Here is a 57,671-nt window from a genome sequence, read left to right on the forward strand (position 1 = left end):
CCCTGCCAGGCCGGCCTGGCGGCGACCACGGCCCAGGCCTTCCTGAAGGACCCGGCCGGACTGGGCGCCGAGGTCTTCGGCGCCAGCGCCCTGATCGTGCGCTGCGCCTCGACTGACGAGTTCGCCACCGTCGCCCAGGCGCTGGAGGGCCAGTTGACCGCCACCCTGCATCTGCAGGCCGGCGCCGACGACGCGCTGGCGGCCAGGCTGCTGCCGGTCCTGGAGCTGAAGGCCGGCCGCATCCTGGCCAACGGCTTTCCGACCGGCGTCGAAGTGTGCGACGCCATGGTCCACGGCGGGCCGTTCCCCGCCACCTCCGACCCGCGCACGACCTCGGTGGGCACGCTGGCGATCACGCGCTTCCTGCGCCCCGTGTGCTATCAGGACATCGCCGACGGCCTGCTGCCGCCCGCACTGCAGGCGGACAACCCCTGGGGCATCCCCCGCGCGGAACGCTAGGACGCGCGCCGCGCGGGCGCGGTCAGACGTCGAGCGGCAGCCAGCGGCCGCGCTCGTAGCGCCGCAGACCGTCGCCCTCGTAGCGCCACAACAGCAGCCAGCCGTTGTCGCACAACTGGCCCAGCACGGCATGACGCGCGATGATGCCTTCGATCGAGGCAGCGGGCGCATCGATCACGACGGTCAGCCGCACAGGCTGGTGATACCAGTCCTCGCCATCATGCAAGGACTGCTGCGGCAGGCCGATGCGCAAGTCGCCGCCGTTGCCCTCGAACACTCCGACGTGCCCATCCACGACATTGTGCAGCACCTTGCTGCCCGCGCCGAAATGCACGGGATCGCAGGTGGAGGCGTGATACTGCCAGGAGAGCCAGTGGGTCACCACCATGGGGCCCATCATCAGCGCCTCGAGCACTTTGCCGTCCGCATCGAAACACGCATCGTAGTCGTGCAGATAGGCGCGGTCGAGCACCCGCCCCCTGCTGCGATCGCGTGGGCCGATGATGAATGCCGCATTGCGGGTAAGGCCCCACTCCGGCCGGGTCTGCGAGCCATCGTTGGCCCTGCGCCGGAAAGCCCTGAGCAAGTCCGCCGGCTCGAGATCGGCGTTCATCGACAGCTTCGGCGCGCGCTCGCGGCGAACGCGGTCGCCCGCCTGTGCGAAGGTCCGCTCCGTCTTTTCCCAACGCTCGCGCGCGGACTCCGGCAGGAGATCCAGGTCGAAACCGGTCACCTCGTCCGTGGTCGTATTGTGCAGGGCGCCCATGAAAACCGTACCGTCCGGAATATTCAGCCCATGCGCACGCAGCCCCTCCCGGACCTGCGGATCATTCAGCAAATGAGCCAGGGCGCGGGCATTGGCATCGCCGGGCCTGCCATGGCAGGCCCCGCAATCGAGTGTCGAAGCGTGCGCATTGTTGGTGCTGTGTCCCGCATGACCGCACAGGATCACCAGAGGCGCCAGACGATCGTCGAGACCCATCGCATGCAGGATGCCGGCGGCCAGTTCCACCCGCGCACCGGCATCCAGCCCGGTAATCATGGGCCGGCAGTGATCCGGGACAGCGGCGGGCATGCCGAGCCGATCCGCGGCCACGCGCGGCGTGGCTGGAGGACGGATCCACTGCACGATCTTGCCCAGATAGCCGATCCCGAAGGTCTCGACAAAGGAAAAGGTCGTGTTCGGCCACCGCACGACACCCAGCCATTGATCGATTCGGGCGAGCCGACGACGGCGGACCGCCACAGCCTGAGCCGATTGCACCTCATCGGCACGAGCCTGGCCCGGCGCCGTGACGACATCTTTCATTGCAACGCTCGGGTAGGCGACCCCGGGCAACTGCGGTCGGCGCACTTCGGTACCCAGCGGGTTGTAATGCACCGGGAGGCCAAAGAAACCCGCGAAGGCATGGGCTTCGATACCCGACCAGCATGCTTCCAGCGCGCGCCGCATGAGCTCACTGCGCGTATCGATGCAAAACACCGCCTGCACCTCCGGCGGCCGGGGTGTTTTGGCGGGTGCCGGTGAGCGCAAGGTGTGCGCGAACTCCCGCTGGAAACTGATTTCGAGCGCCCGTTGCCACACTTCATCGACCACCAGGGCCGCATCCGCTTCCGCGACGCGATGATCGAAATCCTGCCAGGCGGCGCCCAGTGCGGCGCGCGCGGATCGCCGCGCGGCGGGCGGCACGGTGCGGGCCAGCACGGCTTCCCAGGCGATCCGGCACGCCAGCAGATCGGACAGCCGGGGGTCCTCCTGTCCAGCCGGCACCTTCTGCCAGCCCACGTAGGCGCACCAGGCGGCCCATCCGTTGATCGAAAGCAGCAACGCCTCGAAATACGCCTGCCAGACTGGAGCCTCAAGCCGAAGTTCGCCCAGCGCCCAGCGCAGGGCATCTTCCGCTCTCGAGGGCATTTGCCGCATCTGCGCGATCAATCCCGGCAGCCCCATCCTCGAGCTCTGGCCATGATCTCCGATCATGCTTTCACGCCAGAAGCTGTAGAGCGAGGGGCTGCCCGAAGCACGCCAATCCGCCTGGTGACGATCAAAGTACGCGGCGCAAGCCTGGCTCAGCTGGAACACGATGGCCTCGCGCCAGGGCCAGCGCTGATTTTCCTGCGCGGCATCATCGAGCAGGTCGACCAGCAAGGGCTCGCGGCGTACCCTGGGCAACATGGACAATTCCGCGATACAGGGCTCCGCCGTGACATTGCACGCTTCGTGCGCAGCCTGAGCCCGCAGCGCCGCATCCAGATCCGCACGCGTGATGTGCCCGGCGGACCACTTCCGCCGGATGTAATCCCGCTGAGGGAACACGTGAAAGTCCCCCAGCACCGCCAGCCGCGCCGCCACCTGGCGGATCGGCCGATCGATCCGCCGCCAGTGGGGGTTGACCGCCACCGCCTGATCCAGCGGCCAGGCCGGCATGATGCGGGCGCAAGCACCCTGGACGGCATTTTTGAGGGCCCCGTCATACTGGATTTCAGTTGCCACAAAAGCCTCTTCCGATGACTCCGGGGTTGCGGGAATGGCGCTCATGATCCGGACTTCCCCCAGGCCGATTCACCCGGATTCCAGGCCTGATTCCGGGCCTCGGGCCCGGCGCCCGCCCAGCGGACGGGCCACAGCTTCAGCACCCAATAGGTATAGCCTTCGTCCATGTAGAAGCCCGAATACACCCAGCGGCGCAGCGTCACGACTGATTGCGGCCGGATCTGAAAGGCCACCATCGCGAGGTACATGGCGCTCATGCCCACCAGGGCGACAACGCCGGCGGGAGCCAGCGGATCGTTGGCAGCCCCGATCGGCGCATGATCGACGAGCACGGCGGCGAGGGTCAGAAACGAAGCCATGCCGAGCGCGGCGAGCACTCTCGCGGCGACGGCCCCGGAAGGATCGGCGCCGGCTTTCGGCACCCACAGGATCGGCGCCCAGGCAAGCGCCAGCACGGCGCTCCACCACCATGGCCAGGTCTCGTGTCCGACAGCCGCGCGCAGCAGGAACACGATCCCCAGGGCAACGGGCACGGCGACGATCATGCTGAGGCCCGAATTGCGAGCCTCTCCCGTCAGGAGCTTGCGTTCGCATTCCCCGACCGTGCTGGACGCATTGAGGAAGTTGTGCGCCTTGTACAAGGAGTGGCCGAGCAGATGCAGCGCCGCGAACAGGTACAGACCCAGGCCGCACTCCAGCAGCATGAAACCCATCTGCGCAATCGTGGACCAGGCCAGATGCACTTTCTGGCTGACGCGGGTCAGCAGAACCATGCCGGCCACCATCGCCGACACCAGTCCGAACACGACCAGCAACCAGCGGGCGGCGAGCGAAACACCCAGCAAGGGGGCGAACAGGACCAGCACATATCCCCCCAGATTCACGACCCCGGCATGCAGCAGCGCCGATACCGGCGTGGGGGCTTCCATCACCTGAGCCAGCCAGCCGTGAACCGGCATCAGCGCCGTGCGCGCGATGACCGCCAAAGCCAGGCAGACGCCGCTCCATGCCAGGGCTTCGGAGGCGTGACCCTCGGCAATGTGGGCCCACAGGACGGAGAAGGATCCGCTCCCCGTCTCGGACCACGCCAGCGCGGCGGCCACGATCAGCAGCAGGTCGGCCACGCGATCCGTCACGCGTTTCTTGTGTGCGGCGAGCAATGCGAAGGGCCGGTCGCCGTAGAAACACAGCAGAGGATGCATGGCGCCGCCGATGGCGGCCCAGGCGGCGATCAGGACAACCCAGTGGTTGGCCAGGAGCAGCAGATGCACGGCCGCCAGCACGGCCGTCAGCGCACCGATGTAGACCGGCTGCCGCGCTTCGCCCTTGAGGTGATTGGAAGAATAGACACCGATCGCGGTGCCCAGCAGTTGCACCAGCAGACTGACCCAGGCGCCGAACGTATTCACGGCCAGCCAGTCGCCCAGACCTGACTGGATGACGCCGGGCGCTTCGGAAACGGACAGCTGCGTCGCCAGCCCAAGCAACGCGCACACCAGCGCGGCGAATGTGAGCGCGTTGAATCGTTTCCATAGACGATCGACCGGTGCCTGGCTGCGCCATGACGATGCCGCGACCATCGCCATCAACACCACGGGCGCCAGCGCCAGCATGAAATTCAATTCATTCAAATGATGCAACACGGGAAACTCCCAGAAGTATCTTTCTGCGCCACACCAGCCACCCCGCGTCTTCTTTCACAGAGGCCATGGTCTGGCGCAAAAACGGTAACCGTATTCTTGAAGTTTTCGTATGTTCTGTAAATTACATTTATAATATTGAAAGGTTCTATAAAAAAGAACAATGGACATCAACCAGCTCAACTTCAAGCATCTGTTCTATTTCTGGCGCGTGGCCAAAGAGGGCTCTCTCACGCGCGCGGCCGAACAGATCCATACCTCCCAGTCCGCCCTTTCGACGCAGATCCGGCAACTGGAGAGCCGTCTTGGCATGCCTTTGTTCGATCGCCAAGGGCGTCATCTGGAACTCACGGCGACGGGCCAGCAGGTCTTCGCCTACGCCGAAAACATCTTCGCGCTGGGCGAACAGATGCTCGGGTGGCTCGATGGCCGGGATGAAGGCACGACCCGCGTCCGCGTAGGCAGCGTGGCGACCATGTCACGAAATTTTCAGGTCAACTGGCTGCGCCCGCTGCTGCGCGACCCGACCATCGTGCTTTCGGTGGATTCCGGGTCGCTGGAAACCCTCGTGGAACGGCTCCTGCGCCACCAGTTGGACGTCGTGCTCGCCAACGAGCCCGTGCCTTCCGATCCGACCCGCCCGACGTCCTCCCGATTCCTTGGCAGCCAGGTCATTTCCCTGGTTGGCCGGGCCGACCGCTGGGCGGGTACCGCACTGCGGGTGCCGGAAGACCTGGACGCCGTCGAAATGGCCATGCCCAGCGTGCGCCACAGCGTGCGCCTGCAATTCGATGCCCTGTGCTTTTCGGCCGGCGTCCAGCCCAGGCTGCGCGCCGAGGTCGACGACATGACCATGCTGCGTCTGATCGCACGCGACAGCGGCTGGATCACGGTACTGCCGGAAGTGGTCGTGCAGGATGAACTGCACTCGGGCGCACTGGTGCACGTCGGCGAATCCTCTCAGCTGACGGAACACTTCTATGCCATCATGGTCCGGCACGGCCATCTGGCGGGCCCGCTCGACCGGCTGCTGTCGCGCGAGACGGCCGGCGGCATCTTCACCGACGCATCCACCCCCATTCAACCCTCAAGGACCCCATCGTGTTCCCCCAACGACTGACTGACGGCTACCGCTCCTTCCTGCACGGCCGGCTCGCCACCGAACGTGCGCGCTACCTCGACCTGGCCGAACACGGCCAGCACCCCAACATCATGCTGATCAGTTGCGGAGACTCCCGCGTGGCGCCCGAAACCATTTTCGATGCGGGTCCAGGTGAAATGTTCGTGGTGCGCAACATCGCCGGCATCGTTCCGCCCTGCGACGAGGACCCCGAAACCGCCTTCCACGGCACCAGCGCCTGCGTGGAGTTCGGCGTCAACGCCTTGGAAGTCGGCCACATCGTCATCATGGGGCACGCCAGTTGCGGCGGCGTGGCCGCCTACGCCAACCAGGCCGCCCCCTTGTCCAAGCGCGATTTCATCGGCAAATGGATGTCCCAGATCAAACCCGTGGCCGACGCGGTCGGCCCCTGCACGGGCGAACGCGCCGACTGGCTGCGCCGGATGGAATGGGGCGTAGTGGAATACAGCATGCGCAACCTGCTGACCTTCCCCGCCGTGCGCGAGCGCGTCGAGGCCGGGCGGCTCGCCATCCACGGCGCGTATTTCGGCGTCGCCACGGGCGTGCTGTTCGTGCGCGACCCGCAGACCGGTCGCTTCGAGCCCTACGCCGAATCCTGATCCGGATTCCGCTGCCAATCAAGCGTCCATCGACCGCCGCGCACGTTCTGTAGCCACAGCAGGCAGGTCTGGGTCTTGGCGTCGGTGAGCGCGCCGTCGCGGCAGGCTTCGAACACGGCATCATCGGACAGCGTGCGGACATCCAGAAATTCGTCTGCGTCCAGATGCCGTTCGCCAAGGGTCAGGCCCCGGGCGAAGAAAACATGAATGATCTCGGTGGAATAGGCGATGGCCAGGTGCATGCCCCCGGCATGCGCCCATTCCGCCGCCGTGTACCCGGTTTCCTCGCGCAGTTCGCGCCGGGCGCAAAGCCAGGGGTCTTCGCCCGGTTCCAGCTTGCCGGCCGGAAACTCCGTCATGACGCGGCCCACAGGGTAGCGGAACTGCCGCTCGACCAGCACGTGGTGGTCGTCCAGCAGCGGGATCACCACCACCGCGCCCGGATGCACGATGTATTCGCGTGTCGAAACGCCGCCATCGGGCATGCGCACCGTGTCGCGGCGCGCCTTCAGGAAGCCGCCCTCGCACAGGGTCTCGCTATGCAGCAGGGTCTCGATCAGATGCGCGTCGGAAGTGTCGGTCATGGGGGGGCTGGGTCAGGAGGACGGGTTCGGGAGCGGCAACGCGGACGTCCCGCCGATGACGGGGCCGCACGGCCTTCATCATACGGCGCGGCGCGACGGATCAGAACACAGGCCCGCCCGCACCCATCCGATCGGCCCGCCAGGCGCGTGCCGCCGACTCCAGTGCGCCCCAGGTGCGCAGGCCCCGTTGTTGCGCGCGCCGCAGCACCACCAGGGCGATCTCTGCGGTCAGCAGGGCATCGGCGACCGCCGCATGCCGCGCGGACGCCGCCAGGCCGAAGACCGCGCCCCAGGCATCCAGGCCTGCATGCGGGCCAAGCTGCCTGGCCCGGTCCGGGAACAGCATCGGCGCCAGCACCGCCAGATCCAGCACCACGCCGTCCCAGCGGCGACTCAGGTGCGTCTTCAGCGCCTGGGTCAGCAGCGCGCGGTCGAAGCCGGCATGAAAGGCCAGCCAAACCGCATCGCCCGCGAAATCCAGCAGGCCCGCCAGGGCGTCCCGCGGCGCCGTCCCGCGTTCCAGGTCGGCCCGCGTCAGGCCGTGGAACAAGCGGCTGGCGAGCCCCAGCGGTCCCGGTGCGCGCACGATCCGGTCATACTGGCGGCCCAGCGGGATCGCCAGATCCTCGATGCGGACCGCGCCGATGGACAGGATGCGGTCCCGCCGGATATCCAGGCCGCTGGCCTCCAGGTCGAAAACCACGGCTGGATGACTGCGGAAATCCCGGGCGCGCCATGCTTCGCGTCTCAGCCACATCGCCGGCCTCGCGGGGACGGTACGGCCGCGCCGTCCCCCGTGGACGTGGGCGCGCGGCTCATAGGCGATAGCTGTAGCGCAGCAGCTTCTGCAGGTCGGCGGCCTGGCGCAGGGCCTCGCGCATGATGCGCCGGTCCAGGGCATTGAGCGAGCCCGGCAGGATGTGGTTGGACGCGGGCTCGCCCGCATGGGCCTGCGCCTGGTGCTGTCGCAGGCGCAGCAACTGCAGGTAACGGTAGGATTCGACATAGGCGCCGACGTCGCGCTCGCTCAGCACGCCGCGCTCGGCCAGCGCCCGCAGGCGTCCCTCCGTGGAGGTCTCGACGATGCCGCTGGCCAGGGCGAAAACCCGGGCGGCATCCACGAAAGGCGTCAACGCCTGCGCCTTCAGGTCGAAACCCGAGGAACCCGCTCTCCAGGCGCCGCCCGCGATCTCGAACAGACCGCCGGACGGCGGCTGGTTGCGCAAGGCCGTCTCGGCCAGCATCCGCTGGAACTGGGGCGAATCGGCCACCTGCTCCATCAGGAACCGGCGCAGCGCCTCGAATCCATTGTCCTCGCCCCACAGCAACCGCAGGTCGAAACAGATGACCGCCTGAAGCAAATGCTCCGGCGTGGGCCGCCGGACGATGTCGGCGAACCAGCGTTCCCATTCCAGCGCCGAGAGCCGCAGGGCCGGATTGCCGGCCATGACATTGCCCCGGCACAGCGGCAGGCCGCAACGGTCCAGCCCCTGGTTGACCGTCTCGGCCAGCGGCCGCAGCGCCTCGCGCCGTTCGCGCGCCTCGGCGTCGGTCGCCGCCTGAAACAGCATGCCGTTGTCCTGATCCGTCAGCAAGGTCTGTTCGCGCCGGCCCTCGCTGCCGAAGGCCAGCCAGGCGAACGGCACGCCGGGATCGCCCACGTCCCGCAAGGCCAGCTCGATCACGCGATGCGTGACGTGGTCGTTCATCTGGGCGATCAGGCGCAGCACCTGCAGGGCATCGACGCCGTGCGCCAGCATGCCTGAGACCGTCCTGGCCAGGTCCGTGCGCAAGCCGGCCAGGGTCCCGACGTCTTCGGCCTGGCGCATGGCCCGCGCCAGATGCACGACGCCGATCCGCTGCAACGCGAACAGATCACGCTCGGACACCACGCCGACCAGGGCGCCGTCCTTCATGATGCACAGGTGTCCGATGCGGCGATGCGCCATCAGCAAGGTTGCCTCGAAGGCCGTGGCCTCGGGCGGCAGGCACACCGGCTCACGCGTCATGAAGGTCCCGATCGGCGCGTCCAGCCGGACCGACGCGCCCGCCACCTCGCGGCGCAGGTCGCGCAGGGTGAAGACCCCCACGGGACGGCGTTGTGCGTCCGTGATGACGATGCTGCCCACCCGGCGCTCGTGCATCCGCTGCACGGCCTGGGACAGCGGCATATCCGGCGCGCAGGCCACCGGGTCGCGTGCCATGATCGCCGCCAGCGCCTGATCGAAGACATAGCCCTCTGCCTGGACCACTGCGGCTTCCTGCCGCGTGCGCTGATGCAGCCGCCCCAGCAGGCTGCCCGCCCCCTGCAAGGCGAAGGCGCGAAAGGGTTCGGACCATTCCAGGGTCTCGATGAAATCGGCCCGGCTCACCTGCAGGCAGAACGTATCCTGCAGGGCGCGATAGCGTGTACGGGTGGGCCGGTGTTCCAGCAGGGCAGCCACCGGAAAGGCGTCGGCCGGCCCCAGGACGAACCCGCCGGCCGGTTCTTCACCGGAGGGCGGCGTCGCCGACGCGCCGGCCTCGACGTCGGCACGACACCCCTGGACCGCGCCCTGGCGGATCAGGTACCACGCCTCGGCAGGCCCGCCGTCGGGGGCGGTGATCTCCTGCCCGGCCTCGAAAAACCGCAGCCGCATTCGCTCGACCAGCCGGCGCACGTGCGCCGGCTCCATCTGGTCGAAGGGCGGATATTCCTGCAGGAACCGCATCAGCCCCTGCACGTTCTGGTTCACGGCATCCCGATCCGCCGCATCCGGTCTGTCCAGCATGGAAACGCCCTCCCGCCTATCATGAATATCTGATTCATAGCACGTTTCCCGGCGGCGCCTGTGGGCCGGGATCAATGAGCCTCAAGCCGACGGCGCACGGCGATCAGCGATCGCGCAGCCAGGCTGCGGCGCTGGTCTCGGTCGCGGGACGGCCGATGAAATACCCCTGGCCGACGTCGCAGCCCATGTCCCACAGCAGGTCCAGCGTTTCCCGCGTCTCGATGCCCTCGGCGATCACCTGCAAGCCCAGGGTATGGCTCATCTCGATGATGGAGCGCACGATGGCGCGCATGTCGGCGTCGGCGGCCATGCCCGCCACGAAGGACTGATCGATCTTCAAGGCGTCGACGGGCAGCCGGTGCAGATAGGCAAACGAGGAATAGCCGGTGCCGAAATCGTCGATCGACAGCCGCACCCCCAGGGCATGCAGCGCATGCAGACTGTCCAGCGCCCGGACCGGGTCGGCCATGATGGCGCTCTCCGTGACTTCGAGTTCCAGCAGCCCGGGCGCCAGCCCATGCCGCCGCAGCGCATCCAGGACCTGACGGGGGAACGCCCCGTCCAGCAGATTCCGGGCAGATACGTTCACCGCTATGCCCACCCCGGGATGGATGGCCTGCAGCCGGACGCAGCAGGCCACGGCCTGATCGACGACCCAGAGCGTAAAGGGATGGATCAGATCGCTGACCTCGATCACCGGGATGAAGCGGCCCGGTGGAATCAGGCCCTGCTCGGGATGCTGCCAGCGAACCAGCGCCTCGAAGCCCATCGGCGCGCCCCGGGCCTGGGCGCCACCGTTCAAGAAAATCTTGGGTTGCAGATGCAGCAGGAACTGGCCCTGCGCCAACGCCGCGCGCAGTTCGCCCCGCAACAGCAGGTGATCGTGGACGCTGACGCTGTCCTGAGGATTGAACACGGCGATCCCCAGGCCGTCGCGCTTGGCACGGCGCATCGCGGTGTCGGCGCAGCGGACCAGTTCATCGGGGGCACGAGCGTGTCCGGGATGGAGGGCCAGGCCGAAGCTGCAACTGATGCGGACCTGCAGTTCGTTCAGCGCGAACGGTTCGCGCAGCGCCGACAGCAGGACGAGCACCTTCGCCCGGGCCTGATCTTCGTTCCCCGTGTTCAACAGGAAAGCGAATTCGTCGCTGCCTAGCCGGGCCAGGGCGCACGACGTATCCAGCAAGCCACTGAGCCGCTGCGCAACCGCCTGGAGCAGGCGGTCTCCCGCTTCGTGCCCCAGCGCCACGTTGACTTCCTTGAAGCCATCCAGATTGGACATGACCAAAGTCCAGGGCATCTCGGGGGCCTGCTCGGCGCACGCTTGCAGGCGCCGCAGAATCTCGCCCCGGTTCAGCAGCCCCGTCAGGGGATCGTGTGCGGCCTGGTAGGCCAGCGCCCGCTGCTGCGCCCGACGCTCGCTGATGTCCAGGAAGGTCACCAGACAGAATTCCAGCCGGCCGTCCTGCAAGATCGGATAGGACCAGTACTCGACCGGGAAACAGGTGCCGTCGCGACGCCACAGGACCTCGTCGTCCACATGGACTCCCTGCCCCTGCTCAAGCGCCTGGCGCATGCGGCATTCTTCGAGGGGATAGTGACGGCCGTCCTCGTGCTGGTAGTGAATCAGCGTGTGGAAGTGCTGTCCCACCAACTGGTCGGGATGGTCGTAGCCCAGCAGGTGCGCACACGCCTGATTGGCAAAGATGCAGCAGCCCGTCGCATCCAGCCCATAGATGGCTTCGGCCGTGACGTCCATCAACTGGCTGATCAGACGCTCGCGCTCCCGCAACCCGCGGCTCAGCATCTCGCGCTCGGTCAGATCCCGCACGGTCGCCCACTGCATCAGATTCCAGGCCACCAGCACCGCCACGCACAGCAGCAGTGCAATGAAGAACACCCCGACCCACAGGGCATGGCGCGCCTCGGCGTAGAGCGCCGACTCGGGCACCTCGTAGCGCACGGACAGACCATGCGGATCTTCCCTGTGCCCCGCCGTCATGGACAGAACGGCCCAGCGCTGGCCGGCTGCGTCAAGGTACGAGTGGCGCGTCAGCCCGGCCTCGGCCGAGGGGTGCGGTTCCAGTTGCTCCCCCTGGCGGCCGGCATCGTCGGGGATGCGTTGCAGCACGCGCCCATCGCGATCCAGAACCCACAGGCGCCCTTCGGGCAGCAAATCGGGGATGACTGCACCAGCCAGCAGATGGCCCAGGTTCATGGCCCCGAAAACCACGCCACCGTTGATCCCGGAATCCCCCGGCACACGCACCGCCAGGACCACCGTCGGCAGACGGCTCATCCGCCCGACGACGAAGCCGCCCAGCGTGACCTCGGCCTGCTCGATGGCTTTTTTGAAAAACTCCCGATCACCCAGGTAGACGCCCTTGGGGTCCGGGTCGGGCAGGCCCGAACAGACCTGATAGCCGTTGGCGTCGGCCACGCCCAGGTTCAGATAGCGCGGCAAGCGTCCCAACAGGGACGCCAGATACCCACGGCATTCCCCCCAGCGTTCCTGACGCAGGATGGGTGAATTCGACAGGGTGTGGAGTACGTCGCTGGCATCATTGATCAACGTCTGATCGTAGGCCGCTGTCATGCTGACCAGATTTTCGGCCGCGCGCTCGTTTTCGCTCACCAGACTTTGATACTGATACCAGACGTAGTAGCTCAGGCCGCCAAGAATCGGCACGATGGCCGCCAGGATCGCCAGGAACAGGCGGGCCCGAAGGCTGTCGAGCAATCTCGCGTGAAAAAGACCCGTGTCGCGAGTATCAGACAAGCAGCGCCTCCCTTGCGTGTCATGTCTGGCACCAGGGGCAGTGCCGCCAGGGGAAAATATACACGGAACTGGCGGGAATCAATCCGCCGAGGATCGACCGACTTAGCCTGCCGCGCCGACGATCACGCCCGTTCGTCACGCCCGGGCGCCCATCTCCGGATCGACGAGCGGCCCGCTCTGCGCCCGCCCTACAATAGGGCCTTCCCCGCATTCCCCTGGAATCCTGATGTTCACCTTTGCCCCCCAGACCTACGCCAGCAAGGCGGAACACTACGCGGACCTGGTCACCCAGGCGCGCGGCCTGATCTCGGGGGAACCCGACCTGATCGCCAACGCGGCCAATTTCAGTGCCCTGGTGTTCGACAGTCTGCCGCAGTTGAACTGGGCGGGGTTCTACCTGTACGACGGCACGGAACTGGTGGTCGGCCCCTTCCAGGGCAAACCTGCCTGCATCCGCATCGCGCTCGGCTCCGGTGTCTGCGGCACGGCCGCCCAGACCCGCCAGACTCAGGTCGTGCGCGACGTCAACGCGTTCGCGGGACACATTCCCTGCGACTCGGCCTCACAATCGGAAATCGTCGTGCCGCTGGTGCGCGCGGACGGCTCGCTGCTGGGCGTCTGGGACGTCGACAGCCCCACCCTGGGCCGCTTCGACGAAGACGATCGGCGCGGGATGGAAGCCCTGTGCCGGGTCTTCATGAACCATCTCAACGGCCAGGGCTGAAGCGATCTTCTGCGGAATCCACACGCTCGACCGGCCTAGTCCAGCGGCAGGGAAAAGCGTGCCCCCAAGCCGTAGTCTCCGGAAGTCAGGTTGCGGTTCGTCTCCAGCCGCACCCGCAGATAGGGGCCGTAACGGAAGCCGTGGACCAGGCCGACCCGTTCGTCCAGCCCACCCCCGGCCTCCACCCGCCGCTCGAACGAACCGCTGAACGAGCCCCAGCGGCCCGCCGCCAGATCCATCTGCCACTGGTTGCTGACGCAGTCGCAACCCGCGTCGCCACCGTACGTGGCCAGGTCGGCATAGCCCGGCCCCTGACGCGCATTCACCCAGGACAGATCCAGGCCCGGCACCAGGCCCAGGGTATAGCCCAGATGGCGGCGCCAGCCCTCGGCCAGCGTCTGGCGTGACCGGGACGCCCCGAACTGCCAGGCGCCCGCCTCGCCCATGGCGTACTCGCCGCCCAAGCCCAGCGCCGTCATATCCTGGGCGCTTTGCAGCCGCGAACCCAGGGTCAGATCACGGTCCAGCGCGTACCGCGTGGCGGCATCGAACGCCATCGGGCCATACGCCAGATCGCCCGCGGCGGCCGCGCGGCCGGCCGAACCGTCCAGGGCGCCGGCCGCCACGGCATAGTCCCAGGAACCGGCCTGCAAGCGTCCCGAAGGCACGGACCGGGACAGGCCCACCCCCGCCAGACGCACGGACCGACCCCAGGCCGGCGCGCCCGACGCCGTATTGCCCAGTGTCACGCGATATCCGGCAGAACTGCGGTAGCGCCAGTTGCGCGCCCCCAGAGACCAGGTATCCAGACCCCCGGAGGCCAGCGGGCCGAGTCCGCGCGGCCCGGCAACCGCATCGGCCGGCCCGCCGAACCAGCGCAAGCGGGTCCCGTCCGGGCGGTATCCATAGCCCACCATGGCACCGTCCTGGAACAGCGGGTCGTAGCGAATGCCAGGGGACGGGTCCGGACCGGACACGGCGGCACCCGCGTCCGGCGGCACGTCAGAGGCGACGTCGCGGGGCACGTCAGGGACGGCGTAGCGTTGAGGGGCCAGGTCGATGAGCGCCGGATCGGCCACCTGCCAGGTCTGGGCCGGTACGGGACCGGCGACGCCCAGCAGGGCCGACGCGGCCAGAAACCGGACGATTCGATTCATGAGATGTCACACGGGGTGCCCGGGCAGGCCGTACGGGCGGGCTCAGGCGATGAAATCCGGGGATCGCGCGGCGCCAAAAACCCGCCGCGAAGCCTCTAGGGTGGTCCAGGGTATCACGACCCGGAGGCCTCTGAAACCCTCAAAATGTTTCAACGGGGAAAATTGAAACCGGGCTTGATCACACCATATATTGTGTTTATGATTTTGAACTGCACTACATGTAGAAAACAAAATAATTTCAAAGCATTCTCCCCAAGGACAGCCTGCTGTGATCAAAAACATCGTCAAGCGCGACGGGCGCATCGAACCCTATATCCCCAGCAAGCTCAACGGCTGGGGACGCTGGGCCGCCGCCAATCTGGGCCAGAAGGTCGACTGGAGCAGCATCGTCCTGCAAGCCGTCAGCACCATGCCCGAAACGGTGTCGACCGCCGATCTGCAGGAAAAACTGATCCAGAACTGCCTGGACAAGGACACCTGGTCCTACTACCTGATGGCCGGCCGGCTGTACGCGTCCCACCTGCACAAGATCATCCACGGCCCGGGCATCCCCACCGTCAAGGCGCTGCACGAGCGCATGATCGCCGACGGGGTGATGGTGCGCATGCACTACTCCGACGCCGAGTACGCCGAGATCGAGTCCTTCATCAACCACGAGCAGGACTACGACACGCCGCACTTCTCGCTGCACTACATCCGCAAGAAATACAGCCTGCAGAACCGCGTCACCCGCCAGGAATACGAAACCCAGCAGTTCGTCTACATGCGCATGGCCATGGCCTTGTCGGAAAACGAGCCTGCCGAGCGCCGGATCGACCTGGTGCGGCGCTTCTACACCGAATTCTCCGCCAAGCGGATCTCGGCGCCCACGCCCAACTACGTCAACCTGGGCACCAAACTGCGCGGCTTTGCTTCGTGCTGCCTGTACGTGGTGGACGACAACGAAGCGTCCCTGGCCATCGGCGACCACATCGCCTACCGCATGACGGCGGCATCGGCCGGCATCGGCAGCCACCTGATCACCCGCAGCAAGGGCGATCCGGTGCGTGGCGGCCTGATCCAGCACCAGGGCAAGCTGCCCTACCTGGCCTCCCTGGGCAAGGCGGTCCACGCCAACATGCAGGCCGGACGCGGCGGCGCCTGCACCACCTACTATTCCGGCTTCGACCCCGAAGCCGAGGTCATCGCCTACCTGCGCAACCCGCGCAGCACCGAGGACCGCAAGAACCGCGACCTGCACTACGCGCTGGTCACCAATAAACTGTTCGCCGAAAAGGCCGCCCGCAACGAGGAAGCCTTCTCGTTCAACGTACGCACCGCGCCTGAGCTCACCCGGCTGTTCTTCGGCCCCGACTCGGCCGCCTTCAAGCGCGAATACGAACGCCTGGAGCGCGACCCGTCCTTCAAGAAGGAAACCTTCAAGCCGCGCGACCTGATCCTGACCTCGCTGAACGAGGCGCTGGAAACCGGCGTGGCCTACCTGGCCAACATCGACGAGATGAACCGCCACACGCCCTTCAAGGAACCCATCCACTCCAGCAATCTGTGCCTGGAAATCAGCGAGCCCAACCGTCCCTACCAGGACATGCAGGACCTGTATTCCAACCAGGAAGTGGGCCTGATCACGGTCGAACTGGCCGACGGCACGACGCAGTCCTTCAATTTCAACGCCGCGCTGACCGTCGCGGTCGCCGACTCCACCCTGCCGCGCGTCATCTTCGCGGGCGAGCTGAAGGCGGGCGACGACATCCTGTCCGACGAACCGGGCAAGGGCGGCCGGGTCACCCGCGTGGTCGAGATCCACGAAGAGCCCGAAATTGCCCTGTGCTCTCTGGGGGCCATCGCCTATGACGCCATCGGCGAGGCCGATGACGAGACCTACCAGGAAGCGATGTACCTGACGTTGAAGATGATCGATTACTGCATCCTCAACTCGCACTACGTGCTGCCCCACGTGGCCGTGACCGCCAAGGCGCGCATGAACGCCGGCGTGGGCCTGATGGGCGTGGCCACCCACATGGCCCGCAAGGGTCTGCGCTACGACACCGCCGAGGGCCGCGAAGAACTGCACCGCATCGCCGAACGTCACATGTACCACGCCATCCGGGCCTCGCTGCGCATCAGCAAGGAACGCGGCGTCGCGCCCTGGATGCACAAGACCCGCTGGCCCGACGGCTGGCTGCCGATCGACACCTACAACCGCAACGTCGACGAACTGGGCGACTTCCAGAACCGCTACGACTGGGAAGCCCTGCGCACCGAAATCATGCAGAACGGCGGCATCGGCCATTCCTGCCTGGTCGCGTACATGCCGGGCGAATCGTCCTCCAAGGCGCTGGGCAAGCCCAATTCGCTCTATCCCGTGCGTGACATCACGCTGAACAAGACCGACGGGTCGGTCACGATCCGCTGGGCCGCGCCCGACAGCGACAACCCGTCCTACTTCTACCAGTCGGCCTGGGATATTTCCGAAGTCGACATGATCAAGGCCTACGCGGTGTTCCAGAAGTTCACCGACCAGGGGATCTCGGCCGACCTGTGGCGCCGCATCAAGGACGACGACAAGGTCTCCAGCCGGGAACTGCTGACCCACTACTTCGCCATGGTGAAGTACGGCATGAAGACCCGTTACTACTACAACTCGAACGTGGCGTCGGACAAGACGCTGGACAACGCCGGCAGTATCCACGACCACATCGAGGACAAGATCGTCTGCGAAAGCTGCACCATGTAAGGCTGCAGGCCCCACCAGGCCCGCTACCGGTCCGTTTCAAGCCCGCTGACCCGGGCTGTTGACCGCTACACCTCGTTGACATGCATCCCCGGCCCCGGACCCCTGTTCCGGGGTCTTCGACCGCCTACGGCACGAACCGAAAATGACCCAAACTCTGCCCACCAAGATCTTCAACACCGAAAAGTCCGACTACGCCTTCCCGGAAATCATTCTGGGCCAGGACCTGGGCCTGTTCGACACGATCAACAAGTTCTATCCCGAAATCTGGAAGCTCTACAAGACGCTGAAGAACCAGGACTGGGACGAGAACGAGTTCGACTACTCGACCTGCAACGTGCAGTTCAAGACCTGCGACCGTCACACCTACGACATGATGGTCAAGACCCTGGCCTGGCAATGGGAGGCCGACAGCGTCGCCTCGCGCTCCATCGCCGCCGTGCTGGCCCCGGTCTGCACCAGCAGCGAAGCCTGGTCCGGCTGGGTGGAAATCACCAAGAACGAGATCGTCCACGCCGCCACCTATTCCGAAATCGTCCGCAACAGCTTCGACAACCCGGACGACATCCTCAACGAGATCCTGTCGGTCAAGGAGGCCATGAGCCGCCTGCACGTGGTCAGCGCAGTCTTCAACCAGGCCTTCGAAGTCAGCTATGACTACGCCCGCGGCCAGCGCGAGAACGATCAGGAAACCTATAACGCCATCTACCTGTTCATCGTCGCGCTCCTGTGCATGGAACGCATCCAGTTCCTGGCCTCGTTCGCCGTCACCTTCGGCATCTGCGATGGCACGGGCCTGTTCCAGCCCATCGGCAAGGCGGTCCAGAAGATCGCCCAGGACGAATTCGAAGTCCACGTCCAGTACGGCAAGGAAGTCCTGCGCGCAATGTTCAAGACCGAGCGCGGCCGGACTGCCTTTGAACAGTGCCGTGGCAAGATCGTCCAGATCCTCGACGAAGTCACCGCCAGCGAGGTCGAATGGACCGACTACGCCTTCTCCGAAGGCCGCGAGCTGACCGGCGTCACCTGCCAGATGATGAAGGACTGGGTCCATTACAGCGCCACCGACGTGGCCCGGTTCTTCAGCGTCCAGGACGACGTCAACTTCCCGATCGTCACCGAGAATCCCCTGAAATACATGGAAAGCTGGCTGAACATGGGCAAGGTCCAGGCCTCCAACCAGGAAGAAGACACGGCCCAGTACAAGGTCGGCGTGATGAAGCGCGACGACGAGAACGAAGTGTTCGACGTAGATTTCTGAACCCGCATCCCCTGATAAAACCTCTATCGACAAAAAAGGATCCGCTATGTCCATCACCGTCTATTCGAAGCCCAACTGCCCGCAATGCGACCTCACCAAGCGCGACATGGACATTCTGGGCATCGAGTACGAAATCGTGGACCTGACCCAGCGCCAGGACCAACTCGAACGCCTGATCGGCCTGGGCCACCGCAGCGCGCCCGTGGTCGAGACCGCACGCGAAACCTGGTCGGGCTACGACCAGGAAAAGATCAAGGGTCTGGTGTCTTACGCCTGAACGGACGGCGGGCCGCGACTACCGGCCCACCGTGCACCACCCGGCCCCGTCCTCAAGGACGGGGTTTGTGTTTTTCAAGGCCGCTCGCCGCATCCCCGCCGCACTTCGATGCGCTCGAGGGCGGCCGGCAGGTCGGCCACGGTGCGGATCACCTCGTGTGCGCCGGCCGCGCGCAGTTTGTCCTCGGCCGGGCCGCAGCGGGCGTCCCGCTCGTCCGGCGTCAGCATGGACCATTCCTCCCAGCTCAGGCCGACCTCGTTGCCGGAGGCTGACAGGCCCACCGTCCACATGCCGGCGGACAGGCCCTCGGCAATGCCCGGCACCGTGTCGTCCACCTTGACGCAGGCCGCCACGTCGCGGCTGCCCAGTTCGATCATATTGGCCAAGGCCATCCAGGGGCCGGGCCGGCCGCCGGCCTTCAGGTCGTCCGAGGCGATCACGCAATCCGGCGCATAGCCGGCCGCCGCCGCCATCGGCACCAGCGCATCCATCACCACGCGAGGATAGCCGGAGCACGAGCCAATGCGGATCCCGCGTCCGCGCAGGGTTTCCACCGCTCGCAGGGCGCCCGGGATCAGGGCTGAATAGCGGCCGACGCGCGCCACCTGCAACGGCATGAAGGTCTGGTACACCGTATCCACGTCCTCGCGGCTCATGTCGCGCCCATGACGCTCGCGCCAGCGGGCGGCGATCGCCGGTATCCGGCCCAGCGCCTGGATGTGATCCCATTTGGCCAGTCCCATGGGGCCACGCGCCTCGTCCAGGGTGATCGCCACGCCCGCCTCGGCAAAGGCATCGACCAGGACCTGGGTCGGCGCGAAGGAGCCGAAATCGACGATGGTGCCGGCCCAGTCGAAAATCACGGTATCGAGGGCGCCGGCGGGCCGGCGGGTCGAGGAGAAGTCGTTCATGGAAAGCCTTGCGGTCATGATTGATAGAAGGGTTCTTCCAGCCAGGCCAGTTCGGCCAGCACGGCCCGGACGGCTTCATCAAAACGATATCGGGCGCAACGCCGTCGAACAGGACCGGCGCATGAAGGCCCGGGGGCCGCCCGCCCCCGGAGCATCAGACCGTGGCCCCGATCTGCCAGGGCGCGAACTCGTTCTGGCCGTACCCGTAGAGTTCGCTCTTGGTGCGCGTGCCGGAGGCGGCTTCCAGGATCAGGCGGTAGATCTTCTCGCCCAGCCCGTCGATCGTGTCCTGTCCGGTGACGATCGTCCCGCAATTCAGGTCGATGTCCTCGCTCTGCCGCTCCCAACAGGCATTGTTGGTGCTGAGCTTGAGCGAAGGCGCCGGCATGCAGCCGTAGGCCGACCCCCGGCCGGTCGTGAAACAGATCAGGTTGGCACCCGAAGCCACCTGCCCGGTAGCCGATACCGGATCGAAGCCCGGCGAATCCATGAAGACGAGCCCCTGGGTGCGGACCGGCTCGGCGTAGCACAGCACGTCGTTCAGGTTCGTCGTCCCCGCCTTGGCCACCGCACCCAGGGATTTTTCCAGGATGGTCGTCAGCCCGCCCGCCTTGTTGCCCGCCGACGGATTGTTGTTCATCTCGGCATGGTTGCGCGCGCAATAGTCTTGCCACCACTCGATGCGCGCGACCAGCTTTGCGCCGACCTCGGGACTGACGGCCCGCTGGGTCAACAGGTGCTCGGCGCCGTAAATTTCCGGGGTTTCGGACAGGATGGCCGTGCCTCCGGCCCCCACCAGCCGGTCCACCGCAGCCCCCAGGGCCGGATTGGCCGTGATGCCCGAATAGCCGTCCGAACCGCCGCACTGCAGGCCGATCACCAGATGCGCGGCGGACACGGGCTCCCGCTGGACCGCGTTGGCGGCCGGCAGCATCTCGCGCACCTTGGCGATGCCCTGCGCCACGGCCTTGCCGGTGCCGCCGGCATCCTGGATGGAATAGGTATGCAATTGCGGGCCTTCATGCAATGCACCCGCCGTCATCACGCCGGAAATCTGGTTGGTCTCACAGCCCAGCCCGATCAGCAGGATGGAATGGAAATTGGCATGCCGCGCATAGCCGGCCAGGGTCCGGCGCAGGGTGTCGATGGCCTCGCCCTGCGAAGCCATGCCGCATCCCGTGGTATGCGTCAGCGCGACGACGCCGTCCACCTGGGGGTAGTCCTCCAGGGCCGCCGGATTGATGTCCCGGCGGAAATGATCGGCCACGGCCCGCGCCACGGTGGCGGAACAGTTCACCGTGGTCAGGATGCCGATGTAATTGCGCGTGGCCACCCGGCCGTCGGGGCGGCGCAAGCCCATGAACACATCCCGCTGCGGATCGACCGGCCAGTCCTTTTTCCGCCGGCAGAATTCATATTCGCGATGCAGATCGGCCATGTGCAGGTTATGGACGTGCACGTGCTGCCCGGCTTCGATATCACAACTGGCCATGCCGATGACCTGACCGTACCGGTAGACGGGGCTGCCGGCGGGGATGGCCCGCGCGGCCAGTTTGTGCCCGGCGGGCACCAGCCCCCGGACCTCGACATCCTGGGCCCGGTCGCCGGGCATGAGCTGCTCGGTGGCGATCAGGACGTTGTCCGCCTCGTTCAGACGGATGACATTTTTCTGCATAAGGGCCTCGCGGAAACAAGAGGCCGGGCATCACAGGCCCGGCCAGGACGACAGGGTCAGCCGATCATGGCCATCAGGCGGGCATGTGCCCGCACCAGATGCCGGTACATGGCGGCCTGGGCCTGGAGCGGGTCGCCGGCCGCCACGGCCTCGTAGATTTCCTGGTGTTCGCCGACGGCATCCAGCCAGACCGATTCGTTGTCGAACAGCCGATGCATGGAGCCGCCGATCGGGGTGTAGCGCTGGTCGAAGAGCTCTTCGAGCGTCTGGATCAGCAGGCGATTGCGGGTGGTCGAAGACAAGGTGACATGGAACAGGCGGTCGGCATTTGCCAGCGGCTCGTCCCCGGTGCGATCGCGCGTGCCGACCGCGCGGCGCATGGCCTCGACACTGGCGCCGAGCGTCTTGAGCTGCTCGCGGGTGATGAAACGCGCCGCGTGGGCGGCCACCCCGCCCTCCAGGAAATACCGGAGCTGGTTCACGTCCTGCGGACTATGGCCCATCGGCGAGACATCGTGATCGACATCCGCCGCCGGCGCGTCGGCGTCATCCTCTGCGGCGCCGGCCTGTTTCAGGTAAATGCCCGATCCGACCCGGATCTCGATCTCGCCCCGCAGTTCCAGCACGATCAGAGCCTCGCGCAGGCTGGGCCGGGAAATCTTGAGCTGCTGCGCGAGTTCGCGCTCCGAAGGCAGCCGCGCGCCCCCCGTGATGCCCATCCGGCGGATCTCGCGACGCAAGGCATCCGCCACCTGCATGTAGCCGCGCGTGCGATCCACGACATGAATCAAACCATCCGCCGCCTTTTCCATGGAGCCTCCCGTTGCCCGGCAAAGTCCGCCGATGGCTTATTTTATCTGGTCTGACCGGTCATACAAAAATCAGGGAAATCCATAACTGGTTTTACCGGTCAGTCCTTTTAGACTATTCACAGCCATGAAACCCTTCCACGACCGCCTGCCGGTCAGCGAGGCCCGAGCATGACCTATCAATTCGATTTCGGCGCGGTGCTGCAATACTGGCCCCTGTTTCTCCAGGGCGCCGAGACCACGCTCGTAATGTCATTCTGGTCCACCCTGGCGGGGTTCGTCATGGGCGTGGGCTGCGCCATCGCCCGCAGCTCCGGCGGACCGCTGCTGCGGCGGATCGTGGGCGGCTACGTCGAAGTCATCCGCAACACGCCGCTCATCATCCAGAGCTATTTCCTGATTTTCGGCCTGTCCAGCGTCGGCCTGACCCTGTCGATCCTGACCGGCGCCATCCTGGCCCTGATCATCAACATCACGGCCTATACCTGTGAAATCGTGCGCGCCGGCATCGAATCCGTCCCGCGCAGCCAGCGCGAAGCCGGCGAATGCCTGGGCCTGTCCCCCCTCCAGGTCTACTGGCACATCATCCTCGTGCCGGCACTGGAGCGCGTCTACCCCGCCCTGACCAGCCAGTTCGTGCTGCTGATGCTCGTGACCAGCCTGCTGTCGGCCGTGGGTACGGAAGACCTGTTCGGCATTTCGGGGAACATCCAGGCGCTCACCTTCCGCAACTTCGAGGTCTTCCTCGTGCTGTGGGTGGTGTACCTGGCCATGTCGGCGCTGGTGCGTGGCGCCTTCGCGCTGGTCGGCAAATTCATGTTCGTGCGCAAGCGCAAACTCGGCACCCTGCTCTGAGGCCCCGCCATGAATCATGAACAAGCACTGTATCTGCTGGCCGGCGCATGGGGCACCGTCCTGCTGTCGGTCCTGACCTTCGTCTGCTCGGCCCTGCTGGGCCTGACCATCGCCCTGATGCGCATCTCCGACAGCCGGGCCGTCAAGGGCGCCGCCTTCGGCTACATCAACATCATCCAGGGCACGCCGCTGCTGGTGATCATGGGCATCTGTTTCTACGGTCCCTCCATCTTCGGCGCCAGCGACACCTCGCCGCTGTTCGCCGCCGTCCTGGCCCTGACGGTCCACGCCGCCGCCTTTCTCGGGGAAATCTGGCGCGGCTGCATCGAATCCGTGCCGCGCAACCAGTGGGAAGCCGCAGAATGCCTGGGTCTGAACCGCATCCAGCGCATGTTCAAGGTCATCCTCCCGCAAGCGCTGCGCATCGCCACACCGCCCACCGTGGGCTTCATGGTCCAGATCGTCAAGAACACCTCGTTCGCCTCGCTGGTCATCGGTTTCGCCGAGCTGTCCTACAACGCCAAGATCCTCAACAACTCGACCTTCCAGCCCTTCCTCTATTTCGGCGCGGCGGCGGTCCTGTACTTCTTCATCTGCTACCCCCTGTCCTGGTTCAGCCTGCGCCTCGAGCGCAAGCTGACCATCGCGCGCAATTAAGGATCCCGAAGGAGCCCCCATGACGGAAGTCGTACGCCTCAGCAACGTCCACAAGCGGTTCGGCGACAACCATGTCCTCAAAGGCATCGACCTCAGCATTCAAAAGGGCGAGATCGTGGCCATCATCGGCCAGAGCGGCTCCGGAAAAAGCACGGCCCTGCGCTGCATGGACCACCTGGAGATCATCGACCAGGGGGAAATCACGGTCTGCGGCCATACCTTCGGCACGGGGATTTCCAGCACCGACCTGAAAAAACTGCGCCAGGACGTGGGGATCGTGTTCCAGAGCTACAACCTGTTCCCCCACCTGACCGTCGAGCAGAACATCACGCTGGCGCCCCGCTCCGTGCGCAAACTGCCGTCCGAACAGGCCAGACGGATCGCCGCCGACGTGCTCGCCCAGGTCGGACTGAGCGAGAAGATCGGCTGCTATCCCGAACAGCTATCGGGGGGGCAGCAGCAGCGCGTCGCCATCGCCCGGTCCCTCGCCATGGACCCCCAGCTCATGCTGTTCGACGAGGTGACCTCGGCGCTGGACCCGCAGTTGACCGGCGAAGTGCTCCGGGTCATCGAGAAACTGGCTGCGGGCGGCATGACCATGGTGCTGGTCACCCACGAAATGGCGTTCGCCATGAAACTCGCCCATCGGGTGATCTTCATGCACGAGGGCAGGATTCACGAACAGGGCGGCGCGGAAATTCTGCGCCAACCTCGAACCGCCGAATTGCGGCAGTTCGTCAGCAACGGGCTCTGACCGGTCACAGAGACCGGAAAGCGCCGACCATTCCTACAGGAGACACAACCATGAGCACTGCATTTCACCTGAATCGCGGCATGGCCGTCCTGGCCATGGGCGCCGCCGCCCTGCTGGCCGCCGCAGTTCCCGCGCACGCCAACACGCTGGAACAGATCCAGCAGCAAAAAACCCTGCGTGTGGCCATCGACCTCAACGCGCCGCCCTACGGCATGAAGGACGCCAGCCTGAAGGAAGTCGGCTCGGACGTCGAAACCGCGCGCCTGCTGGCCAAGGACCTGGGCGTCAAGCTCGAAATCGTGCCCACCACCCAGGCCAACCGCATCCCGTTCCTGCTGACGAACAAGGCCGACGTGGTGATTTCCAGCCTGACGATCACGCCGCAACGCCAGGAAGTCGTCGATTTCACCATCCCCTATGCCGCCATCCAGTCGGTCATCGCCGCGCCCGAAAGCGCCGCCATCTCGTCGATGAAAGACCTGGCCGGCAAGACCGTGATGACCGCGCGCGGCACGACCAACGACGCCAACGTCACCAAGCTGGCGCCCGCCGACACGAACATCGTGCGCTTCGAGAACGATGCCACCGCCATGACCGCCGTCACCAGCGGCCGGGGCGACATCTATTCCGGCGCCCCGGCCATCATCGCGTCGCTGAACAAGCAACTGGCTGAAAGCGGCAAACCGCCCCTGGTCACCAAGGTCGTCATGGCCACCTCCATGCTGGGCATCGGCGTGGCGAAGAACAATCCGCAGCTCCTCGACAAAATGAACGAGCTGATCCGCAAGACCCTGAAGAGCGGCGAGCTGAACACCATCTACAAGCAATACCACGGCGCCGACCTGCCGGCCGAAGTCGTGGCCGAAGGCAAATAGACGTTCAGCCCAACGCAATCTCCTTGAATCGTGTGAACAGGCCCAGACCATGACCCTCATCCAATCCATCGAAGTCCTGGACGTCCGGTTCCCGACGTCCGCGCATCTGGACGGCTCGGACGCCATGAACCCGGACCCGGACTACTCCGCCGCCTACGCCATCCTGCACACGGACGTCGACGGACTGGAGGGCCATGGCCTGACCTTCACGATCGGACGCGGCACGGAAATCTGCTGCGCCGCGATCGAGGCCCTGAAACCCAGGCTGATCGGCCTGGATCTGGACTGGATCACCGAAGACATGGGGCGCTTCTGGCGCCACATGACCTCGGACAGCCAACTGCGCTGGATCGGTCCCGACAAGGGCGCCATCCACCTGGCCACCGCAGCGCTGGTCAACGCCGTCTGGGATCTCTGGGCCAAGGCCGAGGGCAAGCCGGTCTGGCGGCTGGTGGCCGACATGACGCCGGAGCAGATCGTCCGGCTGATCGACTTCCGCTACATCACCGACTGCATCACACCCGACGAAGCGCTCGCGCTCCTGACGCGACAGGCCGCCGGCAAGGCCGGGCGCCTGCAGGAACTGGAGCGCAACGGCTACCCTTGCTACACGACCTCCGCCGGATGGCTGGGCTACGCCGACGACAAGCTGCGCCGCCTGGCCACGCAGGCCGTGCAGGCGGGCTTCTCGCACATCAAGCTCAAAGTGGGCCGCGATCTCGAGGACGACATCCGCCGGGTGCGGATCGCCCGCGAGGTCCTGGGCGAGGACCGCCATCTGATGATCGACGCCAACCAGGTCTGGGAAGTCGATCAGGCGATCCCCTGGCTGGAGCAACTGGCTTTCGCCAAGCCCTGGTTCATCGAGGAACCCACCAGCCCGGACGACGTCGCGGGGCACCGGCGCATCCGCCAGGCCATGCTGGGCCGCATGCAGGTCGCCACCGGGGAAATGTGCCAGAACCGCGTGCTGTTCAAACAGCTCATCATGGAATCGGCGGTGGACGTGGTGCAGATCGACGCCTGCCGTCTCGGCGGCGTCAACGAAGTGCTGGCCGTCATGCTGATGGCGGCCAAGTACGGCCTGAAGGTCTGCCCCCATGCCGGCGGCGTGGGCCTGTGTGAATATGTCCAGCACCTGTCGATGATCGACTACCTGTGCTTTGCCGCCACCAAGGAAGGCCGCGTCATCGAGTACGTCGATCACCTGCACGAGCACTTCGTCGACCCGTGCACGATCCGGCAGGCCGCCTACATGCCGCCGACCCGGCCCGGCTACTCGATCGAGATGAAGCGGGAATCGCTGGAGCGCTACCGCTTCCGTCCGGCTCAGTGACTCAGGATCTGCCCCAGGAACGCCTGGGCCTTGGGGTGCCGGGGCGCACCGAAGAACTGATCGGGCGGCGCCTGTTCGAGGATCTGGCCGTCCGCCATGAAAATGACGCGATCGGCGACGCTGCGGGCGAAACCCATTTCGTGGGTGACGCACAGCATGGTGATGCCGTCCGAGGCCAGCGCGATCATGGTGTCCAGCACTTCCTTGACCATCTCGGGGTCCAGCGCCGAGGTCGGCTCGTCGAACAGCATGATCTCCGGCTTCATGCAAAGCGCACGGGCGATGGCCACGCGCTGCTGCTGGCCGCCGGATAACTGGCTGGGATATTTACCGGCCTGATCGGGAATACGCACGCGTGTCAGATACTGCATGGCGATCTCGCTCGCCTCGGCCTTGTTCAGGCCCTGGGATTTCATGGGGGACAGAATGCAGTTCTCCAGCACGGTCAGGTGCGGGAACAGGTTGAACTGCTGGAACACCATGCCGACATGGCGCCGGATCTTCTCGGCATTGTGGCGGTTTTCAGTGATATCGATGCCCGCCACGGAGATGTGGCCCTTCTGGATCGTCTCCAGGCCATTGATGCAGCGGATCAAGGTCGACTTGCCGGAGCCTGACGGCCCGCAGATGACGATGCGCTCGCCGGCGGCGACGTCCAGATCGATGTTCTGGAGCACCTTGAACTGGCCGTACCATTTCTCGACGCCGGCGAACTGGATGATGGGCTGATTGTCTTTCATGAGAAGCGATCCTGGGGCGGCGCGCGACCGGGCGCGCGCCGCAGCAAGCGATTATTGAGCGGGATGGGTGACCGATTCAGGCAGGGGAACGTGCAGCCACTGCTCGAACAGCGCGTTCAGCTTGCCGCTGGCCAGGTCGGCCGCAATGAAATCATTCATCGCCTGCAGCAGTTCGGGCCGATCTTTGCGCATGGCGATCGCCATGCGCTGCTCGTTGATCACGTACAGGACCTTGTATTTGCCGGGAAAGCGTTTCTGCACGTCGGCGGCGATCACCGACGAAGTGCCGACCGCGTCGACCTGACCGACCAGCATCGCCTGCAGGGCCGAGGCGTCGTCATCGAAGCGATGCAGCTTGGTGCCCTCGGGCGCGACCTTGGTCACGCCGATGTCCGTGGTGCTGGCGCGGGGCACGCCGATCTTGTATTTGGGGAAATCCGCCGGGGAGGAAATCCCCACGCCCTCGGGTCCCAGCAGGACCATGCTGGCCGCCGAATAAGGCCGGGAGAACTGGATCTGCTTTTCGCGCTCGGGCGTGATCGCCAGCGAAGCCACCAGCACGTCCGCCTTGTCGGTCAGCAGGAACGGGATGCGGTTGGGCCCCGTCATGATCACGTATTCCAGCTTGAGGCCGTAGTGGTCCGCCAGCAGTTTCGCCACGCCGCCATCGTAGCCGCTGGGCTGGTTGTTGGCATCCGCAGCCGCATAGGGCGGCCAGTCGACCAGCACCCCGACCTTGAGGGTGCCGCGATCCTTGACCTGCTGCCAATAGTTGTCGGCGGCGACGGCCGAACCCGCCGACGCCGCCAGCAAGGTGCCCAGCACCGGGACCAGCAGCTTCTTCAGGATTTTCGATAGAACCAGACCTTGCATGGATATCTCCGTGAATGACTTATTGTGTAAAAACAGGCGATCAGCGCAATGAAACCGACAGCCGATACTCCAGACGCCGTGACAGCCGGGACAACGGCCAGCACAAGCAGAAGTACAGAAAGGCCACGAACGCGAACACGGCGACCGGGGCGAACGTAGCGTTGTTGATGATCTGACCGGTGCGGGTCAGTTCAGTGAAGCCGATGATGGCCGTCAGAGACGTGCCCTTGATGATCTGCACCATGAAGCCCACCGTGGGCGGCACGGCGATCTTGAAGGCCTGCGGCAGCACCACGTACCGCAGCCGGTTGAAATCGCTCAGGTTCAGGGCGCAGGCGGCCTCGGTCTGCCCCCGGGGCACGGCTTCGATGCAGCCGCGCCAGATATCGCCCAGGAAGGCGCTGGTGTTCAGAATCAACGCCACGCCGGCGGCCAGCCAGGGATCGACGTCCAGGCCCAGGATCGGAAAGCCGAAGAAGATCAGGAACAACTGCATCAGCAGGGGCGTGCCCTGGAACAGAATGATGAACCCGCTCGCCAGATGGACGAGCCAGCGGCTGCGTGCCGTCCGGGCCAGCGCAACCGCCAGGCCGCCCAGGCTGCCGCCGACCAGCGCAATCGCCGCCAGGGCCAGCGTCCAGCGCGCCGACATCAGGATCGACTGGAAATCCAGTGCGGAAAGTTCGCGCATGTCAGCGGCCCTCCGGGTAATAGAGGAAATTGCGCCAGATCACCTTGAACAGGCCCATGAACATCAGGGACAGGGCGAAGTAGATGATGGTGACCGTGATGTAGATCTCGAAACTGCGGAAGGTCTCGGACTGGATGTTCGCCGCCACCGAAGCCAGGTCGTCGGCGGAAACCGCCGACACGATGCTGGAAGTCAGCATCAGCAGGATGAACTGGCTGGACAGCGCCGGGAAGATCGTCTTCAGCGCGGGCCGCAGCACGACGTGCAGGAACACCTGGTAGCGTTTCAGGTTCAACGCCATGCCGGCCTCGACCTGGCCCTTCGGAACGGCCTCGATGCCCGCGCGCAGGATCTCGGTGGCGAACGCGCCGAGATTCACGAACATGGTCACCAGGGCGGCCGTCGTCGCCGTCATCTGCACCCCCAGGGACGGCAGGGCGAAGAAGAAGAAAAACAACTGGACCAGGAACGGCGTATTGCGGACGACCTCGATATAGGTGTCGATGGCCAGACACAGCAGGCGGCCGCCATGATTCTTGCCCCAGGAGCAGAAAATGGCGATCAGCAGGCCGATGACCATGGCGCCCAGGGAAAGCTGAATGGTGTTCAGCGTTCCCTGCAGCAGCATAGGCCATGATTCGAAAATGGCGTCGAACTGAAACTGGTAGTGCATGATGATCAGTCGAGCAGGCTGGCATCCCAGGCCAGCACCTGCTGGTGCTGTTCACCCAGGCCCTCGATACCGAGCCTGACCGTGTCGCCCTGCTTCAGATAGACCGGCGGCTTCTGCCCCAGCCCGACCCCCGGAGGCGTGCCCGTGGAGATGATGTCGCCCGGGTACAGAGTCGTGAAACGGCTGATGTAATGCACCAGGGTGGCCACATCGAAGACCATGGTCTTGCTGTTGCCGTCCTGGTAGCGCTTGCCGTTGACCTCCAGCCACATGGCCAGATTCTGCGGATCGGTGATTTCGTCCGTGGTCACCAGCCAGGGGCCGACGGGGCCGAAGGTGTCGCAGCCCTTGCCCTTGTCCCAGGTGCCGCTGCGTTCGAGCTGATATTCGCGCTCGGACACGTCGTTGATGACGCAATAGCCGGCCACGTGGGCCAGCGCGTCTTCCTTGGACACATACCGGGCCTTGCTGCCGATGACGACACCCAGTTCGACTTCCCAGTCGGTCTTGACCGAGTCCTGAGGCATGACGATGGGGTCGTTCGCCCCCGAGGGACGCGACCATTTATTGAACAGCACCGGTTCCGCGGGAATCTCGGCTCCGGTTTCGGCCGCGTGATCGCTGTAGTTCAGGCCCACGCACAGGAACTTGCCCGGATTGCGGAACGGCACCCCGATCCGCCCCGGCGCCGCGACCAGCGGCAGCGTGTGCGGATCGATCGCCCGCAGGGCGGCCAGCGCGGCGGGCCGCAGGGATTCGGCCGTGATGTCGTCGATGACGGAAGAAAGATCGCGGATCTGGCCCTGATCATCGACCAGAGCCGGCTTTTCCTGGCCCACCGGGCCGTAACGCAGCAATTTCATGTGAACTCTCCTGAAATGGGCGGGATCAGTTGACCCAGCCGCCGTCGATGATGTTGATGGTGCCTGTCGTATAGCCGGATTCGTCGCCCGCCAGATAGACGGCCAGCGCCGCGACTTCTTCGGGCGTGCCCAGACGGCCGATGGGCTGGCGCGCCACGAAGGCGTCGCGCACCGTGTCGACGGATGTGGTCTGGGCCTGGGCCTGGGCCTGCAGGCGGTCACGCAGCGACGGCGATTCGACCGTCCCCGGGCAAATGGCGTTGCAGCGGATGCCCCGGCTGACGAAGTCGGCCGCGATGGCCTTGCTCAGGCCGATGACCGCAGCCTTGGTCGTGCCGTACACGAAGCGGTTGGGCACCCCCTTGATGCTGGAGGCGACCGACGACACGTTGACGATGGCGCCCGCACCCTTGTCGAGCATGCCCGGCAGCACGGCACGGCACATTTCATACATGGACGTGACGTTCAGTCCGAACGAAAAATCCCAGGCCTCGCGGCTGCACTCGAGAATGGACCCGCTGTCCACGTAGCCGACACAGTTGAAGAGCACGTCCACCGGGCCGATCCCGGCCACCAGCGCCGCGATGGCGGCGGGGTCCGTGACATCGAGCACGCGGGTCTCGCAGCCCGTCAGCGAACGGAGCGCCTCTGCGTTGATGTCGGTGGCGATGACTCTGGCGCCCTCGTCCTGAAAGCGCTGCGCCGTGGCCTTGCCGATGCCATTGCCCGCCGCAGTGACGAGCGCGGTTTTTCCGGAAAGTCGACCTGCCATTGTTCATGCTCCTTGTCGTGCGAGCCGGAAAATCGGTCCGGGAACAACCACGGATCGGCCAGCCGGTTCAGTAAGAGATGAAATCCATTCCTTAGATGAAAATGAATTTCTTATTTGAATGAATGGATATCTTATCCATCAAATCTTTGGAAAACAAAGGCATAATCAGAGATACGGATAGGTATTTACCCTATAAACCGTAAATTTATCCATATTTCGTTCATTTTTATTTCTTATATGAATTTATAATTTCTTTGATGAAATAAAAATGGCGCGATCGATGATCCAGCAGCCTCAACACCCACCGGAAACGATGCCTCGCACGAACATGCCCGATCCTTCAGCCGCCCCAGCCTCGCCCTCCTCTGACGAAACCGTGCGCTACAGCGCCCCCGCCCTGGACAAGGGGCTCGATATTCTGGAAGTCCTGAGCCGGACGGCCGAAGGCTGCACGCTGAAACAACTGGCCGACGCCCTGAACCGCAACGTCAACCAGATTTTCCGCATGGTGGTGGCGCTGCACCGCCGGGGCTACATCCAGTCCGACGCCAACGACCGCTACACGCTCACGCTGAAGATGTTCTGTCTGGCGCATCGTCAGCCGCCCCTCAAGCGTCTGGTCCAGACGGCATTGCCGCTGCTCAACGAACTGGCGGAACGCGCCCGCCAGTCGTGCCACCTGGCCGTCTACGAGCAGGGATGCAGCGTGGTCATCGCCCAGGTCGATGCACCCGACCGCTGGTCTTTCGGGTTGAAGACCGGCTCTTTCATGGGGCTGACCGATACGTCTTCGGGTCACATCCTGCTGGCCTACCAGGACGAGATCGGCCGGGCCCGCATGCTGCGCAACCACAGCAAGGTCGAGGGCGAACTCGACATGGACCCCGGCCATCTGCTGTCGATGCTCGCCGATGTGCGGCGCGCGGGCTATTCGATCATGCCCAGCAAGCAGATACAGGGCGTCACCAATATCGCCTTCCCCGTGCACAGTCTGAACCACAAAGTGGTGGCCGCCATCAATGTGCCGTACATCGCGCGCATCGACGCAGCCGCCACCCCCTCCATCGAAGAGGTCAAGCACATCCAGGCCGATATCAGCGCGCGCCTGTCGCGCGCGCTGGGGGCCGACGCGGACGCTCAGGTCCAGGCCTAGCCCCCGGGGGGATCAGATCCCCACGGCCGACACCGCCTTGGTGTTCAGGTAGGCTTCCAGCGCCTCGGGGCCGCCCTCGGTGCCATAGCCGGAATCCTTGACCCCGCCGAACGGCAGTTCGGCAGAAGGCGAGGCCGGCTGATTGATCCACAGCATGCCGGCCTCGACCCGGCCCATCAGTTGCTGCACGTTGCGCAGCGAACGGGTGAAGGCATAGGCGGACAGGCCGTAGGGCAGGCGGTTGGCCTCGGTGATGGCCTCGTCCAGATGATCGAAGGCGCGGATGCCCGCCACCGGACCAAAGGGTTCGTTGTTGAACAGATCAGCCTCGGTGGTCAGGCCGGCAATGATGGTCGGCGCAAAGAAATTGCCCGCATCGCCCACGCGCGCACCGCCCGTCAGGACCTCGGCGCCACGCTGGCGGGCGTCCTCGACCACTTTATCCATGGCCGTGATGCGGCGCGCATTGGCCAGGGGTCCCAGGGTGGTGCCTTCGGCCAGGCCGTCGCCCAGCTTCAGGGATTCGGCGTGGCGCACGAAGGCGCGGGTGAATTCATTGACCAGGCTGCTGTGCACCAGAAAGCGCGTGGGCGAGATGCAGACCTGTCCGGCGTTGCGGAACTTGCTGGCGGCGGAGACCTTGATCGCCAGTTCGACGTCGGCGTCCTCGGCGACGATCACCGGCGCATGGCCGCCCAGTTCCATGGAGACCCGCTTCATGTGGGCACCCGCCAGCGCGGCCAGTTGCTTGCCGACCGGCGTGGAGCCGGTGAACGTGACCTTGCGGATGACGGGATGCGGAATCAGGTAGCCGGAGATTTCCGCCGGATTGCCGTACACCAGGCCTACCACGCCCGGCGGCAGGCCGGCATCCACAAAGGCCTGCAGCAGCGCGGCCGGCGAAGCCGGCGTTTCTTCCGGCGCCTTGCACAGGAAGGAGCAGCCGGTCGCCAGCGCGGCGGCCAGCTTGCGCACCACCTGGTTGATGGGGAAGTTCCAGGGCGTGAAGGCCGCCACCGGTCCCACCGGTTCCTTGATGGCCATTTGCAGCGCCGAGAGATTGCGCGAAGGGATGACGCGGCCGTATACGCGCAAGCCCTCGTCGGCGAACCATTCGATGATCGTGGCGCCAGCCAGGGTCTCGACCCGCGCTTCGGCCAGCGGCTTGCCCTGTTCCTGGGTCAGCAGGCGGGCGATGTCCTCTGCGCGTTCGCGCAGCAGGCCCGCCGCGCGGCGCATGATGGCGGCGCGGTCATGCGCCGAGGTGTTGCGCCATACCTCGAAGCCCCGTTGGGCGGCAGCCAGCGCGCGGTCCAGGTCGGGGATGCCGGCATGGGCCACCCGGCCGATCGCCTTGCCGGTCGCCGGATTGAGCACGTCCAGGGTCCGGCCATCGGCCGCATCGACCCATTGGTTGTCGATCAGGAGTCGGGTGTCGGGGTAAGCAACTGCAGAAAGCGTGGTCATGGATCAAGTTCCTGGACGATGAATCGGAACGCCGGTGCATCGGCACCGGCAGGAATCCCATCAGTATAGAGCCCGCCAGACGCGGCGCACGGCCGCACGGCGGCGCGCAGTCTAACGACCGGCCCGCAGCTTCTGCAGTTCGGCCTCCGCCACGTCGATACGCACCACGCCGAGCTCGACCAGGCGCTGGGCGACCCGGGCGATTTCTTCGCCTTCCGCCCCCGCCATCAGGGCGATGTTCTGCGAATGCAGGGACATATGGCCCTTCTGGATGCCATCGGTGGCCAGGGCCTTGAGCGCCGAGAAGTTCTGCGCCAGCCCCACCGCCGCGATGACACGCGAGAGTTGCGCCGCGTTCTGGATGTCCATGATCTGGAGACAGGCACGGGCCATGGGATGAAGCCTGGTTGCCCCACCGATGAGTCCGACCGCCATGGGCATCTCCAGAGAGCCCGCCAGATCGCCTTCGCGGGTCACTTCCCATTGCGTCAGGCTGCTGTACCAGCCCTTGCGCGCCGCATAGGCGTGCGCCCCCGCCTCGATGGCGCGCGTGTCGTTGCCGGTTGCCATGACGACGGCCGTCACGCCGTTCATGATGCCTTTATTGTGTGTGGCGGCACGATAGGGGTCCATCAGCGCGAACTCATAGGCCTTGATCATGCCGTCGCGCACGGCCGCGCCGCCGATGGCGTCCAGTTTCCAGACACAGCGGGCCCGCGCCAGGCGGTGATCCGCGAGATTGGACAGGATCCGCAGATAGACGCGTCCACCGGTCCAGGCCTCGATGTGCGGCGCCAGTTTCTCGGCCATGGTGTTGACGGCGTTGGCGCCCATGGCATCGCGCGTATCCACGATCAGATGGGTCACCACCATGGGACCGCTCGGCGCGTCGATGATACGCACTTCCAGATCCCGGAAACCGCCCCCCAGGCGCACCAGCACGGGGTCGCAATCATCGCAGATGGCGCGGATCTCCTCGACATGCTCCAGGATGGCCAGGCGGGCGTTGCCGGGATCGGAAACGCCGACCAGCTGGACCTGCGCAATCATGCGCGTCCCCGACATCGAGGTGATGAAACCACCCGAGTCGTAAGCCTGACGCGCCGCGTTGCAGACGGCGGCCACCACGGAGGACTCTTCGGTCGCCATGGGCACGAGATAATCCCTGCCATCGATCAACAGATTGGTGGCCACGCCCACCGGGATGTTCATGGTGCCGACCGCGTTCTCGATCAGTTGGTCCGCCAGCTCCGCCGGCAGGTTGCCGGTATTCAGAAACAGCGACTTCAGATCCCCGTCCTGCAGCCCGGCGAACGCCAGGGTCTGGTCGATGCGTTCGGGAACGCCAAGCTTGTGAAAACCCGAAATGCGGGAAGTTTTATGCGTCACGACAATCACCTCTGATAAAAAACGATCAACCGACGAATCCGGGCAGCCAGGTCACCACTGCCGGAAATGCCGCGCAGATCAGCAGCGCCAGGATCTGCAGCCCCATGAAGGGCGTCACCCCTCGGTAGACTTCGGCCATCCCCATGCCCTTGGGCAGCGTGGCCTTGAGATAGAACAGCGAATAGCCGAACGGCGGACTGATGTATCCGACCTGAATCGAAATGGCATACAGCACGCCGAACCAGATTTCGTCGAAGCCGAATGCTTTCACGATGGGCAGGAAGACCGGCACGGTCAGCAGGATGATGCCGATCTCGTCCAGGCAGGTGCCCAGGAAGATCAGGATCAGCATCATGATGGCCAGCACGACGTAGGGGTTCACATCCAGATCGCGGATCGCGCCGATCAGCGTATCGGCGCCCCCCAGCCCCGTGAAGATCGCCACGTAGGCTTTGGCGCCGATCGTGATCCACAGGATCATCGAAGTCACTTTGAGCGTCTGAATGCCGGCGTCGGCCAGATTCTGGAAGCTGAACCTGCCCCGGGCGAAACTGGCCAGAATGGAACCAACGACACCGACGGCGGCGGCTTCCGTGGGCGTGGCAATCCCCAGGAAAATCGAACCCAGCACCAGCACGATGAGCAGCGCCGGAATGATGACGGCCTGCAGACTGAGCAGCTTCAGCCGCATGGGCACGGGCTTCACCGACTCGACGGGCACCTTGCCGGGCCTGAAATAGGACACGTACAGGATGTAGAGGATGTAGATGGACGCCAGCAGTATGCCGGGCACGATGCCGGCAATGAGCATCTTGCCGATCGAGACCTGGGCAGTCACGGCATACACGATCGTCAGCACGGACGGCGGGATCAGCACGCCCAGGGTGCCGGCCGCGCAGATCGTGCCCGCCACCAACGAGGGATCGTACTTGCGCCGCAGCATCTCGGGCATGGCCAGCACGCCCATGGACGTCACCGCCGCTCCCACCACGCCGGTCATGGCCGCCATGACGACGCAGATGATGACGGTACCGATGGCCAGCCCGCCCCGCAAGCGGCCGAACCAGAGCCCCATGACCCGGTACAGGTCTTCGATGACCCCGGAACGCTGCAGGATGCTGGCCATGAGGATGTAGAGCGGCACCGCCAGCAAAGGCTCCGAGCGCATGGTGTCGAACACCTGCAGCACCAGAATGATGACGGAATCCGGGTTCCAGAGCGTGATCGTCAGCAGCAGCGACAAACCGCCCAGCACAAAGGCGATCGGCAGACCGGTGACCATCAGCAGGGTCAGGCCGCCGAACATCAGGATGAGGATCAGATTCGGGCTCATGCGGCATCATCCTTTTTGTCGCCAAAGCACAACCGCGCCAGTTCCGCCAGGCTTTGCAGGCCCAGCAACAGCACAGCCACCGGCACGGCGATCTTGTAGGGCCAGAGCGGCGGGTTCCAGGCGGAGAACGTGGTTTCCCGGTACTCGATGGACTGCAGTACCAGCGGCGTGGCGTAATACAGCATCACCGCGCAGAAGAAGACAATGATCAACTGGTTGACGATGTCGACCACGAGACCGCCGCGCGGCGACATGCGATTGCGGAACAAATCCATGTTGACGTGCCCACCCAGGTGCAGCAGGTAGGGACCGCCCAGCAGAAAATAAGGGCCGAACAGCAGCACGGCCAGTTCCATCCCCCAGACGGTGGGCGAATGAAAGGCATAGCGGCTGATCACTTCCGCCATCATGGCGGGCACGATCATGACCATCAGTGCGGCCGCCAGCATGAACAGCACCTTGTTCAGGCCGGTGACGGCGCGAACGTAAAGTCGGATGACACTGGGCATGGTGAGAATCCGGATGAGGACAAACGGACTGTCATGGCCCGCACAGGGCCATGACAGTGAGGCAGGAACCCCGGAATCAGGCGATCAGGCCCAGCTTTTCCATGAACGCGATCTGGCTGTCCAGAATCTGCGTGGCCAGGGCATCGCCCTTGGTCGCCTTGCGCCAGACCTCGGCTACCTGCTTGCGGGCCTGGCCAACGTCGGCCGGATCCAGCGAACTGACTTCCACCCCTTGCGCCTTGAAGGCGTCGATGGCCTTGCCGTCGGCCACCAGGATGTGCTGGCGCAAGGCGCTGGATACCTCACGAGCCGCTGTTGCCAGGGCAGCCTTGTGCGTCTCGGGCAAGGCCTTGTAGGCCGCCTGATTGGCGACGTAGCTGGTCGCGGTGGTCGGCTGGTGCGGCCCCGGCTGGATGATGTATTTGGCCACTTCCCCCAGGCCCGCTTCCTGATTGGCCGTCAGATCGCCCCGGTCCGCGATGTCGATCACGCCCTTGTCCAGGGCGGAGTAGACGTCCGCAGTCGCCAGCGGCGTCACGGCCACCCCCAGGGCACCCATGACTGCCGAAGCCAGCCCCACGAACCGTCCCTTCTTGTCCTTGAAATCGGCGATGGTCTTGATCGGCACCCTCGAATGGATGGGCTCGGCGCCATAGACGGTGGGCGCCACGTAGAACAGACCCGCCGGCGCATAAGCCTTGCGGGCCAGATCCAGGCCGCCGAGTTCATAGAACCAGGCTTCGTACTGATCGGACTCCGTGAACCCGAACGGAACGGTGCTGGTAAAGGCAAAGCTGGGGATCTTGCCGGCCTCATAGCCGTCGAAGGTCTTCATCATCTGGAAAGCGCCGCCCCGCACGGCGTCAAAAGCCTGGTTGGCGGGCACCAGTTGGCCGGCCGAGAACAGTTCGATCTCGAACTGCCCCCCCGTCAGCTCCGCCACACGCTTGACGAACATTTCCTCGAACTTCTGCGGCGTGGTGCCACCGTCCCACAAGGCCTGCATCCGCCATTTCACCTTGCCCTGCGCGTGCGCCGAGGTCGCGGCCCCGATGCCGACGCCGGCCAGGGAGCCCGCGCCCAGAACCTTGAGTACAGAACGCCGATTGAATGTCGTCATTGTCATCTCCATGAAAGCCGCCACCCCTGTCCCGGGGAGCGGAGAGCGGGCATTCACCCGCTTCATTGATCGTTATCGTGCTGCCCCATCCCGCCGGGCAGGTGAGTCCATGATAGGGAAGTGACGGGTACAATAAAAGGTACAGTTCACACTACTTATTGAAACCGTACCAGATTCTGACCCAAGACACTCCCGGACCGCCCCATGACCCGCATCGAAGCCGTCATCCAGCAGATCCTCCAGGGCATTGCCGCGGGCACCTGGCCGCCGGGCGCGCGCGTCTGGCCCATCCGCACCGCCGCCGCAGAATTGAAGGTCTCGAAAAACACGGTGGCCGAAGCCTACGACCGCATGGTGGCGCTCGGCCAGCTCGAAGCCCGCGTCGGCTCCGGCTACTACGTGCCTCGCACCACCCGGCGCGACCGGCTGCCCAAGGCCCTGTCCGTCGCCCAGGCGGTCGATGCTGCGTCGCTGCTGCGAGAGCAACTGATCCGGCAATACGAAGTCCGCATCGGCGAGGGACGCCCCCCGCACGACTGGGCGGGCAAGGTGGATTTTCATTTGCCGCTCGGTGCGCGTTCCCGATCCAGCGACAATGAAATACATGGCTACGGCAACCCCTGGGGATTCATCCGTCTGAGGGAGTACCTGTCGCGGAACCTGCGCGACCGCCAGATTCACACCGACCTCGACCACATCCTGACGACGATGGGGGCGAACCATGCGCTCGATCTGATCGCACGCCAGTTGCTCGAACCGGGCGATACCGTGCTGGTCGACAGCCCCGGCTACTACCCCCTGTTTGCCAAACTGCACCTCGGGGGGGTGCAGATCGTGGGCGTGCGGCGCCTGATCAACGGCCCCGACGTCGAAGACCTGAACGCCAAGGCCGCCCGGTATCGCCCGAAAATCTTCTTCACCCAGTCACAGGCGCACAATCCCACCGGCAGCGCGCTGACCCTGCCGGTCGGCCACCGTATCCTGCTGGCGGCCGCCCGGCACGACTTTCTGGTCGTGGAAGATGACCCTTTCGCCGACGTCCTGCCGGCCGACGCCCCCCGTCTGGCCAGTCTGGATCAACTGGAACGGGTCATTTACATCGGCACGTTCTCCAAAACCCTGTCAGCCGGGCTGCGGGTCGGCTATCTGGCTTGCAACGCCACACTGGCACGCGCACTGTGCGATTTGAAAATGCTCACCATCGCCAGTTCCGGTGACATCGCAGAGCGGATGCTCTACGAATTCATCGCCTCGGGCCAGTATCTGAAGCATCTCCGGAAGCTGCGCCACCGCATCACCCTGGCGACGGACCAGGCACTCGAAACCTTGCAGGCGCTCGATCTGGAAGTCTTCTGTGAACCCACGGGATGTTTTTATCTCTGGGCATACCTGCGGCCGGGCGATCACGAGGAAAGGCTGGTCCAGGAAGCCTCGGAACGCAACATCTTCATCGCGCCCGGCCGGTTGTTCACGCCCGACCGGCACAGTTCGCGTCCCGCCATGCGTCTGAACATCGCCTACGCGACTCACCCGAAATTCATCGCGTTCATGCGGCAGCGCTGATGGCGCCCCCGGCCCTTCGCCCAGAGAACCGGCCACCTGACGATCACCCGGTCCGATGGGTATAGTGGACCGATGTGCTCCATGAAAGGCGATGCGCGATGAACCGCCCCACTCTCCGGGCCAGACTGATGCTGGCCGCCTTGCTGGCCCTGCCACTCCCCACCGTTCAGGCGGCCCCGGAAAACGCCGGCCCTCTCCCCGTACACGAGGTCACGTCGTTCGCCATCCAGCGGATCGCCGCCTTTGACCGCCCCTGGGCGATCGCCTTCCTGCCTGACGGGCGCCTGATCGTCACCGAAAAGGCCGGCCGCATGCTCCTGGTCACCCAGGCCGGTGCCCAAACAGCCATCGATGGCGTGCCGGCGGTCTACGACCGGGGCCAGAACGGCCTGCTGGATGTGGTGCCCTCACCGGACTTCGAACGGGACCGCCTGCTGTATTTCACCCGCGTGGCGCCCGAGGATGGCGGCGGCGTGCTGATCCTGGCCCGCGCCCGGCTGGAGGAATCCGGCGGTCGCGCACACCTGCGGAATCGGGAGACGCTGTGGCGCCAGCAGCCTGCCAGCCGAGGTGGGCAGCCCGGCGGCATCATCGCCTTTTCGCCTGACGGACGGCACCTGTTCCTGACGGTCGGCGACCGGATGGAGCCTGAAACGGCCCAGGACCCCGATGCCGCCAGAGGCAAGATCCTGCGCATGAACCCGGACGGCTCCACCCCGCCGGACAACCCCATGGCCGGGCAGCCCGGTATCCGCGCGCTGACCTGGAGCACGGGCCACCGCAACCCCTACGGCCTGGCCTTCGCGCCGGACGGCACGTTGTGGGAGCACGAGATGGGACCACGCGGCGGCGATGAACTGAACCGGATCCGGCGCGGCGGCAACTACGGCTGGCCGGAGGTCTCGAACGGGGACCAGTACAGCGGCCGGCCCATCCCCCGGCACGCCACCCGCCCGGAATTCGACGCGCCCAGCCTGTACTGGACCCCGGTCATTGCCCCCGCGGGACTGACGTTCTACCAGGGCGCCGTCTTCCCCGCCTGGCAAGGCTCCGCCCTGATCGGAGGCCTGCGCAGCGAAGGCCTGGTGCGCGTGGTCTTCAAGGCGGACGGCGCCGCCCATCAGGCAGACCGCTGGTCGCTGGGCCGGCGCATCCGCGACGTGGCGGTGGCGCCCGACGGCGCGGTCTGGGTGATCGAGGATGGTGCGGACGCCGGCTTGCTGCGGCTTACGGCGAAATGAGCCGGGCAAGCCTCGCCGCACACGTCCAAAGCCTGCCTCGATACGGGACAGGCTTTTTTAATCAGTGCTTTGCAGTCAGTACAGCCAGAGCACGCTGACAATCGCCCAAAACAAAAAACGCACGGCTGAAAACCGTGCGTTTTTGTCGGAAAAGATGGTCGGGGTGACATGATTCGAACATGCGACTCCTACGTCCCGAACGTAGTACTCTACCAGGCTGAGCTACACCCCGACGGTGCTGCTATGACGAGCCATGGCATCTGATGAACCATGGCGGCCCCGGGATTTACAAAGGCCGATTTACAAAGACCCCTATCCCCGGCGCCTTCCCGTCAACGGGAAGATTTCAACGGTCGCGCTCGACCGCGAAAGCACAGAATTTTAGCAGAGTTTCCCGGTAAACGGAATTCGGGAAGGCGGACAGGGCTTCGCGGGCCAGATCGGCCTCGGCCTGAGCCGCCCGGCGGGTGTAATCCAGCGCATCGGTGGCGTGGATGGCGCGCGCCACGGCCTCGAAATCAGCGTCGCCGGTCTCGATGGCGTTGCGGATCAGACCGCGCTGTTCGGGGGTGCCGGTTTCCAGGACCCGGATCAGCGGCAGGGTGGGCTTGCCTTCGCGCAGGTCATCGCCCACGTTCTTGCCCAGGGCCTGGACGTCGCCGCTGTAGTCCAGCACGTCGTCGATCAACTGGAATGCCGTGCCGATATGGCGGCCGTAGGCGGCCGCAGCGGCCTCCTGTTCGGGCGTGGCGCCGGAAATGATGGCCCCCACCTGTGCGGCGGCCTCGAACAGCTTGGCGGTCTTGTAGCGTACGACCTGCAGGTAGCGGTCCAGCGACACGTCCGGGTCATGCACGTTCAGCAACTGCAGGACCTCGCCTTCGGCGATGATGGTGGTGGCCGCCGACAGCACCGCCATGGCGGCCATGGAGTCGGATTCGACCATCATCTCGAACGAGCGCGAATACAGGTAATCGCCCACCAGCACGCTGGCGGCATTGCCGAATACGGCGTTGGCCGTCTCGCGGCCACGGCGCATGTCGGACTCGTCGACCACGTCGTCGTGCAGCAGGGTGGCGGTGTGGATGAACTCGACCACGGCCGCGAGGCGGTGATGGTTGTCGCCCCGGTAACCCAGTGCGCCGGCCACCAGCAGCACCATGGCCGGGCGCATGCGCTTGCCGCCGGCACCGACGATGTAATCACCGATGGTGCGAATCAGGACGACTTCGGAATCCAGGCGGGTCCGGATGACGGCGTCGACCGACTGCATGTCGGACACGATGGGGGCGAACAATTCTGAGAAATTCAAGACGGACCCGAATACGGATGGGCGCCCGCCGGATGCGGCCGCAAAGAGCCAGATTATACTTTCCGCATCACATTCAGGAGAATTACGTGGCAGACGATCAATTGCAGGCGCTGATGAACCGGGCGATGGGCGTGCTGGCCCAGCTCGAAGCTTGGTTGCCGCCTGCCCCGCCCGCCATCGACTGGACGGCCCATGCCTACCGCTGGCAGCGCCGGGGCCAGCGCGGCTGGCTCGAAGCCGTGCGCCGCATCGCCCCCATCCATCTGGACGACTTGCAGCACGTGGACCGGCAAAAGGCCGTCCTGGAACGCAACACGCTGGCCTTCCTGCACGGCAAGCCGGCCAACAACGTCCTGATGACCGGCGCACGCGGCACGGGCAAAAGCTCGCTGGTCCGCGCACTGCTCGACGCGCACGCGGGCCAGGGCCTGCGTCTGATCGAGATCGACAAGTCCGATCTGGGCGACCTGGGCCAGATCATCGAACTCATCCATGGCCGTCCGGAACGCTATATCGTATTCTGCGACGACCTCTCCTTCGAGGAAGGCGAAGCCGGTTACAAGGCGCTGAAATCCGCACTGGACGGCTCGATCGCCTCGCCGGGGGACAATCTGCTGATCTACGCCACCTCGAACCGGCGCCACCTGATGCCCGAATACATGCACGAAAACCTGGAAGCCCAGCACCAGCCCGACGGCGAGATCCACCCGGGGGAAACAGTCGAGGAAAAGATCTCCCTGTCCGAACGCTTCGGCCTGTGGCTGTCGTTCTACCCCTTCGCCCAGGACGACTACCTGGACATCGTCGGCCACTGGCTGCGGGCCCATGGCTGCGGCGAGGCCCAGATCAAGGACGCCCGCACCGAGGCCTTGCAATGGACACTGGAACGCGGCTCCCGCTCCGGCCGGGTGGCCCGCCAGTTCGCACGTGATTGGGCGGCCCGACATGTCTGAATCCAAACCCTACATCCGCGTGGCCGCAGGCCTGATCATCGACTCCCGGGGCCGGCTGCTGCTGGGCCAGCGCCCCGAAGGCAAGGCCTGGCCCGGCTGGTGGGAATTCCCCGGCGGCAAGATCGAAGCCGGTGAAACCGTCGAACAGGCCCTGGTACGCGAACTGGACGAAGAACTGGGCATCCGCGCCACGCACGTCTATCCCTGGGTCGTGCACGTGCACGAATACCCCAAGACCATCGTCGAATTGGCCTTCTGCCAGGTGACCGCCTGGGAAGGCGAGCCGCACGGCCGCGAGAACCAGGCGCTGGACTGGGTGGACCCCTGGGAAATCCGCCTGGACGAATCCGAACACCCCATCGGCCCGGGCGGCGGTTCGCTGCTGCCGGCCGCCACCCCGCCGCTGCGTTGGTTGCGCCTGCCCACGCGCTACCGCATCAGCCAGATCGGCCATCCCGACCGGCTGGCCGGCTGGCTGGCCGATCTGCGACAGGAACTGCTGAGGGGGCTGCAATTGGTGCAGTTCCGCGAACCGGACTGGCAGGGCGACCCGGCTTCGCTGCGCGAGGCGTTCCTGGCGGTCCTGGCCCTGTGCCGCCAGCAGGGCGCGCGCTGCCTGGTCAACAGCACCCATCCGCCCGCCTGGTGGTCCGAAGCCGATGGCGTGCAACTGCGGGCGGCCGACGCGGCGCGCGTCCTGCAAAACGACACGCGCCCGCCGGGCTGGCTGGGGGTATCGGCCCACACGGCCGAAGACATCGAATGCGCGCGTCAGCTCCAGGCTGATTTCGTGGTGCTGGGTCACGCGCTGGACACGGACAGCCACCCTGGCCTCCCGTCCCTGGGCTGGGACCGGTTCCGCACCCTGGCGGACGCCGCCGGCCGGCCGGTCTTCGCCATCGGCGGCCAGTCGCTGGACACGCTGGACGCCGCGCGCCGGCACGGCGCGCACGGCATCGCCGCGATCCGGGGTCAGTTGGTGGAAATGTCCTCGGCGGAATAAGCGCCGCCCAAGGCGGCGATCAATTGCGTCGTCGCCGTCAGGCGCTGGGCGCGCACGTCCAGCGCGGTCTGCTCGGCGCTCAGTGCGCTGGTCTGGGCCTGGACCACGCTCAGGTAGTCCACCAGGCCTGCCTGGTATTGATTGGTGATCTGACGCAGGGTCTCGCGGGCCGCCGCCAGCGCCCGGTCACGGGCGGCCTGCTCCTCGACCAGCGCCTGCGACTGGACCAGAGCGTCCTCGACCTCGCGCAAGGCATCCAGCACGGTCTTGCGGTAGGCGGCCGCCTGAGCATCGTAAGCCGCGCGGGCGGAGGCCACGGCGGCGGCGCGCGCACCGCCGTCGAACAGACTCAGCGCCAGGGTCGGCCCCAGAGTCCAGAAGCGCGCAGGCGTCATGATCCACGAGGCGAACTCCGCCGCCCGATAACCGCCCTGGGCGCTGAGCGTCAGGTCGGGAAACCAGGCGGCCTGCGCCACGCCGATGCGCGCATTGGCCTGCGCCGCCCGCCGCTCGGCACCTGCCACGTCGGGGCGGCGCAGCAGCAGGGCCGAGGGCACGCCCACCGGCACGTCGGGCACCGCCGGCAGGCTGGCGCCGCCGGACAGCAGAAAGCTCGCCGGCGTCTGGCCCAGCAGCACGGCGATGGCATGGATCTGCTGCTCGCGCTGCCAGCCCAGGCGGATGCGCTGAGCACGGGCCTGGTCCAGTTGCACGGAGGCCGCCGCCACATCGGCCGGCGACGCCACGCCCGCCGCCAGTCGGTTGCGCGTCATCTCCAGCGCGCGTGCATATTCATCCAGTGTGCGGGCCAGCAGCGCGTCCTGCAACTGGCTGGAACGCACCCCGAAATAGGCTTGCGCCAAGGTGGACCGCAGGCTCAGGCGCATGGCGTCCAGGTCGGCGACGCTGGCCTGTTCTCCGGCCCGGGCCGCCTCCACGTCGCGCCGCACACGCCCCCACAGATCGACTTCCCAACTGGCCGTGGCCGACAGGCCGTAGGTGCTGGCGGGATTGCCCGCCTGGGACACGCCCTGCCCCGCCCGGGTCAAGGCCGCCGATGCGCCCAGCGTCGGGAACAGGCCGGCACGCGCCGAATCCAGCGCGGCATGGGCTTGCCGGAACTGGGCTTCGGCCTGGGCCAGATCCAGGTTCCCCTTCTGCATGCGGTCCATCAGATCGTCCAGGACGCCATCCCCAAACAGGGTCCACCAGTCGGCCGGCAGTGCACGCGGCGGGGTATCGGCCGGAATCCAGCGGCCCTCGGGCGCATGCGCGTAGGCTGCCCCGACGTCCTGGGCGGGCCGCTGATAGTCGGGGCCGACGGCACAAGCGGCCAGGGACAAGGCCGCCACCACGCCCAGCAGGCCTCGCACCGCGCGGCGGGCGGACGTCACGGCGCAGCATGCGCCAGGGGGCGGAGACACTCGATCAACCATGAGGGGCAGGTTCCTGTTGCGGCGGAATGGAGGCACGGCGACGGGAGCCACGCAGGCGATCCAGGCTCAGATAGACGACGGGCGTAGTGTAGAGCGTGAGCACCTGGCTGACCAACAGACCGCCGAAGATCGTCAGCCCCAGGGGCTGGCGCATTTCGACCCCCGCCCCTGTCGCCAACAGCAGCGGCAGCGCGCCCAGCATGGCCGACAGCGTCGTCATCAGGATCGGCCGCAGGCGCGCCAGGCAGGCGCGGTAGATGGCCTCGCGCGGGTCCAGGCCCTCGCGGCGCTGCGCCTGCAGGGCGAAATCCACCATCATGATGGCGTTTTTCTTGACGATGCCGATCAGCAGGAACACGCCGATCAGCGCGATCAGGGTGAATTCCATGCCGACCAGCCGCAGGGCCAGCAGCGCGCCGACCCCCGCCGAGGGCAGCGTGGACAGAATGGTGATCGGGTGGATGGTGCTTTCGTACAGCATGCCCAGCACCAGGTACATGGCCACCAGCGCCGCCACCAGCATCCAGGGCTGCTGCGCCACCGCGTCGCGCATCATGCCGGCGCTCTGGTCCAGCCCCGCCTGCAGCTCCTGCGTCGGCAGGCTGATGCGCGCCACGGCCTGATCGATGGCCGCCAGCCCCTGATCCAGGGATACGCCGGGCGCCAGACCGAAGGACACCGAATCGGCCGCCAGCAGTCCCTCGTGATTGACCGCGCGCGGCGCGGTGCCCTCGGTGATCCGGGTAAAGGCCGTCAGGGGAACACGCTGACCGGCGGCATTGAGCACCTGCAGCGCCTGCAGAGAATGCAGGTCCTGGGCGTACTGGGGCTGCACCGCCATGACGACGTGATACTGGTTCAGATTGCCATACAGCACGGCCGCCTGCCGCTGGCTGAAGGCATTGTTCAGCACCCCCGCCAGATCGGCCATCTGCACGCCCAGACGCCGGGCTGCATCCCGGTCCACGACCAGTTCCACCCGGCGGCCCTTGTCTTCGACGTCGTCGTCCACGTCCACCAGTTCAGGCAGCGCGGCCAGGGCGTTGCGCACGCGCGGCAGCCATTGGCTCAGCAGCGCAAGGTCGCTGCCCATCAGCACGTACGAATAGGAGCCCGCCCGCGAGGAATGGCCGACGAAAATGTCCTGCTGCGGCACCAGGAACATGCGCGCCCCGGGCGTGTGCTCGAAGCGGGGCCGCAACCGGTTGACCACGTCGTTGGCGCTGGCAGTGCGCTCGCTCAGGGGTTTGAGCTGCACCTGGATGAAACTGGAGTTGCTGCCGCCCCGCCCGCCGGCATAGGCAGTGACGGTATCCACCGCCGGATCGGCCAGGAGCACGCGGCGGAACGCGTCCAGCCGGGTCTGGGTTTCGCCGAAGGACGTCCCCGTGTCGACGCGAAAGAAACCCATCAACTGGCCCGTGTCCTGCTGCGGGAAGAAGCCTTTGGGAATGCTGGCGTACAGGTACACGTTCAGGCCCACCGTGGCCAGCAGGAGCAGCAGGACGAGGCGCCCGTGATCCAGAGACCAGCGCAGCGAGCGCCGGTAGGCGGCCTCGCCCGCCTGGCCGCAGCGGTGCAGCCAGCGCCGCAACAGCCCCTGAGGAGGCGGTTCGTGCACGGCCGGGGCGCGCAGCAGGCGCGCCGCCATGACCGGGGTCAGCGTCACCGACACCAGCAGCGACACGGCGATGGTCACCGACAGGGTCACGGCGAATTCCTTGAACAGCCGCCCCACCAGGCCGCCCACCAGCCACAAGGGGATGAAGACGGCGATCAGCGACAGGCTCATGGCCAGCACGGTGAAGCCGACCTCGGTCACACCGCGCAGGGCGGCACGCGCCGGCCGCATGCCGCGTTCGATGTGGCGCATGATGTTTTCCAGCACCACGATGGCGTCGTCCACGACGAAGCCGGTGGCCACGATCAGCGCCATCAGGGAAATCGTGTTCAGGGTGAAGCCGAACCACCACATCAGACTGAACGCACTGACCAGCGAGGCCGGTACGGCGACAGCCGGGATCAGGGCGGCGCGCCAGTTGCCCAGAAAGGCCAGCACCACGGCCACCACCAGCACGACCGACAGCACCAGGGTCAGTTCGGCTTCGAACAGCGAGGCCCGGATGCTGGGCGTGCGGTCCTGGGCCACGGTCAGGCGCACCTGTTCCGGCAGCAGCGCCTGGAAGTCCGGCAGCAAGGCGCGGATGGCGTCCACGGTCTCGATGATGTTGGCGTCGGCCTGACGGCGGATGATCAGCAGCACGGCGGAACGATCGTTGAAATAGCCGACCTGGTTGGTGTCCTCGACCGAATCCTCGATCCGCGCCACGTCGCTCAGCCGCACAGGGCGGCCGTCGCGCCATTCCACGATCAGGGGGGCGTAGTCGGCGGCCTTGCGCAATTGCCAATCGGAATGAATCTGCCACTGGGTATCGTCGAGCCGGACCAGTCCGCCGGGACGCAGCGTATTCACGTCCTGCAACACTTGGCGCACACGATCCAGAGAGATCCCCATGGACTCCAGGGCCCGCGGGTTCACCAGCACGCGCACGGCCGGCAGCGAACTGCCCCCCACCGTCACCTGCCCCACTCCGGCCACTTGCGACAGCTTCTGCGACAGCACGGTGGAGGCCAGATCGTAGAGCTCGCCGCGCGTCGCGGTGTCCGAAGTCAGCGCCAGCGTCATGACGGGCGAAGACGAGGAATTCACCTTGCGGTAGGTCGGATTGTTGCGCATGCCCGAGGGCAGCATGGGCCGCGCGGCATTGATGGCCGCCTGGACGTCGCGCGCGGCGCTGTTGATGTCGCGGTCCAGCTCGAACATCAGCGAAATAGCGGTCTGGCCCTCGCTGCTGCGCGAACTCATGCTGTCGAGCCCGGCGATCGCGCCCAGAGACTGCTCCAGCGGCATGGCCACGCTGGAGGCCATGGTCTCGGGGCTGGCCCCCGGCAGCGAGGCCGACACCGAGATCATCGGGAAATCCACCTGCGGCAGCGGCGCCACCGGCAGGAAACGCAGCGCCAGCACCCCGGCCAGGACCAGCGCCAGGCACAGCAGGGACGTGCCCACCGGCCGGCGCAGGAACAAGGCGAAGAAACGCATGTCAGCCGCCCGCCGCCCGGCGGTGGCCCAGGCGTTCGAACAGCAGATAGATCACCGGGGTGGTGAACAGCGTCAGCACCTGGCTGCACAGCAGCCCTCCGACCATGGCCAGGCCCAGCGGCTGGCGCAGTTCAGCCCCCGACCCGGACGCCAGCATCAGCGGAATGGCGCTGAAAAAGGCCGCCAAAGTCGTCATCAGGATGGGCCGGAAGCGCAGCAAGGCGGCCTCGTGGATCGCCGCCTGCGGCCCCAGACCCCGTTCACGCTGGGCATCCAGCGCGAAATCGATCATCAGGATGGCGTTTTTCTTGACGATCCCGATCAGCAGGATGATGCCGATCACGCCGATCATGTCCAGTTCCGCCCCGCCCAGCCACAGCGCCAGCAGCGCCCCGATGGCCGCCGAGGGCAGCGTGGACAGAATGGTGACCGGATGGATCAGGCTTTCGTACAACACCCCCAGCACGATGTACATGGTCACCACGGCCGCCAGCAGCAGCCACAGCGTGCTGGACAGCGAGGCCTGGAAGGCCTGGGCCGCGCCCTGGAAACGGGCCTCGACCGACGCCGGCACACCCAGTGCCGCGCGCGTCGACTCGATGACCTGCACGGCGTCGGACAGGGCGGTGTCCGGCGCCAGGCTGAAGGACACGGTGGCAGCCGGGAACTGGTCCAGCCGCTGCACGGCCAGGGGCGTCAGCCCCGGTTCGAAGCGCGCCACGCTGGACAGCGGCGTGACCCCGCCCGAGGCCGTCGGCACGTGCAGATGCTCCAGGGCCACGGGGCCGCCGTCGAGCAGGTCGGCGCCGGCCTCCAGCACCACCCGGTACTGGGCCGACTGCGTGTAGATCGTGGAAATCAGCCGCTGGCCGAAGGCATCGTACAAGGCGTCGTCGATCGACGCCTGAGTGACGCCCAACCGCGCCGCCGCATCGCGGTCCACCATCACGGCCAGGGCCAGCCCCCGGTCCTGCAAGTCCCCGGCCACGTCGCGCAGTTCCGGCAACTCGCGCAACGCGTCCACCAGCCGGGGCGTCCACAACCCCAGCGCGGCCTCGTCCGGGCTGGACAGCGTCATCTGGAACTGGGCGCGGCTGACCTGGTCCTCGACGGACAGTTCCTGCACCGGCTGCAGCCAGGCCTCCAGGCCCACGACCGGCCGCAGAGCCGCCTGCAGGCGCTCGATCACGACATCCGCCCGCTCACGGCCCTCGGCCAGCGGTTTGAGCGTGATCTGCAGGCGCCCGGTGTTCAGCGTGGCATTGTCGCCATCGATGCCGATGAAGGAAGCCACCGACGCGACCGCCGGGTCGGCCAGCACCCGCTCGACGGCCTGCTGCTGCAGGCGGTGCATGACCTGGAACGAAGCCGACTGCGGCCCCTGGGTGATGGCCTGCACCATGCCCGTGTCCTGCTGCGGAAAGAAACCCTTGGGGATGGCGGCATACAGACCCGCCGTGACCAGCAGCGTCGCCACGACCGCCCACAGGGTCGCCCGCTGGTGCGCCAGCACCCATTGCAGCCCCCGGTCGTAGGCGGTGATCAGCCGCTCCATCCAGCGTTCTTCACGCCGCCCGGATATGCCATCCACCACGTCGCGGCCTGCATGCCGCTCCGATTCGTCAGGCACAGGACAGTCCGCAGTGGACTGTCCTGTGCCCTGTCTCATCCCCAGCATGCGCGCGCACATCATGGGCGTGAGCGTCAGGGAAATCAGCAGCGACAGCAGGATGGCCACGGCCAGGGTGACGGCGAATTCGCGAAACAGCCGCCCGACCACGTCGCCCATGAACAGCAGCGGGATCAGCACCGCGATCAGCGACAGGGTCAGCGACACCAGGGTGAAGCCGATCTGCTTGGCCCCGCGCAGCGCGGCCGCCATCGCAGTCTCGCCTTCCTCGATGTGGCGGGCGATGTTCTCGATCATGACGATGGCGTCGTCCACCACGAAGCCGGTGGCGATCGTCAACGCCATCAGGGTCAGATTGTTGATGCTGAAACCCAGCAGCGCCATCAGGGCGAACGTGCCGACCAGGGACAGCGGCACGACCACGCCGGGAATCAGGGTGGCCCGCCAGGTGCGCAGAAACACGAAGGTCACCGCCACCACCAAGGCGATGGCCAGCAGCATCTCGATCTGCACGTGGGCCACCGAATCGCGGATCGTCTGCGTGCGGTCCGACGCCACCTGCAGGTCCACACCGGTCGGCAGGGTGGCCCGCAGGCCGGGCAGCAGGGCCTGGACGCGGTCCACCACTTCGATCACATTGGCACCCGGCTGGCGCTGGATGTTCAGCAAAATCGCCGGAGTCTGACCGAACCAGGCGGCCTGATCGCGGTTTTCCGCCGCACGGTGCACCTGCGCCACGTCGCCCAGGCGCAGCGGCGCACCGTTCTCGTAGGCCAGGATCAGGCGCTCGTACTCGGCCGGGTCCTTGAGCTGATCATTGACGCTGATGGTGATCGAACGCTGCGGCCCGTCCAGATTGCCCTTGGGCTGGTTGACGTTCGACTGGGTCACGACTTTGCGCACGTCGGCCAGCGTCAGCTTGTGCGCGGCCAGGGCCTGGGGATCGACCTGGATACGCACGGCCGGCCGCTGTCCCCCCGCCACGCTGACCAGCCCGACGCCGCTGATCTGGGACAGCTTTTGCACCACGCGCACCTCGATCAGATCGCGCACCTGGGGCAGCGGCAGCGTGGGGGACATGATCGCCAGCGTCATCACCGGCGCGTCGGCCGGATTGATCTTGCTGTAGATCGGCGGCGAAGGCATGTCCGAAGGCAGCAGGTTCGAGGCCGCGTTGATGGCCGCCTGCACTTCCTGTTCAGCCACGTCCAGCGGCAGGCCCAGGTCGAAGCGCAAAGTGATGCGCGACGAGCCCCCCGAACTGGTGGACAGCATCTGCGACAGGCCCGGCATCTGGCCGAACTGACGCTCCAGCGGCGAAGTCACCAGCGCGGCCATGACGCCCGGCCCGGCCCCTGGATACAGGGTCGTGACCTGGATGGTGGGGAAATCGACCTGGGGCAGCGCCGACACCGGCAGTTCGCGGTAGGCCAGCAAGCCCGCCAACGCCAGCGCGACCATCGCCAGGGTCGTGGCGACCGGCCGCAGAATGAACAGGCGCGACAGGTTCACGAAGCCGGACCCCGGCGCGGCTTCGCCGATCCGGTCGTCGCCTGGGCGGCCGTTGCTGCATCGGCCTTGGCGGCAGGCTGGGCCGGGCTGCCGGCCACACCGCCCGCAGCCTCGGGCGCGACGATCTCCACGTCGCTGCCGTCGCGCAGCCGGTCCGTGCCTTCGACCACCACCGTGTCGCCCGCCTGCAGCCCGGATTCGATCACCACCCGCTCGCTGTCATCGACCCCGGTCACGACCGGCACGACCCGGGCCTTGTTTTCGGCATCCACCCGATAGACGTATTCGCCCTGCGAGCCGCGCTGCACCGCCCGCAGGGGCAGCGTCACCCCCTCCTGCGTGCCCAGGCGCAGGCGGACCTGGACGAACTGGTTGGGAAACAGCGATTCGTCGGCGTTGTCGAAGCGGGCCTTGAGCTGGACGGTGCCGGTCGCCACGTCGATCTGATTGTCCACCGCCACCAAGGCCCCGCTGGCCAGCGCCGTCCCGGCGGCGTCGCTGAACAGACGCGTCTGCAGGCCCGGCGTGGCGCGGCGCGCTTCCAGCAAAGCCTGCAACCGTGTCTGGGGAATGGAGAAGATCACGTCGATCGGCCGGCTCTGCGTCAACACCACCAGACCGTCGGTGTCCGACGCCCGGATCATATTGCCCACATCGACCTTGCGCAGACCCAGGCGGCCGTCGACGGGAGCGCGGATCTCGGTGTAGCCGAGCTGCAGGCGGGCATTGTCCACGGTTGCCTGATCCGATTTCGCCTGCCCCTGCAGTTCGCGCACCTGAGCGCGGGCGGCCTCCAGTTGCTGGCGCGCCACCGAATTCTGCTTGAACAATTGCTCGTACCGTGCCAGGTCGCGGCGCGCCTGATCCAGTTGGGCCGCATGCTGCATCTGCTGGCCCAGGGCCTGATCCAGTTGGACGCGGAAGGGCTGGGGATCGATCACCGCCAGCACCTCATCGGCCTGCACCGCCTGACCATCGGCAAAATTCACCGATTGCAGCGGACCGTCCACACGCGCACGAATGGTGACGGTCGCCAGCGGCGTCACGGTGCCCAGCGCCCGCAGGGTGCGGTCGATCCGGCCAGGCGCAGCCTGGGCGACGGATACCGGCGTCGCCTGACCGCCCATCCGGAAACCCCGCCCACCGGGACCACCCGGACCATTGGCGGCGCCCGGCCAGAAGTACCACAGGGCGAACACCATCAGCCCGCAGGCCGCCGCCCACACCAGAATCCTGCGGCGCGTCCGTCGGGGTCGCGTCGTTGTGTTGGTCATGATGGGGTCCTACAGATTGCAGCGGGCCAGGCGGAACGCCACGTCGCGGTTGACCGGCTGGGGCTTGATTGTGTTGTCCTGGGCGGAGAACCGGACCCAGATGACGTATTTGTTGGCGCTGACTTCCGGAAAGATGCCCAGGGACGGATCGACCCAGACGCGCAGCAGCTGGAAGGACTTGCCGCCCAGCATTTCCTGATAGGCCCCCTGGCTGGCCAACTGGTCGCGGGCATCACCGGCATCGCGCAGCAGATGCAGGATCAGTGCCATGGCCCGATGCAGCGGCATCAACGGCTCGATCCAGCCACGCAGATCGGCGGTCCGCGCATCGGCCGGCTTCAACTGCCAGGAGTAATAAGAAGGCATGTCCACGGGCGAGGATCCACCCGGCACCGTGATCCGGCCGCGCAGGCTGGCAAGCCATTCGTTGTCGCGCAGGCACTGGCCGATGCGGCCCTGGCCGGCGAGCGCGGCGGACACGGACTGGATTTCCGCCAGGAGCTTGTCCAGCGTGACGCCGTCGACACCGGGATGTTCGCGCAAGGCCGACAGGGCCGAACGATGACGATCCATGTCCTGGAGCACGGCCGTACGGACGTCGGCGCGTTCGCAAATGTCCAGCAGATCGAACAGCGTGGTCATGGCGATCTGGTGGCAATGGGCGTCTTCGCCCTGCGCGAAGAAAAACAGACGATCGAACAGGTATTCGACCCTCAGCAGGGTGCGTACACGTTCATTGCAGGGATACTCGTACAGAATCACGCGCAAAAGACCCTATCCATGAGTGGTGCGCCCATCCGCCGGACGGGAAGCGCGGTCGTACCAGGCCTGGTGAAGCTGGAGCACGCGGCGGTGCAGCGTGTCCAGATCAGTCGAGTCATCATTGACGATGATGTCGTCGGCTGCCGCCAAGCGATCCGCCCTGGACGCTTGAGCGGACATAATACGCTCAATGGTCTCGCGCGTCAGCCCGCTGCGTGCCTGGACCCGGCGCACCTGGGTCTCGGGATCGCAGTCGACCACGCAAATGCGGTCCACCCGTTCGCGCCAGCGGCCGGACTCGACCAGCAAAGGCACGACGAACACCTGATAGTCTCCCCGGGCCTGTGCCGCCTGATCGCGCACCGCCCGGTCGATCAAAGGGTGGAGCACGGATTCCAGTTGCCGCCGCGCCGCCGGATCGCCAAAGGCACGCGCGCGCATCCAGGCCCGGTCCAGGGCGCCGTCCGGCCCGATCGCCTCGGCGCCGAAGGCCGCCCGCAGCGGCTCGATCGCGGCACCGCCCGACGCGGTAAGCGCGTGCGCAATCTGGTCGGTATCGATGACCGCCGCACCCCACTCGGCCAGCCAGTCGGCCACCTGGGACTTGCCCGAGCCGATGCCCCCGGTCAGGCCGATGGAAAACATGGCATTCCCCGCAATCAATGTGGAATCACGACTGTACCGCACCTGCGGCGCACATCCATGCCAGCAGCCATGCACCGGCTGCCAGCGCAATGCAGGGGCCGAAGGGATAGGACCGGTGCCAGCCGCCGCGCCGGACGAGCGCCCAGGCCAGCCCCAGCACGCAGGCCAGCCAGAGGATGCCGGTCATGGCTTCCCATCCCAGCCAGCCCGCCAACGCGGCCAGACACTTCACGTCGCCGCCGCCAAAACCATCCCGCCCACGCACACGGCAATACAGCCACGCCAGACTGGCCAGGCCCGCCCAGACTAGGGCGGACGCGCCGGCGGCAGCGACAACGCCCTGAGCGCCCCACAGCCAGCCGGCCGCCATCAGCGGCAGGGTCAGTGCATCCGGCAGCAAGCCGCTGCGCGCATCGATCCAGGCCAGCGCGGCGAGCGCAAGAATCAGCGGCACGAACCCGGCACCGCCATCCGAGGCCAGCACACCGGCCGCTGATCCCAGCAGCGCCGCCGTCGCTCCGTCCCGAGCCGGCTGCCAGGGCCAAAACGGCGCGTCGGCCAACGAGACCCACAGCGTGCGCGCCGTGGGCGGCGCACCCGCATCCAGACGATCCGCATAGTTCCGGGCCCAGCGACCCAGCACAAGGCCCACGCACACGCCCGCCGCCACGGCCAGCCCGACGGCATTCCAGTCGACAGAGCCCCTCGCCCCGGCGACCGGAAGCGCCAACCGCCGGAACAGATCTGCGGCGCCCACGGCCATCATCCCGCATCCCATCGCCAAGCCCCCCGCAAATGCGTAGAATGGCGGCTTCACGATCCTGTTCGCTCCGACCATGCCGCGCGTCCTTTCCCACACGATTCCCCGCCTGTTCAGCCTGGGGCTGCTGGCCCTGCTGGCCGCTTGCGCCCAGCAGCGCGAACCCGGCTTCTACGACGTCGCACGCGGCGATACGGTGTCCGACGCCCGGCACCGCGCCCAGGGCGATGCCGGCACGGTCGCGCCTGCACAGTTGCAATTTGGATTTGGCGCCGACAGCCAGAAGAAACCGGCATCGGATTCCAGCGCCGCCCAGCCAGCCGGCCCCGGCACATCGGATGCCGCCGGGCAGGCTGCTCACCCGGCCAGCATGGGGAAGCAGATCCCCCAGGAGTTGACCGAAACCCGCACCTATCTGGGCACCATCGCCTGCCCCGCCGGACAGCAGGCCTGCCCGCCGCGCCGCATGACCCTGACCCTCGCGCCGGACGGCCAGTGGCGCGCGCGCAGCACGCCGCTGGACGGCACGGCCGCCACAACGTCGATGGGTTGCTGGAATCTGATTTCGACCGCGCCGACCGGCATCGTGCTGCAGACCGGCGATCAGGCCCGCGCCACGCTGGAATTCATCCAGTCCAACGTCTTGCGCCTGACACGACTGGACGGCCGGGCCCCCTTGCTGGAATCCCGGCTGACCCGCCAGGCGGATATCGACCCCATCCAGGAGTTGGCTGGGAAGCCGGCTCAAGCCTGCAACATGCAATAAGCCCGGGCGCCAAGGCGGCCCCGGCAGCAGACGGGCCGGGATTGCCTGCGCCGGCGCCCGGCTTGTGCGGGCGACTGGACAGGCAATACAGAGTCAGTTCGACCACATTGCGCACGCGTAATTTCCGGAAGATCCGTGCCCGATGGGCTTCGACCGTGCGCTCCGTGACCCCGAGTTCGACGGCAATGTATTTATTGGACCGACCGCATGTGAGGTAGTCCGTCACTTCCTGTTCCCGGACTGTCAGGCAGCCCAGCGGCGTTTCGCCAACGCCCGGGTATTCTCGGATCGAATCGCTGTACTGCATGAGGGCTCCCCCTGTATCTTTTGATTTAAGGGGATTCTGCATGACCCCGTCAGGGGCCGCACCTGTCAACTCTGACAGTTTGCCGCACCGCCGCGAAATCCACGCCCGGGCACCTGCGGCAGCAGGGCTAGAACTCCAGATTGTCGATCAGCCGCGTCACGCCCAGACGGGCGGCCGCCAGCACGACCAGAGGCTCGCCGTCGTGGATTTCCTGAACGGTGGGGGGCAGCAGATCGCGCTGGCGGCGCACGGCAACGTAATCGGGATCCCAGCCACGCTCGCGCAGAGTCCGCATGGCCTGGCCTTCCGCCGTGGCGGCATCCGCACCGTCAGTCCGGATCTGGTCGCGCACCCGCTGCAGCAAGCCATACAGATTGGGGGCCTCGGCCCGCTCCTGCACGCTCAGGTACCGGTTGCGCGAGGACATCGCCAGGCCATCGGGATCGCGCACGGTCTCGTGGGCGAGGATCTCGACGGGCAACTGGAACTGGCGGCACATGGCGCGCACCACCATCAGTTGCTGGTAGTCTTTTTTGCCGAATACGGCCACGCGCGGCTGGACACAGGAAAACAGCTTCAACACCACCGTGCTGACGCCCATGAAGAAGTCGGGCCGGAATTCGCCCTCCAGGATCTTGCCCAGGGATTCACTGGGCTGGATGCGGAAATTCTGCGGCTCGGGGTACAGCTCGCGCTCATCGGGCGCGAACAGCACGTAGACGTCGCGCTCGGCTTCGAGCTTGGCGATGTCCTCGGCCAGGGTGCGGGGATAGCGGTCAAAGTCCTCGTTCGGACCGAACTGCAGCCGATTGACGAAAATGCTGGCGACCACCGGGTCGCCGTGCTGGCGCGCCAGCCGCATCAGCGACAGGTGAGCGGCATGCAGATTGCCCATGGTGGGCACGAAGGCCACGCGCAATTGGCCGCGTAGCTGATCGCGCAATGCCTCGATGGAATGAACGACTTTCACAGGGGATTCTCCGGCGCGCAGGCTCAGGCCGAGCGCGTATAGGACAGTCTGACGTACAGCGGCGCGTAAGGCGCCGCCTGAGTGATTTCCAACAGGGATTCGCGGGCCAGCTCCAGCAGCGCCAGGAAGTGGACCACGATGACGGCAGCCGGTTCGCCCATGTGGACGCGCTCCAGGAACAGTTCGGTGAACTCCATGAAGCGCACGTCCGACAGACGGCGCAGAATGTGGCTCATGTGGTCGCGCACGGACAGTTGTTCACGGGTGATGCGGTGGCTGGCATTCAGGCGCGCCCGATGCAGGATCGCTGACCAGGCCTCGCGCAGATCATCCGCCGAAACCTCGGGCAGCAGCCGTGCGGC

At 66.1% G+C, this 57,671-nt stretch carries 48 protein-coding genes, 1 tRNA gene and 2 pseudogenes (1 of these 51 running past the window's edge); 18 read left to right on the plus strand and 33 right to left on the minus strand.

The window, feature by feature from the left end; all coding sequences use genetic code 11:
- Window positions 1-459 (plus strand): annotated as a pseudogene (locus WA983_RS09270) (aldehyde dehydrogenase (NADP(+))); the annotation flags it as partial.
- A gap of 22 nt (window positions 460-481) precedes the next feature.
- On the opposite strand, the gene WA983_RS09275 reads toward WA983_RS09270, so the two are convergent.
- Both WA983_RS09275 and WA983_RS09280 read right to left on the minus strand, forming a co-directional pair.
- The gene (locus tag WA983_RS09275; RefSeq protein WP_424311942.1) at window positions 482-2,998 is read right to left on the minus strand and encodes a YbcC family protein; all 2,517 of its coding nucleotides are present in this window, start codon (window positions 2,996-2,998) and stop codon (window positions 482-484) included.
- The gene (locus tag WA983_RS09280; protein WP_424250588.1) at window positions 2,995-4,596 is read right to left on the minus strand and encodes an NADH-quinone oxidoreductase subunit L; all 1,602 of its coding nucleotides are present in this window, start codon (window positions 4,594-4,596) and stop codon (window positions 2,995-2,997) included. The genes WA983_RS09275 and WA983_RS09280 overlap by 4 nt, the downstream gene beginning before the upstream one ends.
- Window positions 4,597-4,756: 160 nt before the next feature.
- Here WA983_RS09280 and WA983_RS09285 point away from each other — a divergent pair, with 160 nt between their 5' ends.
- Together WA983_RS09285 and WA983_RS09290 are read left to right on the plus strand one after the other, a co-directional pair.
- Window positions 4,757-5,713 carry a LysR family transcriptional regulator gene (locus WA983_RS09285; protein WP_424250590.1) on the plus strand — a complete coding sequence of 319 codons (957 nt, stop codon included), beginning with the start codon at window positions 4,757-4,759 and terminating at the stop codon, window positions 5,711-5,713.
- Window positions 5,695-6,333: a carbonic anhydrase gene (locus tag WA983_RS09290; RefSeq protein ID WP_424250592.1), complete on the plus strand. Its 639-nt coding sequence runs from the start codon at window positions 5,695-5,697 to the stop codon at window positions 6,331-6,333. The genes WA983_RS09285 and WA983_RS09290 overlap by 19 nt, the downstream gene beginning before the upstream one ends.
- Here the strand turns inward: WA983_RS09290 and WA983_RS09295 are convergent.
- The 4 genes from WA983_RS09295 to WA983_RS09310 all read right to left on the minus strand — a co-directional run bounded on the left by WA983_RS09295 (window position 6,318) and on the right by WA983_RS09310 (window position 12,467).
- On the minus strand, window positions 6,318-6,917 hold the full coding sequence (locus WA983_RS09295; RefSeq protein WP_424250594.1) for an NUDIX domain-containing protein: 600 nt from the start codon (window positions 6,915-6,917) through the stop codon (window positions 6,318-6,320). The genes WA983_RS09290 and WA983_RS09295 overlap by 16 nt on opposite strands.
- Before the next feature lie 100 nt (window positions 6,918-7,017).
- Window positions 7,018-7,620 carry a 3'-5' exonuclease gene (locus tag WA983_RS09300; RefSeq protein ID WP_424311943.1) on the minus strand — a complete coding sequence of 201 codons (603 nt, stop codon included), beginning with the start codon at window positions 7,618-7,620 and terminating at the stop codon, window positions 7,018-7,020.
- A gap of 112 nt (window positions 7,621-7,732) precedes the next feature.
- Window positions 7,733-9,688, minus strand: a complete 1,956-nt coding sequence (locus WA983_RS09305; protein ID WP_424247342.1) for a DUF294 nucleotidyltransferase-like domain-containing protein — start codon at window positions 9,686-9,688, stop codon at window positions 7,733-7,735.
- A 103-nt stretch (window positions 9,689-9,791) separates the two neighbouring features.
- Window positions 9,792-12,467: a bifunctional diguanylate cyclase/phosphodiesterase gene (locus WA983_RS09310; protein WP_424311944.1), complete on the minus strand. Its 2,676-nt coding sequence runs from the start codon at window positions 12,465-12,467 to the stop codon at window positions 9,792-9,794.
- Between the two features lie 226 nt (window positions 12,468-12,693).
- On the opposite strand from WA983_RS09310, the gene WA983_RS09315 reads away from it, so the two are divergent.
- Complete coding sequence (locus WA983_RS09315) at window positions 12,694-13,191, plus strand: GAF domain-containing protein (RefSeq protein WP_424247338.1); 498 nt, start codon at window positions 12,694-12,696, stop codon at window positions 13,189-13,191.
- Window positions 13,192-13,226: 35 nt separating this feature from the next.
- Here WA983_RS09315 and WA983_RS09320 read toward each other — a convergent pair whose 3' ends face one another.
- Window positions 13,227-14,348, minus strand: a complete 1,122-nt coding sequence (locus WA983_RS09320) for a hypothetical protein (RefSeq protein WP_424247337.1) — start codon at window positions 14,346-14,348, stop codon at window positions 13,227-13,229.
- A gap of 268 nt (window positions 14,349-14,616) precedes the next feature.
- On the opposite strand from WA983_RS09320, the gene WA983_RS09325 reads away from it, so the two are divergent.
- From WA983_RS09325 to WA983_RS09335, 3 genes are all read left to right on the plus strand, one after another.
- On the plus strand, window positions 14,617-17,082 hold the full coding sequence (locus WA983_RS09325) for a ribonucleoside-diphosphate reductase subunit alpha (protein WP_424247336.1): 2,466 nt from the start codon (window positions 14,617-14,619) through the stop codon (window positions 17,080-17,082).
- Window positions 17,083-17,224: 142 nt separating this feature from the next.
- Complete coding sequence (locus WA983_RS09330; protein ID WP_424247334.1) at window positions 17,225-18,340, plus strand: ribonucleotide-diphosphate reductase subunit beta; 1,116 nt, start codon at window positions 17,225-17,227, stop codon at window positions 18,338-18,340.
- Between the two features lie 46 nt (window positions 18,341-18,386).
- On the plus strand, window positions 18,387-18,617 hold the full coding sequence (locus tag WA983_RS09335) for a glutaredoxin family protein (protein ID WP_424247332.1): 231 nt from the start codon (window positions 18,387-18,389) through the stop codon (window positions 18,615-18,617).
- A gap of 74 nt (window positions 18,618-18,691) precedes the next feature.
- Here the strand turns inward: WA983_RS09335 and phnX are convergent, their stop codons facing one another.
- The 3 genes from phnX to WA983_RS09350 all read right to left on the minus strand — a co-directional run bounded on the left by phnX (window position 18,692) and on the right by WA983_RS09350 (window position 22,015).
- Entirely contained in the window at window positions 18,692-19,528 is an 837-nt protein-coding gene (phnX, locus tag WA983_RS09340) for a phosphonoacetaldehyde hydrolase (protein ID WP_424249769.1), read from the minus strand.
- Between the two features lie 154 nt (window positions 19,529-19,682).
- Complete coding sequence (locus WA983_RS09345; protein ID WP_424249768.1) at window positions 19,683-21,203, minus strand: UxaA family hydrolase; 1,521 nt, start codon at window positions 21,201-21,203, stop codon at window positions 19,683-19,685.
- 56 nt (window positions 21,204-21,259) lie between these two features.
- Complete coding sequence (locus WA983_RS09350) at window positions 21,260-22,015, minus strand: FadR/GntR family transcriptional regulator (protein WP_424249766.1); 756 nt, start codon at window positions 22,013-22,015, stop codon at window positions 21,260-21,262.
- 168 nt (window positions 22,016-22,183) lie between these two features.
- Here WA983_RS09350 and WA983_RS09355 point away from each other — a divergent pair, with 168 nt between their 5' ends.
- The 5 genes from WA983_RS09355 to WA983_RS09375 are packed head-to-tail and all read left to right on the plus strand — an operon-like array spanning window position 22,184 to window position 26,489.
- Window positions 22,184-22,867, plus strand: coding sequence for an amino acid ABC transporter permease (locus WA983_RS09355; protein ID WP_424249764.1), 684 nt, complete (start codon window positions 22,184-22,186; stop codon window positions 22,865-22,867).
- A 9-nt stretch (window positions 22,868-22,876) separates the two neighbouring features.
- On the plus strand, window positions 22,877-23,524 hold the full coding sequence (locus tag WA983_RS09360) for an amino acid ABC transporter permease (protein ID WP_424249762.1): 648 nt from the start codon (window positions 22,877-22,879) through the stop codon (window positions 23,522-23,524).
- Window positions 23,525-23,543: 19 nt separating this feature from the next.
- A complete protein-coding gene (locus WA983_RS09365) occupies window positions 23,544-24,278 on the plus strand; it encodes an amino acid ABC transporter ATP-binding protein (RefSeq protein WP_424249761.1) in 735 nt (244 codons plus the stop codon).
- A gap of 50 nt (window positions 24,279-24,328) precedes the next feature.
- The gene (locus WA983_RS09370; RefSeq protein ID WP_424249759.1) at window positions 24,329-25,153 is read left to right on the plus strand and encodes a transporter substrate-binding domain-containing protein; all 825 of its coding nucleotides are present in this window, start codon (window positions 24,329-24,331) and stop codon (window positions 25,151-25,153) included.
- A 49-nt stretch (window positions 25,154-25,202) separates the two neighbouring features.
- Window positions 25,203-26,489 carry an L-fuconate dehydratase gene (locus WA983_RS09375; protein ID WP_424311945.1) on the plus strand — a complete coding sequence of 429 codons (1,287 nt, stop codon included), beginning with the start codon at window positions 25,203-25,205 and terminating at the stop codon, window positions 26,487-26,489.
- Here the strand turns inward: WA983_RS09375 and WA983_RS09380 are convergent.
- Genes WA983_RS09380 through WA983_RS09405 form a run of 6 tightly spaced genes read right to left on the minus strand, consistent with a single transcriptional unit; the run spans window position 26,483 to window position 31,101 of the window.
- Window positions 26,483-27,229, minus strand: a complete 747-nt coding sequence (locus WA983_RS09380; protein WP_424249755.1) for an amino acid ABC transporter ATP-binding protein — start codon at window positions 27,227-27,229, stop codon at window positions 26,483-26,485. The genes WA983_RS09375 and WA983_RS09380 overlap by 7 nt on opposite strands.
- A gap of 51 nt (window positions 27,230-27,280) precedes the next feature.
- Window positions 27,281-28,102: a transporter substrate-binding domain-containing protein gene (locus tag WA983_RS09385; RefSeq protein ID WP_424249754.1), complete on the minus strand. Its 822-nt coding sequence runs from the start codon at window positions 28,100-28,102 to the stop codon at window positions 27,281-27,283.
- Between the two features lie 40 nt (window positions 28,103-28,142).
- Entirely contained in the window at window positions 28,143-28,793 is a 651-nt protein-coding gene (locus WA983_RS09390; RefSeq protein WP_424311946.1) for an amino acid ABC transporter permease, read from the minus strand.
- Window position 28,794: 1 nt separating this feature from the next.
- Window positions 28,795-29,466, minus strand: coding sequence for an amino acid ABC transporter permease (locus WA983_RS09395; protein WP_424249750.1), 672 nt, complete (start codon window positions 29,464-29,466; stop codon window positions 28,795-28,797).
- Window positions 29,467-29,471: 5 nt separating this feature from the next.
- Window positions 29,472-30,329: a fumarylacetoacetate hydrolase family protein gene (locus WA983_RS09400; RefSeq protein ID WP_424249748.1), complete on the minus strand. Its 858-nt coding sequence runs from the start codon at window positions 30,327-30,329 to the stop codon at window positions 29,472-29,474.
- A 25-nt stretch (window positions 30,330-30,354) separates the two neighbouring features.
- On the minus strand, window positions 30,355-31,101 hold the full coding sequence (locus WA983_RS09405) for an SDR family oxidoreductase (RefSeq protein ID WP_424249746.1): 747 nt from the start codon (window positions 31,099-31,101) through the stop codon (window positions 30,355-30,357).
- A 313-nt stretch (window positions 31,102-31,414) separates the two neighbouring features.
- Between WA983_RS09405 and WA983_RS09410 the strand changes: the two genes are divergently transcribed.
- Entirely contained in the window at window positions 31,415-32,254 is an 840-nt protein-coding gene (locus tag WA983_RS09410; protein WP_424249744.1) for an IclR family transcriptional regulator, read from the plus strand.
- Window positions 32,255-32,266: 12 nt separating this feature from the next.
- On the opposite strand, the gene WA983_RS09415 is transcribed toward WA983_RS09410, so the two are convergent.
- The 5 genes from WA983_RS09415 to dctP all read right to left on the minus strand — a co-directional run bounded on the left by WA983_RS09415 (window position 32,267) and on the right by dctP (window position 38,072).
- Window positions 32,267-33,721 (minus strand): NAD-dependent succinate-semialdehyde dehydrogenase, encoded by a 1,455-nt coding sequence (locus tag WA983_RS09415; protein WP_424311947.1) that lies wholly within the window; start codon window positions 33,719-33,721, stop codon window positions 32,267-32,269.
- Window positions 33,722-33,832: 111 nt separating this feature from the next.
- Complete coding sequence (locus tag WA983_RS09420) at window positions 33,833-35,110, minus strand: hydroxymethylglutaryl-CoA reductase, degradative (protein WP_424251629.1); 1,278 nt, start codon at window positions 35,108-35,110, stop codon at window positions 33,833-33,835.
- A gap of 25 nt (window positions 35,111-35,135) precedes the next feature.
- Window positions 35,136-36,443, minus strand: coding sequence for a TRAP transporter large permease (locus WA983_RS09425; protein WP_424251631.1), 1,308 nt, complete (start codon window positions 36,441-36,443; stop codon window positions 35,136-35,138).
- Entirely contained in the window at window positions 36,440-36,952 is a 513-nt protein-coding gene (locus tag WA983_RS09430) for a TRAP transporter small permease subunit (protein WP_424251633.1), read from the minus strand. The genes WA983_RS09425 and WA983_RS09430 overlap by 4 nt, the downstream gene beginning before the upstream one ends.
- A 76-nt stretch (window positions 36,953-37,028) precedes the next feature.
- Window positions 37,029-38,072, minus strand: coding sequence for a TRAP transporter substrate-binding protein DctP (gene dctP / locus WA983_RS09435; RefSeq protein ID WP_424251635.1), 1,044 nt, complete (start codon window positions 38,070-38,072; stop codon window positions 37,029-37,031).
- A gap of 204 nt (window positions 38,073-38,276) precedes the next feature.
- Here dctP and WA983_RS09440 point away from each other — a divergent pair, with 204 nt between their 5' ends.
- Complete coding sequence (locus tag WA983_RS09440; protein ID WP_424251636.1) at window positions 38,277-39,635, plus strand: PLP-dependent aminotransferase family protein; 1,359 nt, start codon at window positions 38,277-38,279, stop codon at window positions 39,633-39,635.
- Window positions 39,636-39,733: 98 nt separating this feature from the next.
- Window positions 39,734-40,876 carry a PQQ-dependent sugar dehydrogenase gene (locus WA983_RS09445; RefSeq protein ID WP_424251638.1) on the plus strand — a complete coding sequence of 381 codons (1,143 nt, stop codon included), beginning with the start codon at window positions 39,734-39,736 and terminating at the stop codon, window positions 40,874-40,876.
- Window positions 40,877-41,031: 155 nt separating this feature from the next.
- On the opposite strand, the gene WA983_RS09450 is transcribed toward WA983_RS09445, so the two are convergent.
- Both WA983_RS09450 and ispB read right to left on the minus strand, forming a co-directional pair.
- Window positions 41,032-41,108, minus strand: a tRNA-Pro gene (locus WA983_RS09450).
- 114 nt (window positions 41,109-41,222) lie between these two features.
- Window positions 41,223-42,188 (minus strand): octaprenyl diphosphate synthase, encoded by a 966-nt coding sequence (gene ispB / locus WA983_RS09455; protein WP_424251640.1) that lies wholly within the window; start codon window positions 42,186-42,188, stop codon window positions 41,223-41,225.
- Window positions 42,189-42,301: 113 nt separating this feature from the next.
- On the opposite strand from ispB, the gene WA983_RS09460 reads away from it, so the two are divergent.
- A complete protein-coding gene (locus WA983_RS09460) occupies window positions 42,302-43,141 on the plus strand; it encodes an ATP-binding protein (protein WP_424251646.1) in 840 nt (279 codons plus the stop codon).
- Complete coding sequence (locus tag WA983_RS09465) at window positions 43,134-44,144, plus strand: Nudix family hydrolase (protein ID WP_424251642.1); 1,011 nt, start codon at window positions 43,134-43,136, stop codon at window positions 44,142-44,144. Before WA983_RS09460 ends, WA983_RS09465 begins: the two co-directional genes overlap by 8 nt.
- Here WA983_RS09465 and WA983_RS09470 read toward each other — a convergent pair.
- Genes WA983_RS09470 through WA983_RS09500 form a run of 7 tightly spaced genes read right to left on the minus strand, consistent with a single transcriptional unit; the run spans window position 44,114 to window position 55,272 of the window.
- Window positions 44,114-45,580 carry an efflux transporter outer membrane subunit gene (locus WA983_RS09470; protein ID WP_424311948.1) on the minus strand — a complete coding sequence of 489 codons (1,467 nt, stop codon included), beginning with the start codon at window positions 45,578-45,580 and terminating at the stop codon, window positions 44,114-44,116. The two genes, WA983_RS09465 and WA983_RS09470, sit on opposite strands and share 31 nt — an antisense overlap.
- Complete coding sequence (locus tag WA983_RS09475) at window positions 45,573-48,683, minus strand: efflux RND transporter permease subunit (RefSeq protein ID WP_424251297.1); 3,111 nt, start codon at window positions 48,681-48,683, stop codon at window positions 45,573-45,575. The genes WA983_RS09470 and WA983_RS09475 overlap by 8 nt, the downstream gene beginning before the upstream one ends.
- 1 nt (window position 48,684) lies before the next feature.
- Window positions 48,685-51,825, minus strand: a complete 3,141-nt coding sequence (locus WA983_RS09480) for an efflux RND transporter permease subunit (RefSeq protein ID WP_424311949.1) — start codon at window positions 51,823-51,825, stop codon at window positions 48,685-48,687.
- Entirely contained in the window at window positions 51,822-53,099 is a 1,278-nt protein-coding gene (locus WA983_RS09485) for an efflux RND transporter periplasmic adaptor subunit (RefSeq protein ID WP_424311950.1), read from the minus strand. Before WA983_RS09485 ends, WA983_RS09480 begins: the two co-directional genes overlap by 4 nt.
- Window positions 53,100-53,108: 9 nt before the next feature.
- Complete coding sequence (gene zapD / locus WA983_RS09490; protein ID WP_424249542.1) at window positions 53,109-53,861, minus strand: cell division protein ZapD; 753 nt, start codon at window positions 53,859-53,861, stop codon at window positions 53,109-53,111.
- Window positions 53,862-53,873: 12 nt separating this feature from the next.
- Window positions 53,874-54,506: a dephospho-CoA kinase gene (gene coaE, locus WA983_RS09495; protein WP_424311951.1), complete on the minus strand. Its 633-nt coding sequence runs from the start codon at window positions 54,504-54,506 to the stop codon at window positions 53,874-53,876.
- Window positions 54,507-54,531: 25 nt separating this feature from the next.
- Window positions 54,532-55,272 carry a prepilin peptidase gene (locus tag WA983_RS09500; RefSeq protein ID WP_424247357.1) on the minus strand — a complete coding sequence of 247 codons (741 nt, stop codon included), beginning with the start codon at window positions 55,270-55,272 and terminating at the stop codon, window positions 54,532-54,534.
- 70 nt (window positions 55,273-55,342) lie between these two features.
- On the opposite strand from WA983_RS09500, the gene WA983_RS09505 reads away from it, so the two are divergent.
- A complete protein-coding gene (locus WA983_RS09505; RefSeq protein ID WP_424311952.1) occupies window positions 55,343-56,032 on the plus strand; it encodes a hypothetical protein in 690 nt (229 codons plus the stop codon).
- 97 nt (window positions 56,033-56,129) lie between these two features.
- Here the strand turns inward: WA983_RS09505 and WA983_RS09510 are convergent.
- The 3 genes and pseudogenes from WA983_RS09510 to WA983_RS09520 form a co-directional block, all read right to left on the minus strand.
- Window positions 56,130-56,381, minus strand: a pseudogene (locus WA983_RS09510) (LuxR C-terminal-related transcriptional regulator); the annotation flags it as partial.
- Between the two features lie 85 nt (window positions 56,382-56,466).
- The gene (gene panC, locus WA983_RS09515) at window positions 56,467-57,309 is read right to left on the minus strand and encodes a pantoate--beta-alanine ligase (protein WP_424247353.1); all 843 of its coding nucleotides are present in this window, start codon (window positions 57,307-57,309) and stop codon (window positions 56,467-56,469) included.
- A 23-nt stretch (window positions 57,310-57,332) separates the two neighbouring features.
- On the minus strand, window positions 57,333-57,671 hold the 3' portion of the coding sequence (locus tag WA983_RS09520; RefSeq protein WP_424247351.1) for a segregation and condensation protein A. 534 nt of this gene lie beyond the right edge of the window; 339 of the gene's 873 nt are visible here — the last part of the coding sequence; its start codon lies off the right edge, out of view; the stop codon is at window positions 57,333-57,335.

Source organism: Castellaniella sp. (genome assembly GCF_049650445.1).
In the GTDB taxonomy this organism is placed as follows: Bacteria; Pseudomonadota; Gammaproteobacteria; order Burkholderiales; family Burkholderiaceae_B; genus Castellaniella.

Bases quoted from the DNA above. Each gene is read 5' to 3' on its own strand.
- WA983_RS09430 (WP_424251633.1), bottom strand. From the start codon at position 36,952: ATGCCCAGTGTCATCCGACTTTACGTTCGCGCCGTCACCGGCCTGAAC.
- WA983_RS09475 (WP_424251297.1), bottom strand. From the start codon at position 48,683: ATGCGTTTCTTCGCCTTGTTCCTGCGCCGGCCGGTGGGCACGTCCCTG.
- WA983_RS09380 (WP_424249755.1), bottom strand. From the start codon at position 27,229: ATGAAAGACAATCAGCCCATCATCCAGTTCGCCGGCGTCGAGAAATGG.
- WA983_RS09410 (WP_424249744.1), top strand. From the start codon at position 31,415: ATGCCTCGCACGAACATGCCCGATCCTTCAGCCGCCCCAGCCTCGCCC.
- WA983_RS09305 (WP_424247342.1), bottom strand. From the start codon at position 9,688: ATGCTGGACAGACCGGATGCGGCGGATCGGGATGCCGTGAACCAGAAC.
- WA983_RS09385 (WP_424249754.1), bottom strand. From the start codon at position 28,102: ATGCAAGGTCTGGTTCTATCGAAAATCCTGAAGAAGCTGCTGGTCCCG.
- WA983_RS09440 (WP_424251636.1), top strand. From the start codon at position 38,277: ATGACCCGCATCGAAGCCGTCATCCAGCAGATCCTCCAGGGCATTGCC.
- WA983_RS09335 (WP_424247332.1), top strand. From the start codon at position 18,387: ATGTCCATCACCGTCTATTCGAAGCCCAACTGCCCGCAATGCGACCTC.
- WA983_RS09460 (WP_424251646.1), top strand. From the start codon at position 42,302: ATGAACCGGGCGATGGGCGTGCTGGCCCAGCTCGAAGCTTGGTTGCCG.
- WA983_RS09315 (WP_424247338.1), top strand. From the start codon at position 12,694: ATGTTCACCTTTGCCCCCCAGACCTACGCCAGCAAGGCGGAACACTAC.
- WA983_RS09365 (WP_424249761.1), top strand. From the start codon at position 23,544: ATGACGGAAGTCGTACGCCTCAGCAACGTCCACAAGCGGTTCGGCGAC.
- phnX (WP_424249769.1), bottom strand. From the start codon at position 19,528: ATGAACGACTTCTCCTCGACCCGCCGGCCCGCCGGCGCCCTCGATACC.
- WA983_RS09345 (WP_424249768.1), bottom strand. From the start codon at position 21,203: ATGCAGAAAAATGTCATCCGTCTGAACGAGGCGGACAACGTCCTGATC.
- WA983_RS09395 (WP_424249750.1), bottom strand. From the start codon at position 29,466: ATGCACTACCAGTTTCAGTTCGACGCCATTTTCGAATCATGGCCTATG.
- WA983_RS09500 (WP_424247357.1), bottom strand. From the start codon at position 55,272: ATGATGGCCGTGGGCGCCGCAGATCTGTTCCGGCGGTTGGCGCTTCCG.
- dctP (WP_424251635.1), bottom strand. From the start codon at position 38,072: ATGACGACATTCAATCGGCGTTCTGTACTCAAGGTTCTGGGCGCGGGC.
- WA983_RS09295 (WP_424250594.1), bottom strand. From the start codon at position 6,917: ATGACCGACACTTCCGACGCGCATCTGATCGAGACCCTGCTGCATAGC.
- WA983_RS09465 (WP_424251642.1), top strand. From the start codon at position 43,134: ATGTCTGAATCCAAACCCTACATCCGCGTGGCCGCAGGCCTGATCATC.
- WA983_RS09285 (WP_424250590.1), top strand. From the start codon at position 4,757: ATGGACATCAACCAGCTCAACTTCAAGCATCTGTTCTATTTCTGGCGC.
- WA983_RS09425 (WP_424251631.1), bottom strand. From the start codon at position 36,443: ATGAGCCCGAATCTGATCCTCATCCTGATGTTCGGCGGCCTGACCCTG.
- WA983_RS09375 (WP_424311945.1), top strand. From the start codon at position 25,203: ATGACCCTCATCCAATCCATCGAAGTCCTGGACGTCCGGTTCCCGACG.
- WA983_RS09360 (WP_424249762.1), top strand. From the start codon at position 22,877: ATGAATCATGAACAAGCACTGTATCTGCTGGCCGGCGCATGGGGCACC.
- WA983_RS09445 (WP_424251638.1), top strand. From the start codon at position 39,734: ATGAACCGCCCCACTCTCCGGGCCAGACTGATGCTGGCCGCCTTGCTG.
- WA983_RS09470 (WP_424311948.1), bottom strand. From the start codon at position 45,580: ATGGTTGATCGAGTGTCTCCGCCCCCTGGCGCATGCTGCGCCGTGACG.
- WA983_RS09370 (WP_424249759.1), top strand. From the start codon at position 24,329: ATGAGCACTGCATTTCACCTGAATCGCGGCATGGCCGTCCTGGCCATG.
- WA983_RS09275 (WP_424311942.1), bottom strand. From the start codon at position 2,998: ATGAGCGCCATTCCCGCAACCCCGGAGTCATCGGAAGAGGCTTTTGTG.
- coaE (WP_424311951.1), bottom strand. From the start codon at position 54,506: ATGTTTTCCATCGGCCTGACCGGGGGCATCGGCTCGGGCAAGTCCCAG.
- WA983_RS09350 (WP_424249766.1), bottom strand. From the start codon at position 22,015: ATGGAAAAGGCGGCGGATGGTTTGATTCATGTCGTGGATCGCACGCGC.
- WA983_RS09505 (WP_424311952.1), top strand. From the start codon at position 55,343: ATGCCGCGCGTCCTTTCCCACACGATTCCCCGCCTGTTCAGCCTGGGG.
- WA983_RS09320 (WP_424247337.1), bottom strand. From the start codon at position 14,348: ATGAATCGAATCGTCCGGTTTCTGGCCGCGTCGGCCCTGCTGGGCGTC.
- WA983_RS09415 (WP_424311947.1), bottom strand. From the start codon at position 33,721: ATGACCACGCTTTCTGCAGTTGCTTACCCCGACACCCGACTCCTGATC.
- WA983_RS09400 (WP_424249748.1), bottom strand. From the start codon at position 30,329: ATGAAATTGCTGCGTTACGGCCCGGTGGGCCAGGAAAAGCCGGCTCTG.
- WA983_RS09390 (WP_424311946.1), bottom strand. From the start codon at position 28,793: ATGCGCGAACTTTCCGCACTGGATTTCCAGTCGATCCTGATGTCGGCG.
- WA983_RS09485 (WP_424311950.1), bottom strand. From the start codon at position 53,099: ATGACCAACACAACGACGCGACCCCGACGGACGCGCCGCAGGATTCTG.
- WA983_RS09330 (WP_424247334.1), top strand. From the start codon at position 17,225: ATGACCCAAACTCTGCCCACCAAGATCTTCAACACCGAAAAGTCCGAC.
- WA983_RS09405 (WP_424249746.1), bottom strand. From the start codon at position 31,101: ATGGCAGGTCGACTTTCCGGAAAAACCGCGCTCGTCACTGCGGCGGGC.
- WA983_RS09355 (WP_424249764.1), top strand. From the start codon at position 22,184: ATGACCTATCAATTCGATTTCGGCGCGGTGCTGCAATACTGGCCCCTG.